This is a genomic window from Leifsonia aquatica (genome assembly GCF_014190775.1).
In the GTDB taxonomy this organism is placed as follows: Bacteria; Actinomycetota; Actinomycetes; order Actinomycetales; family Microbacteriaceae; genus Leifsonia; species Leifsonia aquatica.
In genome coordinates, this window is sequence record NZ_JACHVP010000003.1 from 1 (window position 1) to 56,678 (window position 56,678).

54 protein-coding genes and 1 tRNA gene are annotated in these 56,678 nt (G+C 66.4%); 28 read left to right on the forward strand and 27 right to left on the reverse strand.

Annotation, left to right across the window (positions count from 1 at the left end):
* Window positions 1–232: 232 nt before the first annotated feature.
* The 3 genes from FHX33_RS13280 to merA form a co-directional block, all read right to left on the reverse strand.
* Entirely contained in the window at window positions 233–1,582 is a 1,350-nt protein-coding gene (locus tag FHX33_RS13280; protein WP_021763755.1) for a dihydrolipoyl dehydrogenase family protein, read from the reverse strand.
* 95 nt (window positions 1,583–1,677) lie between these two features.
* A complete protein-coding gene (gene merB, locus FHX33_RS13285; protein WP_021763756.1) occupies window positions 1,678–2,325 on the reverse strand; it encodes an organomercurial lyase MerB in 648 nt (215 codons plus the stop codon).
* 42 nt (window positions 2,326–2,367) lie between these two features.
* Complete coding sequence (merA, locus tag FHX33_RS13290) at window positions 2,368–3,810, reverse strand: mercury(II) reductase (RefSeq protein ID WP_021763757.1); 1,443 nt, start codon at window positions 3,808–3,810, stop codon at window positions 2,368–2,370.
* Between the two features lie 345 nt (window positions 3,811–4,155).
* Between merA and FHX33_RS13295 the strand changes: the two genes are divergently transcribed.
* Entirely contained in the window at window positions 4,156–4,545 is a 390-nt protein-coding gene (locus FHX33_RS13295) for a heavy metal-responsive transcriptional regulator (protein WP_039922792.1), read from the forward strand.
* Between the two features lie 328 nt (window positions 4,546–4,873).
* On the opposite strand, the gene FHX33_RS13300 is transcribed toward FHX33_RS13295, so the two are convergent.
* Both FHX33_RS13300 and FHX33_RS13305 read right to left on the reverse strand, forming a co-directional pair.
* Entirely contained in the window at window positions 4,874–5,185 is a 312-nt protein-coding gene (locus FHX33_RS13300) for a hypothetical protein (protein ID WP_155829054.1), read from the reverse strand.
* A 122-nt stretch (window positions 5,186–5,307) separates the two neighbouring features.
* A complete protein-coding gene (locus FHX33_RS13305) occupies window positions 5,308–6,378 on the reverse strand; it encodes an IS110 family RNA-guided transposase (protein ID WP_168688437.1) in 1,071 nt (356 codons plus the stop codon).
* Between the two features lie 860 nt (window positions 6,379–7,238).
* Here FHX33_RS13305 and FHX33_RS13310 point away from each other — a divergent pair.
* The 3 genes from FHX33_RS13310 (at window position 7,239) to FHX33_RS13320 (ending at window position 9,525) form a co-directional block, all read left to right on the forward strand.
* A complete protein-coding gene (locus tag FHX33_RS13310) occupies window positions 7,239–7,865 on the forward strand; it encodes a hypothetical protein (protein ID WP_039920908.1) in 627 nt (208 codons plus the stop codon).
* A complete protein-coding gene (locus FHX33_RS13315) occupies window positions 7,862–8,992 on the forward strand; it encodes a cytochrome b (protein ID WP_081703868.1) in 1,131 nt (376 codons plus the stop codon). Before FHX33_RS13310 ends, FHX33_RS13315 begins: the two co-directional genes overlap by 4 nt.
* A gap of 426 nt (window positions 8,993–9,418) precedes the next feature.
* Window positions 9,419–9,525, forward strand: a tRNA-Pro gene (locus tag FHX33_RS13320).
* A gap of 274 nt (window positions 9,526–9,799) precedes the next feature.
* Here the strand turns inward: FHX33_RS13320 and FHX33_RS13325 are convergent.
* Together FHX33_RS13325 and FHX33_RS13330 are read right to left on the reverse strand one after the other, a co-directional pair.
* Window positions 9,800–11,632, reverse strand: coding sequence for a hypothetical protein (locus FHX33_RS13325; RefSeq protein ID WP_021757334.1), 1,833 nt, complete (start codon window positions 11,630–11,632; stop codon window positions 9,800–9,802).
* On the reverse strand, window positions 11,629–12,612 hold the full coding sequence (locus FHX33_RS13330) for a site-specific integrase (RefSeq protein WP_155828949.1): 984 nt from the start codon (window positions 12,610–12,612) through the stop codon (window positions 11,629–11,631). Before FHX33_RS13330 ends, FHX33_RS13325 begins: the two co-directional genes overlap by 4 nt.
* 76 nt (window positions 12,613–12,688) lie before the next feature.
* Here FHX33_RS13330 and FHX33_RS13335 point away from each other — a divergent pair, with 76 nt between their 5' ends.
* On the forward strand, window positions 12,689–13,069 hold the full coding sequence (locus FHX33_RS13335) for a helix-turn-helix domain-containing protein (RefSeq protein ID WP_021757331.1): 381 nt from the start codon (window positions 12,689–12,691) through the stop codon (window positions 13,067–13,069).
* Here the strand turns inward: FHX33_RS13335 and FHX33_RS13340 are convergent.
* The 3 genes from FHX33_RS13340 to FHX33_RS13350 form a co-directional block, all read right to left on the reverse strand.
* On the reverse strand, window positions 13,030–14,295 hold the full coding sequence (locus FHX33_RS13340; protein ID WP_021757329.1) for an AlbA family DNA-binding domain-containing protein: 1,266 nt from the start codon (window positions 14,293–14,295) through the stop codon (window positions 13,030–13,032). The two genes, FHX33_RS13335 and FHX33_RS13340, sit on opposite strands and share 40 nt — an antisense overlap.
* Window positions 14,292–15,146 carry an NYN domain-containing protein gene (locus tag FHX33_RS13345; RefSeq protein WP_039920905.1) on the reverse strand — a complete coding sequence of 285 codons (855 nt, stop codon included), beginning with the start codon at window positions 15,144–15,146 and terminating at the stop codon, window positions 14,292–14,294. Before FHX33_RS13345 ends, FHX33_RS13340 begins: the two co-directional genes overlap by 4 nt.
* Before the next feature lie 142 nt (window positions 15,147–15,288).
* Complete coding sequence (locus FHX33_RS13350; RefSeq protein ID WP_021757324.1) at window positions 15,289–15,627, reverse strand: hypothetical protein; 339 nt, start codon at window positions 15,625–15,627, stop codon at window positions 15,289–15,291.
* 62 nt (window positions 15,628–15,689) lie between these two features.
* Here FHX33_RS13350 and FHX33_RS13355 point away from each other — a divergent pair, with 62 nt between their 5' ends.
* Entirely contained in the window at window positions 15,690–16,388 is a 699-nt protein-coding gene (locus tag FHX33_RS13355; protein ID WP_021757322.1) for a GNAT family N-acetyltransferase, read from the forward strand.
* Window positions 16,385–17,044, forward strand: coding sequence for a hypothetical protein (locus FHX33_RS13360; RefSeq protein WP_183428630.1), 660 nt, complete (start codon window positions 16,385–16,387; stop codon window positions 17,042–17,044). The genes FHX33_RS13355 and FHX33_RS13360 overlap by 4 nt, the downstream gene beginning before the upstream one ends.
* Here the strand turns inward: FHX33_RS13360 and FHX33_RS13365 are convergent.
* From FHX33_RS13365 to FHX33_RS13405, 9 genes are all read right to left on the reverse strand, one after another.
* On the reverse strand, window positions 17,041–17,316 hold the full coding sequence (locus FHX33_RS13365; RefSeq protein ID WP_021757318.1) for a hypothetical protein: 276 nt from the start codon (window positions 17,314–17,316) through the stop codon (window positions 17,041–17,043). The genes FHX33_RS13360 and FHX33_RS13365 overlap by 4 nt on opposite strands.
* A 458-nt stretch (window positions 17,317–17,774) precedes the next feature.
* On the reverse strand, window positions 17,775–18,254 hold the full coding sequence (locus FHX33_RS13370) for a hypothetical protein (RefSeq protein ID WP_221209633.1): 480 nt from the start codon (window positions 18,252–18,254) through the stop codon (window positions 17,775–17,777).
* Window positions 18,251–19,246, reverse strand: coding sequence for a hypothetical protein (locus FHX33_RS13375; RefSeq protein ID WP_155828947.1), 996 nt, complete (start codon window positions 19,244–19,246; stop codon window positions 18,251–18,253). The genes FHX33_RS13370 and FHX33_RS13375 overlap by 4 nt, the downstream gene beginning before the upstream one ends.
* Before the next feature lie 682 nt (window positions 19,247–19,928).
* Window positions 19,929–20,759, reverse strand: a complete 831-nt coding sequence (locus FHX33_RS13380; RefSeq protein ID WP_021757311.1) for a triose-phosphate isomerase family protein — start codon at window positions 20,757–20,759, stop codon at window positions 19,929–19,931.
* Entirely contained in the window at window positions 20,759–21,235 is a 477-nt protein-coding gene (locus FHX33_RS13385) for a ribose-5-phosphate isomerase (RefSeq protein ID WP_021757309.1), read from the reverse strand. Before FHX33_RS13385 ends, FHX33_RS13380 begins: the two co-directional genes overlap by 1 nt.
* A complete protein-coding gene (locus FHX33_RS13390) occupies window positions 21,228–22,190 on the reverse strand; it encodes a ribose-phosphate diphosphokinase (RefSeq protein WP_155828950.1) in 963 nt (320 codons plus the stop codon). The genes FHX33_RS13385 and FHX33_RS13390 overlap by 8 nt, the downstream gene beginning before the upstream one ends.
* A gap of 2 nt (window positions 22,191–22,192) precedes the next feature.
* Entirely contained in the window at window positions 22,193–23,113 is a 921-nt protein-coding gene (locus FHX33_RS13395; protein ID WP_021757305.1) for a 6-phosphogluconolactonase, read from the reverse strand.
* Between the two features lie 12 nt (window positions 23,114–23,125).
* The gene (locus tag FHX33_RS13400; RefSeq protein WP_021757303.1) at window positions 23,126–24,127 is read right to left on the reverse strand and encodes a Gfo/Idh/MocA family protein; all 1,002 of its coding nucleotides are present in this window, start codon (window positions 24,125–24,127) and stop codon (window positions 23,126–23,128) included.
* Window positions 24,124–24,978, reverse strand: a complete 855-nt coding sequence (locus tag FHX33_RS13405) for a PIG-L deacetylase family protein (protein ID WP_021757301.1) — start codon at window positions 24,976–24,978, stop codon at window positions 24,124–24,126. The genes FHX33_RS13400 and FHX33_RS13405 overlap by 4 nt, the downstream gene beginning before the upstream one ends.
* Before the next feature lie 314 nt (window positions 24,979–25,292).
* On the opposite strand from FHX33_RS13405, the gene FHX33_RS13410 reads away from it, so the two are divergent.
* From FHX33_RS13410 to FHX33_RS13440, 7 genes are read left to right on the forward strand one after another with little or no spacing between them, the layout of a single operon-like run.
* Window positions 25,293–26,342, forward strand: a complete 1,050-nt coding sequence (locus FHX33_RS13410) for an ABC transporter permease (RefSeq protein ID WP_211235381.1) — start codon at window positions 25,293–25,295, stop codon at window positions 26,340–26,342.
* Complete coding sequence (locus FHX33_RS13415) at window positions 26,339–27,328, forward strand: sugar ABC transporter substrate-binding protein (RefSeq protein WP_021757297.1); 990 nt, start codon at window positions 26,339–26,341, stop codon at window positions 27,326–27,328. Before FHX33_RS13410 ends, FHX33_RS13415 begins: the two co-directional genes overlap by 4 nt.
* Window positions 27,316–28,098 (forward strand): ATP-binding cassette domain-containing protein, encoded by a 783-nt coding sequence (locus tag FHX33_RS13420; protein WP_021757295.1) that lies wholly within the window; start codon window positions 27,316–27,318, stop codon window positions 28,096–28,098. The genes FHX33_RS13415 and FHX33_RS13420 overlap by 13 nt, the downstream gene beginning before the upstream one ends.
* Before the next feature lie 48 nt (window positions 28,099–28,146).
* Window positions 28,147–29,670, forward strand: a complete 1,524-nt coding sequence (locus tag FHX33_RS13425; RefSeq protein ID WP_183428631.1) for a xylulokinase — start codon at window positions 28,147–28,149, stop codon at window positions 29,668–29,670.
* Window positions 29,667–31,124, forward strand: coding sequence for an NAD(P)/FAD-dependent oxidoreductase (locus FHX33_RS13430; RefSeq protein ID WP_021764151.1), 1,458 nt, complete (start codon window positions 29,667–29,669; stop codon window positions 31,122–31,124). Before FHX33_RS13425 ends, FHX33_RS13430 begins: the two co-directional genes overlap by 4 nt.
* Window positions 31,117–31,923, forward strand: a complete 807-nt coding sequence (locus tag FHX33_RS13435) for an FAD-dependent oxidoreductase (RefSeq protein WP_183428632.1) — start codon at window positions 31,117–31,119, stop codon at window positions 31,921–31,923. Before FHX33_RS13430 ends, FHX33_RS13435 begins: the two co-directional genes overlap by 8 nt.
* Entirely contained in the window at window positions 31,920–32,156 is a 237-nt protein-coding gene (locus tag FHX33_RS13440; protein WP_021765381.1) for a hypothetical protein, read from the forward strand. The genes FHX33_RS13435 and FHX33_RS13440 overlap by 4 nt, the downstream gene beginning before the upstream one ends.
* Before the next feature lie 45 nt (window positions 32,157–32,201).
* Here FHX33_RS13440 and FHX33_RS13445 read toward each other — a convergent pair whose 3' ends face one another.
* The 5 genes from FHX33_RS13445 to FHX33_RS13465 form a co-directional block, all read right to left on the reverse strand.
* A complete protein-coding gene (locus tag FHX33_RS13445; protein WP_021765382.1) occupies window positions 32,202–32,987 on the reverse strand; it encodes a DeoR/GlpR family DNA-binding transcription regulator in 786 nt (261 codons plus the stop codon).
* 82 nt (window positions 32,988–33,069) lie between these two features.
* Complete coding sequence (locus FHX33_RS22165) at window positions 33,070–33,792, reverse strand: helix-turn-helix domain-containing protein (protein ID WP_211235432.1); 723 nt, start codon at window positions 33,790–33,792, stop codon at window positions 33,070–33,072.
* 328 nt (window positions 33,793–34,120) lie between these two features.
* Window positions 34,121–35,113: an acetylxylan esterase gene (locus tag FHX33_RS13455; RefSeq protein ID WP_021765384.1), complete on the reverse strand. Its 993-nt coding sequence runs from the start codon at window positions 35,111–35,113 to the stop codon at window positions 34,121–34,123.
* On the reverse strand, window positions 35,103–36,104 hold the full coding sequence (locus FHX33_RS13460; RefSeq protein ID WP_021765385.1) for an aldo/keto reductase: 1,002 nt from the start codon (window positions 36,102–36,104) through the stop codon (window positions 35,103–35,105). The genes FHX33_RS13455 and FHX33_RS13460 overlap by 11 nt, the downstream gene beginning before the upstream one ends.
* Complete coding sequence (locus FHX33_RS13465) at window positions 36,089–36,433, reverse strand: L-rhamnose mutarotase (RefSeq protein ID WP_081704112.1); 345 nt, start codon at window positions 36,431–36,433, stop codon at window positions 36,089–36,091. Before FHX33_RS13465 ends, FHX33_RS13460 begins: the two co-directional genes overlap by 16 nt.
* A 151-nt stretch (window positions 36,434–36,584) precedes the next feature.
* Between FHX33_RS13465 and FHX33_RS13470 the strand changes: the two genes are divergently transcribed.
* The 12 genes from FHX33_RS13470 (at window position 36,585) to FHX33_RS13525 (ending at window position 52,133) form a co-directional block, all read left to right on the forward strand.
* Window positions 36,585–37,355: a FadR/GntR family transcriptional regulator gene (locus tag FHX33_RS13470; protein WP_021765387.1), complete on the forward strand. Its 771-nt coding sequence runs from the start codon at window positions 36,585–36,587 to the stop codon at window positions 37,353–37,355.
* A gap of 29 nt (window positions 37,356–37,384) precedes the next feature.
* Window positions 37,385–40,714 (forward strand): discoidin domain-containing protein, encoded by a 3,330-nt coding sequence (locus FHX33_RS13475; protein ID WP_021765388.1) that lies wholly within the window; start codon window positions 37,385–37,387, stop codon window positions 40,712–40,714.
* 47 nt (window positions 40,715–40,761) lie between these two features.
* Window positions 40,762–41,859 (forward strand): enolase C-terminal domain-like protein, encoded by a 1,098-nt coding sequence (locus FHX33_RS13480; RefSeq protein WP_021765389.1) that lies wholly within the window; start codon window positions 40,762–40,764, stop codon window positions 41,857–41,859.
* 197 nt (window positions 41,860–42,056) lie between these two features.
* Entirely contained in the window at window positions 42,057–43,277 is a 1,221-nt protein-coding gene (locus FHX33_RS13485) for an ABC transporter substrate-binding protein (RefSeq protein ID WP_021765391.1), read from the forward strand.
* Window positions 43,274–44,224, forward strand: coding sequence for a carbohydrate ABC transporter permease (locus tag FHX33_RS13490; protein ID WP_021765392.1), 951 nt, complete (start codon window positions 43,274–43,276; stop codon window positions 44,222–44,224). Before FHX33_RS13485 ends, FHX33_RS13490 begins: the two co-directional genes overlap by 4 nt.
* The gene (locus FHX33_RS13495; RefSeq protein ID WP_021765393.1) at window positions 44,221–45,135 is read left to right on the forward strand and encodes a carbohydrate ABC transporter permease; all 915 of its coding nucleotides are present in this window, start codon (window positions 44,221–44,223) and stop codon (window positions 45,133–45,135) included. The genes FHX33_RS13490 and FHX33_RS13495 overlap by 4 nt, the downstream gene beginning before the upstream one ends.
* 25 nt (window positions 45,136–45,160) lie before the next feature.
* Window positions 45,161–45,976, forward strand: a complete 816-nt coding sequence (locus FHX33_RS13500) for an amidohydrolase family protein (protein ID WP_051337071.1) — start codon at window positions 45,161–45,163, stop codon at window positions 45,974–45,976.
* Window positions 45,973–46,827 (forward strand): fumarylacetoacetate hydrolase family protein, encoded by an 855-nt coding sequence (locus FHX33_RS13505; protein WP_021765395.1) that lies wholly within the window; start codon window positions 45,973–45,975, stop codon window positions 46,825–46,827. Before FHX33_RS13500 ends, FHX33_RS13505 begins: the two co-directional genes overlap by 4 nt.
* Before the next feature lie 35 nt (window positions 46,828–46,862).
* Entirely contained in the window at window positions 46,863–47,594 is a 732-nt protein-coding gene (locus FHX33_RS13510) for an SDR family NAD(P)-dependent oxidoreductase (RefSeq protein WP_039924107.1), read from the forward strand.
* A gap of 759 nt (window positions 47,595–48,353) precedes the next feature.
* A complete protein-coding gene (locus tag FHX33_RS13515; protein ID WP_021765397.1) occupies window positions 48,354–50,141 on the forward strand; it encodes a molybdopterin-dependent oxidoreductase in 1,788 nt (595 codons plus the stop codon).
* Complete coding sequence (locus tag FHX33_RS13520; protein ID WP_081704115.1) at window positions 50,110–51,150, forward strand: tellurite resistance/C4-dicarboxylate transporter family protein; 1,041 nt, start codon at window positions 50,110–50,112, stop codon at window positions 51,148–51,150. Before FHX33_RS13515 ends, FHX33_RS13520 begins: the two co-directional genes overlap by 32 nt.
* A gap of 185 nt (window positions 51,151–51,335) precedes the next feature.
* Window positions 51,336–52,133, forward strand: a complete 798-nt coding sequence (locus FHX33_RS13525) for a CPBP family intramembrane glutamic endopeptidase (RefSeq protein ID WP_021765399.1) — start codon at window positions 51,336–51,338, stop codon at window positions 52,131–52,133.
* On the opposite strand, the gene FHX33_RS22285 is transcribed toward FHX33_RS13525, so the two are convergent.
* Together FHX33_RS22285 and FHX33_RS13535 are read right to left on the reverse strand one after the other, a co-directional pair.
* Window positions 52,053–52,445 carry a DUF2510 domain-containing protein gene (locus FHX33_RS22285; RefSeq protein ID WP_420870888.1) on the reverse strand — a complete coding sequence of 131 codons (393 nt, stop codon included), beginning with the start codon at window positions 52,443–52,445 and terminating at the stop codon, window positions 52,053–52,055. The two genes, FHX33_RS13525 and FHX33_RS22285, sit on opposite strands and share 81 nt — an antisense overlap.
* A 277-nt stretch (window positions 52,446–52,722) precedes the next feature.
* Window positions 52,723–53,613 carry an SDR family oxidoreductase gene (locus FHX33_RS13535; RefSeq protein WP_021765400.1) on the reverse strand — a complete coding sequence of 297 codons (891 nt, stop codon included), beginning with the start codon at window positions 53,611–53,613 and terminating at the stop codon, window positions 52,723–52,725.
* Between the two features lie 111 nt (window positions 53,614–53,724).
* On the opposite strand from FHX33_RS13535, the gene FHX33_RS13540 reads away from it, so the two are divergent.
* Window positions 53,725–54,294 (forward strand): TetR/AcrR family transcriptional regulator, encoded by a 570-nt coding sequence (locus FHX33_RS13540; protein WP_021765401.1) that lies wholly within the window; start codon window positions 53,725–53,727, stop codon window positions 54,292–54,294.
* 25 nt (window positions 54,295–54,319) lie between these two features.
* Here the strand turns inward: FHX33_RS13540 and FHX33_RS13545 are convergent, their stop codons facing one another.
* Entirely contained in the window at window positions 54,320–54,931 is a 612-nt protein-coding gene (locus FHX33_RS13545) for a TetR/AcrR family transcriptional regulator (RefSeq protein ID WP_021765402.1), read from the reverse strand.
* A 136-nt stretch (window positions 54,932–55,067) separates the two neighbouring features.
* On the opposite strand from FHX33_RS13545, the gene FHX33_RS13550 reads away from it, so the two are divergent.
* Window positions 55,068–56,270 carry a GDSL-type esterase/lipase family protein gene (locus FHX33_RS13550; RefSeq protein ID WP_021765403.1) on the forward strand — a complete coding sequence of 401 codons (1,203 nt, stop codon included), beginning with the start codon at window positions 55,068–55,070 and terminating at the stop codon, window positions 56,268–56,270.
* Window positions 56,271–56,678: the final 408 nt, after the last annotated feature.

Genomic DNA, 56,678 nt, shown 5'->3' on the forward strand with positions numbered 1-56,678 from the left:
ATCAGTTGCCCCGGGTCGGACAGCGTCCTCCATCGGCCGGGGCCTGCTTGGCTGCACTTCGTTGAGCTTGGTGCTCACCGGCTCCGCAACTTTCGTGCCGACGTAGCCGCCGACTTACGCGGTGAGTACGTCTTCGATCGCTCCTGGGATCTTCACGCTGATCTTTTCACGGCTCTTGAGGGAACGAAACCAGCTCGGGCAGCTCTTCAGACCGCCCCTCCCGCGCACGAGCTCAGGCCTTGATGTGGTCGAGGGCGGCGAGGTAGGCCTCGTTGTAGGTGGGGTATTGGGCGACCTGGTCGCGGAGGGTGTCTAGCGGTATCCGTGCCCGGATGGCGAGCGAGGCGTGGTGGATCCACTCCCCGGCCAAGGGTGCGACGGCCCAGGCGCCGACCAGCACCTTCGCCTCGGTATCGACCAGGAGCCCGAGGTTGCCGACGGGGTCCTTCTCGTAAGTCCAGGGCCGGGTGATTGCGTCGGCGAGGTCGAGCTCGGTGGCTGTGGTGTGCAAACCGGCGTGATCGGACTGCTGCTGGGTGAGCCCCACCGCGGCGATCTCCGGCTCCCCGAACACGACGCGAGGGATGCCGTCGTAGAACGCTTTCCGCGTCCCGCCGAGGATCGCCTCGGCGGCGATGCGGCCCTGGTACTTCGCCACATGGGTGAACGGCATGACCCCGGTCACATCGCCGATCGCCCAGATGTTCTCGGCCGCCCGGCACTGGTCGTCCACCAGCACCTGACCGTGCTCACCGAGCGAGACGCCGACGTCCTCGAAGCCGAGGCCGCCGCTGCGGGGGCTGCGGCCGGTGGCGAAGATCACGACGTCTCCGGTGGCCGTGCTGCCGTCCTCGAGCTCGATCACGCTCGCGCCGCCATCGCGGCGCCCTCTTCGGACCACCGCGTTCAGCCGCACGTCGACCCCGGCGCTCTGAAGGTAGTGCTTGGCAAGCTCCCCGACGCGCGGATCCTCGCGGTCGATCAGCCTGGGGCCACGCTGCAGCAGGGTGACGTTCACACCGAACCGGGAGAGGAACGTCGCCGTTTCCACCCCGACGGCGCTCCCGCCGACGATTACGGCACTGCCGGGCAGTGACGTCGCGGTGTAGGTCTCCCGGTTCGTCCAGGCGGTGATGTCCTCCAGACCCTCCAGTGGCGGCACGACCGCATCGGAACCGGTGGCGATGATGATGTGCTCGGCCAGTATTTCCTGCTCGCCGGCCTGGATACGGCCAGGGCCGGTGATGCGGGCATCCTCTTTGATGACGAGGGCACCTCGCTTGCTGTAGCCCTCGACCTGGCCAGCGTCATTGAGGTTCCGGATCATGTAGTCGCGGTAGTCGCTAGTCTCCGACCAGTTCAACTCCGCACCGCTGACTCCGGCCGCTCGCTGGACCTCGGTCTGCGCCTCCGGCGGCCGCAGCACGGTCTTCGAGGGGACGCAGGCCCAGTAGGCGCATTCCCCGCCGATCAGCTCCCGCTCGATCACGGCAACCTTCTTGCCAGCCTTCATCAGCCGGCTCGCCGCGACCTCACCGCCGGGGCCCATCCCGAGCACCGCAACATCGACACGTTCACTCATTAGCTACTCCTTGTGTTGTCGTCATTGATCGTTTCGGGTGCCGTTGGGCGTCGGCTGGCTCTTGCTGATCGTCGGGTCGCTGAGCCGCCTGTGTTCTAGCAGCAGCTGTCGGCGCCTGACGGGCCGCTTCCCTCCTGGGCATTCTCGATCATGGTTCGAGCCATTTGGGTGCCGAGGGCGTAGGCGTCGGCCACGGGCATGACTTCTCCTCCTGGGTGTGTCTCGAGCCAGGTTTGCGCGTCCTCGGCGGACGTGAAGTAGTGCACCTGGTTGCAGAACGCCGATCGGATCGAGGTCATGTCCTCGGGATTGACGAGGGAAACCACGGCGGTCTCGGGCGAGACCGACTGAACCCCGTGGGGGCCGACGGTGACGGCGATCGGCTCGCCGGTTGCGGGGCTAACGGACTCGACCCGCGCTGACGCGTCCAGCAGGGTGGGGAAGATCAGGGTGTCCAGTGCGCACCAGGTGTAGAGCTGCTCACCGTTGACCTCGAAGCGGTGCGGGGTGGGACGCAGGGTGAGGCCCTGGCCGATGATGCGGCCGTACTCGTACTCGATGTCGGGAACCGCGGCCAGCGCCTGTTGCACGTCGGCTTCGCTGCGCCCGGTCACCGTCGCGAGGGTGCTGACCTCAACCGGGTCGCCTTGGGCAAGTAGTTTCATCAGCGGCAGCCAGAGAGAGGCTTCCTGCCCGGTCTCGCTCGACGTGAGGCGCTCTGCGAGCGTGTCGTTCTCGGTCATTGTGACCCGCTTTCGTTGTTGGTGTGATGAAGGAACAAGGGGTTACGCGGCGCAGCAGGAGAGCTTACTGACGTCGGTGCTGAAGGACTGCGCGGCGATCCTGATACCCTCGGCCATGGTCAGATAGGGGCTCCAGAGCTTGCCGACCTGGTCAACCGTCATGCCGGCTTCGAGGATGTAGACCCCGGCCGCGGCAAGGTCGGCCGCTTCTTTCCCGACAGCGGTGAGTCCGACTATGCGGCCGGTGTCTGCTTCGGCGACCATCTTGATGAAGCCGCGGGTGTCGCGATTCACGATCGCTCGGGGCACGTACTCCAGCGGCACCACCTGGCAGCGGCAGCGGACCCCGGAGTGGTTGGCTTGCTTGTCCGTCATCCCGACAGCGGCGACAGTAGGGCTGGAGAAGATGATGCGGGGCAGGTGCCCGTAGTCGATCTTGCGGCCGGCGTTGTTGAACGCGTTCTCGGCCACGAGTGCACCGTGCGCCGCGGCGACATAGACGTACTCCGGATGCCCGGTCACGTCGCCCGCTGCCCAGATCCGCGGGTTCGAGGTCGCGAGTTCATCGTCGACGACGACCTCGCCAAGATCCCCGGTCTGCACACCTACTGCCTCGAGGTTCAGTCCCTCGGTTACGGGCCGGCGACCGGTGGCGACGAGAAGCCGTGCCGCCCTAAACTCCTCGCGGCCGCCCGAGACGGTGGCCGTCGCGAGGATCTCGCCGGTCGTCGGGTCGGCGCTCACGGAGGTGAGCGCGGCGCGACGCACCACCCGGATACCCTCGTCGGCGAACACCGCCGCAAGTGCGCGGGCGACCTCCGGCTCCTCCGTGGAGGCCAGTCGCGACCGGACCAGCATGGTCACCTTCGATCCGAGGCGGGAGAAGAGTTGCGCCATCTCGATCGCCACCGGTCCGCCACCGAGGACCAGCAACGATTCCGGAACCTCCGACACTTCCATCGCCGTCGTCGAGGTCAGAAAGTCGACCTCCGCCAGCCCCTCGACCGTCGGTGCCCACGGCCGTGATCCGGTCGCGACCAGATATTGCTCAGCACGAACGGGAACCTGGCGGCCCTCGAAGTCCGTGACGGTCAGCGCCGGGTCGTCGGGGGATCCGGTGAAGGTGGCGTCGCCCTGCAGCAGCTCCCAGCCGTACTCGCCGATCAGATCGACGTATTTCTCCGAGCGCATCCCCTCCACCAGCACCCGCTTCCCCTCGATCAGCGCCGGCATATCCACCGGCTCCACGGACGCGTCGATCCCCGGGAACCGGGCGGCGTCCAACGCGACGTGGCGTGCCTCGGCGGCCGCGACTAGTGCCTTTGAGGGCACACAACCGGTGTTCACACAGGTACCGCCGACGGTCGACCGCTCGATCATCACGACTCGCTTGCCAAGGTTGGTCGCCCGAATCGCGGCGGCGAAGGCACCGCCTCCGGAGCCGATCACCGCCAGATCGAACTCGGCGGGTGCGCTGTTGGTCATGAGGACTCCTGAATACGAGGTGCAGATGCTTCGATTTCCCCCATCATGCGCCTTGCCCTATAAGGCAAGGTCAACCCCCCGTGCCGAGCACTTGCGAGAACTCCAGCAGCAGCTCGGGCGGCTCAAATGATGCCCACCTCGCTCCCGTCCCAGGCCACGCACCGTGTTCACGTCGAGGCCTCTCGGGTTGCGCAGCGCCGGGTCGTGACGATCGCGGTCCCCGTCGCAACATCGTGCGCCAAGGAAGTGACCGCCTGGCCGTTCCTCAACGTATTCGGCACGCGCGCACGACATCCCCCATTTTCCCCTATACTGGACGGTCAGGTGGGGCTCCGGGAGGGTCAGATGCGAATCGGTGAGGCCGCGGCAGCGGCGAGCATGACAACGAAGGCGCTGCGGTTCTACGAAGTCGAGGGACTGCTTCCGTATCCGGAGCGGGCCCCGAACGGCTATCGGGATTACGGAGAGGAAACCGTGGGCCGGCTGCAGTTCATCCGCCGAGGGCGGGCCGCCGGACTGAACCTGGCCCAGATCCGCGAGATCCTCCGCCTGCGGGACGCCGGCACGGCGCCCTGCCGCCACGTCGTGACGCTGCTCGGCAACGAACTCGAGCGCCTGGACGCTCAGATCGCCGAGCTCACCGCGCTGCGCGCCACGGTCGCCAGCTTCCACGAGGCCGCCAACGCCGGGGATCCAACCCGGTGTGACGCGGAACTAATCTGCAGCTACGTCTGAAGCCCGACACAAAGGACGCATCAGGCAGAAACGAAACCGCGCCCGAAGCTGATCGTGCCGACCACTTTTGGCCAGAACGAGGTCACACCAGCCGCCACCGCTCCCTTTTGACAAAACTTCGGTCCGGACGGTCGACGCACTTGGTACCGGCTCGCTGACGGTCATCTCACGCCAGCGCTCGACGAGCTACTGCGTGTCGTGCTCTACGTCGAATCTGGCTGCTGCGCCGAAGAGAACTGCACCTTCGCATGACGGCCATGAGTCCCGCACTTGCCGACGAGCGCCGGCACGTCCTCCAGCACCGAATCCGGGATCGTCGCTGCGACCATCATCTATAACTGGTCGAGGCCGTTGTCGCGATCGCCGCGGGCGCCGCCGCATCATCGGCGGCGCTGATCGGCTTCGGTCTCGACTCGACAATCGAAATTCTGTCTGCGGCGGCTGTCGCGTGGCGGTTCACACGTCGCGACTCCGAATGGTGGGAGAAGGGCACACTGCGGGTGATTGCGGCCTGCAGGGGGCAGTCGTTCGCGCTCACCGGTACCATCTCATGGACGATGCCGGCGCTGTCTATTGCTGCTCTGGTTTTGTCGCTTGTTGCGGACCCGGACTCGACATACAAGGTGACGTTCGCGGTCACGGCGCACTCCTCTCTCATATCAACTCATTTGCCGTTCGGCGCTCTTGCCGAAACAGCGCCGACGGTGAATGAGCAAGAGACCGTGAAATACCGGAGCGAGCGCAGCGACGCTTCTATATCTGTCAAGTCGTCAGCACTGGCTGGTGGAGCGCGTTGAGTGATCGATAAACGCTTCGGGCGAGGTAGCGTTTCAGTGCCCGTCGGATCTCGCGTCGGCTGCGTCCTTCCTGGAGCCTGTTTTCGACGTAGGCGCGGGTTTCGGGGTCGTGGACCATGCGGACGAGCACGGCCGTGTGGAGCGCCCTGTTGAGACGTCGGTCGCCTCCGCGATTGAGACGATGCCTGGTGGTGTTGCCCGAGGATGCGGGGATGGGGCTGACGCCGGCGAGGGCAGCGAAGGCGGCCTCGGAGCGCACCCTGCCGGGGTGGGACCACGCGGTGAGCACGATTGCAGCGGTGACCGGCCCAACCCCGGTGATCTGAAGAAGCGGAGCGGCGGGGCTGGTCTGAATCAGTCCGGTCATGCGATTCAGGTTCGCTGCCAGCTGCTCGGTGAGTTCGTGAACGCGACGGGCGAGACGGACGGCCTCTTCCCGAGCGATCACCGCTTCCAAGGGTTCATCCCGTTCCCGCCATCGGGTCACGGTGCTCACTTGCGCTGCGCTGAGAGGTTTGCGGGCATCGATTCCGAGGTCGTTCACGCGAAGCAGCGCAGTGAGCGCGTTGATGTTCATCGTGCGCTCGTGGCTCAGTTGGTCACGCGCGGCGACCAGCGTCCGCAGCGCAGCGCGGGCGCCTTGGCCCTCTCGCGGCGTCCGCAGCTGAGTCTCCTCGAGGCTGAGGGCGGTGGCGGCGATCGTGTGGGCATCCAACGGGTCGGACTTCCCGATTCCGCGGCGGACGCGGGCGTTCATCCGCGGCGCCTCGGCTACCTGATAGCCGGCATTGGTGACCGCGCGGGCCAGGCCGGCGCCATAGCTGCCGACGCCCTCGATCACCCATAACGTCTCGGCGTCACCGCCGGTTCCGCGGCCGGCCCATGCGATCGCTCGGGCGATGCCGGCCGTGCTGGTGGGGAACTGCTGACAACCCAGCTGCTGCCCGGTGCTGGTGTCGATGACGACGTAGGTGTGGGTGCGGGCGTGGCAGTCCACCCCGACGACATACGGGCGGGAGTGCGCAACGATAGTCACAGCGGCCGCCTCCTCTCTCTAGGGGTCCTTCGAACGGCCGCGACGCGGCCGGCGCTGATCCGGGAGGAAATCACTTCGGGGCAACACTGTGAGGGGCCACAACCCTGACGGGGTTGGACAAGCTTCTAATCAAGCCACCGACGTGGGCCGGGCCAACGCCAGCCGCCCCGCCCCGAACGGACAAGTCGACCCGAAGGCACTCTGTCGAGGCCACGTGGAATATGAGTCACGAACCGGGCGAGACGACCAACATCAACCCTGCCAGCCAGTCCCAGACCAGCCAGTCCAAGACTCACAGTGGAATACCGGAGGGAGCGCAGCGAGTGAGGATATGCCGCGAAAGCCCGGCACGAAGCCCGTGGCAGCGAACTACGATCAACCGGCCAGGCAGACGGACAACCCGGTAAGCGGGGCGCGCTCGCGCCTTCAATCAACGCGGCTTCACATGAATGAAGCAGGGCGGTTATTGACAGCGGTCGCTGAAGGTCGTCCATCTGTGGCGATCGGAGCCGCCTGCTTCGGGACGTCGCCGTGGTGGGGGTGACGGCGATCTCCTCGTCCGTGGTGTGTTCCTGGATTCAGGTGTCTCCTCAGGCAGGTTCTCCGGGTGCTCGCAGGAGGAGGGCGCGGGCTTCTGCAGAGGGAATCCTGGCCGATAAGCGGGAGGACCTTTGGCCCTCTCTCGGCCACGAGCCCCCGCTGCACGATAAGGCATGAGCAGCCCGTCATCTCATGATGCTGAGCATGCCCAGGCCCGGCGAAAGCATCGCCCGCTGGAACCATGGACCATTGGGTTGTTCGTAGCCCATGCTCACCGGGGCGCCCCGAGCGACGGCCAGCTGAAGAGAGGAACGCGAGGCATGGATGCACGCAGAGCGAAACCGCCGGCCGCTCTGACACCAGACCGCGCCCGGCACCGGGTGGGGCCCCTGCGGCTGTTTGCCGCGGCCGCGCTGCTCGTGCTGTCTGTGCTCGGCGGCGCCTCAGCAGCCAGCGCGCACGGGGGCGGTTCGGATGCTGAAGGCTATGTCTTGGTGCAGCAGGCCATAGGCTACCTGGTGAACATGCCGAAGCAAGAGGCTGAGATGCATGCCCAGGAGAAGGTGACCGCGGCTCTGGCGGCAACCGACCAGGAGGGTGTCTCGGTGAAGACGCTCGAGCAGGCCCAGGTCGCTCTCCGAGCGGGTGACACGGCCCAGGCCAGAGAGCTTCTACAGCGATCAATCACCGACTCAGTCAAGATGCTCCCACTTGCCAAGGGGCCGGACACCGGCACTGGCGTAGTTCTTGCCCCTCTGGAATCCCAGCAGATCTCCCCCCTCGGATGGGCCTTCCTCGCGGTCTCGCTCGCCGCGATCGTCGCCGGGATCGCGCTGGTTGTCCTGTTCCGCCCACCCGAGAGCGTCCACCAGCTACGACGGGATATGGGCCTGGCCAGCCGTCACCTCGACGTCGGTCACGACGAAACGAAGGGACAGAGCGGATGAAGATAGCAGACCAGCAGCTCTCCAGTCCCAGCGCTTCCACCGCCCCTCCCCACGCCGGGACACCCCCTGTGGGGAAAAAGGGGCGATGGGGCAGGACGTTGGACGCAGTGGATGAGCGGTTAGGTATCAGCGCCTTGGCTTACCCGGTCCCCGCGCACGCCAACGGTTTGGCGTGGTCCCTCGGGGGGATCACCGCCGTTGCATTCGCCATCCTCGTGGTCACGGGCGTCGTCCTGGCGCAGTTCTACTCCCCGACGCCCGAGACCGCGAACCAGTCCGTCCGTGGGATCGTCACAGATGTCTGGGCCGGGAATGTGTTCCGCGGGCTGCACTTCTGGGCCGCCCAGGCTATGTACGTCACTGCGGCCCTCCACCTCGTCCGGGTATTCGTCACTGGGTCGTTTAAGAAGCCCCGCGAGGGCAACTGGCTGATCGGGGTAGTTATGTTCGGTCTGGTGACCTTGGCGATCTTCACCGGGACCGTTCTCAAGTGGGACCAGGAGGGCTACGAGGCCCTCATGCACAACCTCGATGTCGGGAACATCCTGGGCGGGGCCGGGTTCTGGTTCTCCGCCGGCTTCGCCAGCCAGGTCTCGATCCTGGTTCGCATCTATGGGGCGCACGTCGTGATCGTGCCGGGGCTGATCCTGGCCCTTGTAGTGCTCCATTTTCTGCTTGTGAAGCGGCACCGGATCTCCCCCCACCCGTCCCTGCGAGCGGATGCCCGCGGTGAGCAAGCAGACCAGGACGAACCGACTGAGCCTTTCACTCACCATCTGCGGCGCATCGCGGCCTTCGGGCTAGTGCTCTTCGGGGTTCTGGGGGTCCTAGCGGTCGTGTTCCCGCCGCCGGTGGGCTCCACGCCCGTCCAGGGCATCGAGGTTACGGCCCCGCCGTGGATGTTCTGGTGGCCCTTCGCGTTGGAGAACTGGTTCGGGGTGTCGGCGATCCTCTGGGGCGAGGTCGCCTTTTTCGCGCTCCTTGCCGCAGTGCCCTTCCTTGACCGGAGCAAGGAACGCGCGTGGCGGCGACGTCCGGTGAGCATGACCATCGCGGCGGCGTTGGTGCTGTTGCTGGTTGTGCTCAGCGTCCTGATGGTCGTCTTGCCGAGGGGTGAGCACCTGTGACCGGGATACACAGGGAGACACTATCCGGTCGGGGCAGCACGAGGCGGGCGCTGACGTCCCTGTGGATCCTGGTCGCTGTGGCCACTGCGGCCTCCGGAGCGCTCGTGGCTGCCCTGGCCGCGCCGGCGTCCCCCACAGCGGGCCTGAGCGTTGCTGTCTCCGGGGTAGTCTTCGCCATGAGCATGGCCCTGGCCGTCCGCGTCGTCAGGGCGCTCGAGCGGGCCCGGGCCCGTACGCGACCCGGGATCCGGGAGGCGTGGCAGGAATTCCGGCACAGGAAGCGATCCCATTAGCACCTGGTGGTCGGGCTGGTCGGCGGAGGATATCCGCGTCCGATCCTTGGTCAGACTGTCAACAACCCCCGTCAGTTTTATCTTTCCATTGCAGAGGCCGAGCCCCCACAAAAACCCCACAACTGTGGTCAGCGGAGATGGCGCATGGTCATCGACGAGGCGCGAAATTCCGCGCTTTTCGGGACTTCGCGAAGCGGTTTAGGGCACCGCGTCAGGGTTCAAATCCCTCCGTCTCCGCCAGAGGGCCTATCTAAGGTCATCACGAAATTGATCTAAGGTTCGGTTCCAAAAGAGAACGGCTCCGTGTTTGCGGAGCCGTTTCCTCGTTCTTGCTGCTGTTCCTGATGCTCATCGCTTCTCGGAGCACCGATTTCCGGCCGATGAGACCTCGGATTGACTGTTTTCGGGCAGGCTGGCGCCGACTCGCTACAGTCGTGGGCGATCTTCGACATCGCGGCCACGACAAGTAGCGCCCCGGGACGGGGCGCGATCGTGAGGGTGTGCCGGCGGCGGTCTACGTCTTCAACGGAACGATCTGAAGGGGGCTGTCCCGTCCGGGCACGCTGATCTCAGCACGGGGCGGTCCCCACTTCCGCTTGTAGCGGCCCCAACCTTTCTCGGGATGGTCGCGGAGGCGGAGTCGGCGTTTCTCGATCATCATGTCGATCTTCATCTTTGCTGCGCGGATCTCGTCTTTGAGGAACGACTGCAGCTTCCGCATGTTCGCGGAGACTATCAGCATCGTGACGAGCACCTGCTGTGCGGCGAGGCCGAACGCGGAGCGGCGAGCGGCGGAGGCGAGGGCCTCCTTGTTCTCAGCCTTGATGAACCCGTTCATGCCTTCGACCATGTTTCGGTCGGCTTCGTAGTTGGTGGCCCACTCGCGTGAGCCGTACCGGAACTCCTGTTTGCTCTTGACCGTGTCGTCGTTCTCTTCGATGGTCACCGAGTGTTGAGTGCAGATCTTGTCGAGCCTCTTCGGCAGGTTCCGCTTGAGGACGTACGGCTTCACCTTCTTGGAAGCTTCGGGGTGAATCTCGCGGAGCGGGCATTCGATCCGCGCCTGCTTGCCGAGAGCGGGGCACATGTACTTGAGTGTGCCCGGACGTGTGCCCGCTTCCTTGTATCGGACTTCGTACTCAGCGCGCTCATCGATGAGGCGGCGATAGGTCGGCTCGTCGTACTCGAGGTTGTTGGCGTCGATGGTGAGGTTGACGAGTTCTTCGGGGGTGCCGGGGCAGAGGTGGGCGCCTTCGACGTAGATGGTCCCCTTTTGGCCGCCCGCCTTCTTCCCGACTTCGTCTTTGTCGAAGTCGAAGACGTGTTTGTAACCGAGGGCGGTGATCGGCCTGTGGTAGTCGTGAACGGTCGAGTTCGAGGAGTACCCGCGGTCGACGGCGAAACGACCGGCCAGGTGGCCGGCGTCGATGAGCTGCTTACCAAGCTTGACGGCTTCGCCAGCGATATCGACGGTGGGGACGCTGAGGGTGAACGCACGGATGGTGATCGGGAAGTTCGCGGGCTTGCCGCCTTCGTTCGCCGTGCTGACGGCGAAGTTCGCAGCGTAGCCCCAGATCCAGTCATCGCCCTTCTTGTACCAGGCGGCGTCGATCTCCTTCACCTTGCGCTCGAGGTACTCGCCGGTCTCCGGGTGCTTCCGTGTCCCCTTCTTCGTGTAGACCGGCACCGGCGTCTGGTCGACCGACACGTTGGCGACCCGTTGCAAGCGGCGGAGTCTCCGGGGCTGCATAGTGAACGTCATCTGGATGAATGCTTGGCTGAACCAGTCGAGCCGTTCTTTCCGGCGGCGCATGGTGTTGAGGTCTCGTGCGCTGAAGATCGCCTCACGCTCAGAGTTGTTGAGCAGCTTGCGGCGGGTGCCTTTCGTGTCGGGATGCGGATCGATTGGTTCGAGGATCCGTTGCAGCCCGTTGTGGGCGTGGTTCTGCCAGTTCTTCTCCGCGGTTCCGCCTCTGTTGTCACGGATTGGGGGGAGGGCGTACGGGAGGCCGAGGTATTCGCGGGACTCGTCGGTGAGGCGCTGGTGGAGCACTTCTGCGATCGCGGTTTCGTTCAGCGGCGCGTGTTCGCGGGCGAGGAGCAGCATGGCGACGAGGATCGCCCGGTCGCTAACGTACGGGGCGGGCCCGCTTCGTTTGCGTCCTTGACGGTCCTCGTCGCGCCATTCGATCAGTTTCGGCAGGACGCCGGTCATCTCGAGACATTTGTTGTTGGTGAGCACCTGTTTGTGGGTGAATTTCGACCGTCGCCCGCTGAAGGTGAGCTGCTCTTCCTCGGTGAGGAGAAGGTCGGTGTTGATCTCGAAACCTTCGACGAGGTCGGTCATACGTCACCGCCGACGATCTGTTCGATGTGGTCATCGAGTTTGTAGCCGGGCATCCGGTGGATGTAGATCCGCAGCGACTCGATCTTTTCGATGCCCGCAAGATCTGCGACGACGTCGGGGCGGAGCCCCCGGGTGAGATGCTCGACGATCCAGGTAGAGCGCATCCCTGTCGGGGTTGCGTGAGGTTGAGCTGGCGCAGCCAGTCTCATCTGGGTCGGAAGCCGTTCGGGCTGGCCCTTGTGGCGGTAGCCGAGGATCGCGAAGTCGTCTGGCCGCCGAGTCTCGAGACCTTCAAGCAGTAGTGGGGTCCAGTCCCGGCGGATCGGAACGGTGCGTTCGTCGTCGCCGGGTACGTTCACCGCCCAGTGGCCGTCCGCTTCGACGATGTGCTGACGGCGGACGGTGTTGATCTCACGGCAGGTGAGGCCGGCGCCGAACCCGAGCCCAAGGTAGACGCGGTAGTTGCTGCGCTGCCACTCCGTGTTCCTGGTGCTGCAGGAGCTGACGAACGCGATCTGCTCGCTGAGGCCGTAGACCCGACGCTGGTCCAGGTAGTTCTTGTTCTTGGCCGGCCGAGGATATCGCGGGTCGGGGTCGCCAACACGGTTCACGATCAACCGCATCACCATCAACCGGATCTGATAGCTACTTGGCGTGTAGTGCCCCATCCGCTCTTCGGAGAACCGGGCGAGGAGAGGCGTGATGAGGATGTCTGCCGGCTCGTCGAGCGGGAGCCCGCGCTCGACCGACCAGAGGGCAAAGCGGGACAACATGCTCAGGATCATCTTGAGCATGTTCTTCGGCTCATCTGCGAGGCGATCAGCACTGGACCGAACGAATGCAGCGATTCGGTCCCAGCGGTCGCCTGCGTCACGGTAACGGTACTGTTCGATGACACGGCGGTTGTCTTCCAGGCGTGTCAAAGAATAACCACGGTCGTCGTCGTTGGCTAGGGTTGGGTTGCCTGTCGGGTTGATCACGTAAGGCTAGATGCACAATCAATGTGCGCTATTGGCGCACATGCGCTTTTAGCGCACCTGCGGCTAGGCTCGGCCTATGCCCAACCCGCGGTACGTACCGAAGCTGTACGCGGTCGAGCCGAAACTGTTCGGCAAAAGACAGCCAATCCATTGGCGCCAAGCCGACACTCTGCTCGGGTCAGAGATCGACAACCTCGCAGCCGCACGGTTCCAGCACGAGGTCGCGTTCAAGGCCCGCCGAGCGATTCACTTCGCGGGGGTGACGTTCGAAGACGTCGCCGACGAACACGGAGTCGAAGCGGCATGGATCGGAAGGATCCTCCGCGGAGACACGGTGATGTCGCTGCAGGCGGTCGCGTGGTTGGACCGAGTGTTTGGGATCGGCGCGCTGCGGGTTACCTCCCTTCAGGTGGGAGGTCAGACTGGCCGCGCGAGTGACGAGTCCAATCCGAACTGATTCAGTAGACCGGCGCCGAGCTCGTACGTCGTTGACCGCAGCCCGGTCAGGTCCGAGCCCGGCAGCAGCACAGACATGACCGGTTCGATCACGCCGGTCCTACGTGACCAGTCTCGTTCGACATGCTTCCCTTTCGACTCGACGTCGAGTGCCGCTATTTGGGTGCGGGTGGAGTTTGCGACCGTCATATCGCAGCGGAGTAGGAGTTCCGAGTTCGGTGCCTGCTTCTCCGCGATCAGCGAAGCTAGGGAAGTGAACTCGAGCGCGATCAAATCAAGAAGTGGTGCGTCGACAAGGACCGCCTCCCGCGATGCATCGTGCTTGAGCTGCCAGGAGGAGTTCACCGAGAGCACCGTTGAGCCGTCGTGGTGGATTTCCAGGTGAGTGGGGCGGGCACCGTTGCGATCGGCCTTTGAAGCGACGTTTGATGCAACCCATCTGCGCAGTCCTGTGCGGGGATTGGGGAAGGTTTGTATCAAGGCTTTGAGGACTTTCCCTCGACCGTAATGCCCGTTGAGTATCTGTGATGCGCGGCGAAGGGCCTCTTCGGTCAGGCCGAGGACTTCATGACGCTCGACGCGATTGTCTGCCAGCTCGACGACGACGGGTGTTGCGCTGAAGATCACCCACGCATGGGCCGCATAATGCGGTTTCAGCTGATCTTTGACGACTTCGGCGAGCTCTTCTACTCGTCGCTGCCGGTCATCGACCAAAACGAATCGCCGCCGATACGCTTCGGCCAGTTGTCTCTCGTCCATCCATTCGGTTTGGTCGCCGACGCGCTCGGGCACGCTGCTTGTGCGTTTTCTATTCGCCCGCGTCGTCTCCTCGTAGACGTGGTGTGGTGCGGCGGCGCTGCGGTTGACGGTGACGATGAGAAGTGTTTCCGGGCCGTCGATGATCTTGTACTGGATGTTGTTGAGGTGCGGTCGTACGCGGCTGGCGAGCTGCTGGCGGAGCTTCTCGATCATTCCGGGTAGCTCTGTGGGTGGCAGCCCTTTGACGTGGCCGTTGTCGGCGACTCCGTAGACGAGGATCCCGCCGGATGCGTTGGCGAAGGCGGTGACGTCTTTGGCGAACTCGTTCTTGGAGGGTTCATCGGGGAGGTTCGCTTTCCAGTCAAGTTCCTCAGATTCACGGATCCCTGCGCTGATCGCGTCCACGATGTCTTGGTATTCGAGTGGACGGTCGGGTAGCCCGAGGTATCGGTGGATGATCGTCGTCATGGTGTGACCTCTGGGACTGCGTCCCAGAACCGGGATCGGAGTGCGACGCGGGTGCGGTCGCTGAGGTTGTAGTCGCCGAGCGCTGCGGAGAGGTCTACGAGGAGCGCCCGATCGAGGTCTCGGGGGATGGATGGTTGCCCGTCGATGAGTTCAGATTTCTGGGCGGGGGTCGCGGTTGTCGCCCATGCGTCGTAGGCGCGTTTGACAACGTCGTCGATGAGTGGGTTGATCTCGTCGTCGTCGCGGCGGTACTCGGGGGCGATGTAGGGCGCGGCTCCGCCGCTGCCCGTGTACACGGGTACGAGGGTGGTGGTTGGCGTTCTGCGTGCGAGATCGGCGGGGTTCGGTATCCGCGCGTTGGTCGGTTCGGGTGCGGTGGCGGTCGGCTCTGTTGCGGCGACGCTGTGGACGGTGCTGTTGAGTGTTTCGGTGGGTATGAGTTCGACGCCGTCAGCGGCGCGGATGAGGTGTCGGCTGACTCCGTGTGTTGATCCGTCCGTGTTGGGTGCGGCGAGGACGATGACTTGTACGCCTTGCGCTTGCGCCTCTTCGACCGCTTCGGTGAGGTCGTCGTCGCCGGAGAGGAGGTAGAGCGCGTCGATGGCGCCGTTGCGGGCGTGGCTGACCATGTCGAGTCCGATTCGCAGGTCGACGCCTTTTTGTTCCCCGTCTACGCCGATCCGTCCGAGTCGGAGTTTCACGCGGGGGAGGAGTCCGATCCGTTCATGTTCGGGTTCTCCGATGCCGTTGCGTGCGGCGTCGTACCAGTAGACGCGGAGGAGCGGCAGCCCGCTTCGCTCTTCGACGATGGTGATGAGCTTGTTGATGAGGTCTGCATGGTTGACGGTCACCCCTCGTCGCAGTGATGACCCGGTCTGCCGGGTGGCCGCTGCGGCGAGGAGGTAGCCGGCATCGACGTAGAGAGCTGAATGTGAGCGCACGGTTCCCCCAGGTAGTTCGTCCGCTCATTTTGGCGCAGTTGACCTAGGTGCGTCAGCTTTCGTGGCAGTCGCACGCGGGCCGTGTTGATGCGATCTCCTCGACTGTCATCGACGCCATCGCCATGAGGTTCCCGAACCGGGTTCCTTGGTCGCACCGGTGGATGTTCGGCTTCTCGTCTCCTAACGGGTCCTGTTGGTCGGCCGACTGTGTTTTGAAGTGGCTGGGATCGGGCAGCGCGAAGTCAATAAAGTCGACGGCGGGCGGTCCAAGGATTCCTGGGATCTCCTCGGGGGCAGCGTCTCGATACACGCCGTGCTCGAGGTAGCCAATCTTGGTTACTTTGTCGCCGGCGATGTGGATGCTGGCGATGCGGGCTCTGATCTGAGTCATTTGGTTCCGTTTCTGTAGTGGTGGTATGTCGTCGACGCTCTATGCGCGGCAGGGGAGGTTTGATGTCGTTACGTCTGATCCGTGAGGAGATCACCGAGGATGACGCTTTGGCGATTGTCCGGATGGCGAAGAAGTACTTCCCTGGCCAGCTCGATGCGATGCTTGACGGGATCGTCGACCTGGTTGTCAACGAGTCAACGGAGATCCGCCGCCGCCCGATATTTGTTGCCGGGACACCGAACGACCTCATCGGCTATGTGTGCGGGCAGCGGCTCGCGTTCACGATCGACGACGACCCCTACCTTTCCGATTCGACGGTTGAGGTCCGCTCTCTCGCTGTCGCACAGGAGCACCGAACTCAGGGGTACGCGCGTGCGCTGCTGGATCGTGCGATCGGCTGGACCCGGCTGCGTCGCCGGCAGCAGCTGATCGCCCAGGTTCCTCCCGGTATGGAACGGTTGTTCGAATCTGCAGGGTTCACGGTGAGCCCGACCGGTTGGTCGTGGTTGGAGTCGTCGTCGTACTCGGAGCGAGGCAATAAGGCCGTCAACGAACGTGATCGAGCCGAGGTGCGGCTCGTGAATGTGACACCTGCGGCAGGCTACGCCGCTGTCGCCCAGGCGAACGGCGACGCTTCACTGGCTATCCCGTTCGACGCTTCGAAGAAGGGCGACGATGTGATCACGGCGATCGTCGCAACGTCGACGCACCCCGAATGGTTGCGCCGCCACCTCGCCGATGGGAGCGTGCCCGTTTCGTGAACGCAGCCGTGAACACACCGGCAGGATCGGGAGTCGTTCTTGACCACATCGCTGAGGGATTCGCGTTCTCGAATCAACGCCGCGCGTTCTCCACGGTGTGGAGGATCAAACGGCAACAGCCTGGAGCAAACCGAGGGAAGGAGGGGCGGTTTCCCGCAGAGTGTGTTGGCTTCCTTGCCGGTTTAGCGATTGCCGGTCTGCTGATCGTTGTGTTTGTTTTCGCCGGCGGGTTCGCTCTTGCCGGCGAAAGCAGCGTGCTTGTCCTGTTCGGACTTGGCGCCGCAGCCGTTGCTCTCAGCGTTGTCGTGTTCTCGTTTGTGCCTTCGTTGACAATGGTGGCTCGCAACACATTCGACAGGAGGTACAAGCTGTTGGTCGATCCGGGCAAGGCGATACTCGTCCTGTCCGTCGCCCGCCGGCCGCAGGCGGACGCGGACGGCCGTGTCATCATCGCGGCGGGAGATTTCGCGGTCATGAGGATGGGTGAGGCTCAAGGGGAGCAGCTGATGCTCGCCGTCTGCGCCGACATCAAGGATGGCGGGATGGTCCGCAAACGTGGCCGCGCCCAAAACGACAAGGTTGGACAGTGGTACCGCTCACGTTATGATTTCGAGGTTGAACCGGACCTAACAACCTGGTATCCGTCTCGACCCTAGATTCCACGCGTGGATGCACAGCCGAGCGCAGCGAAGTACGTCCCGAACAGAGCGCCTACCGCCATCTGGAACGACAATGCATCGTCGGCAGTGAGGTCCTTCGTGAATGGCCCGAGCCCGGGAAGCAACGCACCGATGCCCGCACCGACAGCTGCGACGACCGGCACCGTGATCACCCACTTGATGATTTCCCGGCGGCGTTCCGCTCGTTTGAAGTGGCGGCGTAGGTTCGCGTCGAAATCGGTCCGTTCTGCGGCTGTCATGGCGGTCATGCACGAGTAGATGCGGCGGAACGCTCAGAGACGGTCAGCGCCGCCGAGCCGATTTGGGATCGGCGGGTGGCTGAAAGGCCGGCTTGCGCGCGGATGTCTCCCTTCACGCCCTGCCCTGTCGGGAGAATGCCCCGCCAAGCGCGTCGACGCCGGAGCAGTACGCGAAGGTGCCCGAGTACGTTAAACCAACGGTTGAGCAGCCTCGGTCGGTTTACCTGTGGCATCACGCTGAGGGGAGATCTGCGCCGGCTGGGTTGGCCACTGCGACCCGATCGAGCTGCTTGAGCTGCGTCTCGGTGTGGTGCGCGGCCACGAGGACCCGGCAGTGGTCGACTGACGACGACGGTGCCGTTGTTCCCGACGGGGAGGCCGCGGCGGAGCATGCGCTGGGGAGTTGCCTCGCCCGGGATCTGGATGCTTCGCGCGCTTAGCCGAATCTCAACGTGCGGGTGCTCTGCTCAGTTCTTCGCGAGCTTGATCGTTGTCGTGGTCCCGAGCGCGCTCGCGCTGTAGCTGATGGTGTCGTCCTGGAACGTGAACTCTTTGCTGTCGTCCGTGGATGCGAGCATCGCCGATTCGGTCGCTGCAACATCGCGTGTGGAGGTCCACTTGTACGGTGTTGCCGGGTCGGTTGGTGCGGCGAAGGTTCCGACCCAGTAGATCGACTTCGTGTCGCCGTTGTCTGTCACCCAGTTGATGGTGATGACGTTTCCGGAGATCTCGGCCTCCTGGTAGCTGTCCGGTGATGCTGAGTTCGTCTGCTTCCATGTGCCGGTGAGGTCCGCAGCCTTCGCGGCCTCCTGTGTCGGCTCGGCTTTCGCGCTGCTGCTTGCTGTTGATGACGACGATGCGCCGCTGTCGTTGGCGGCGCTGCATCCGCTGAGGGTCAATGCGAGGGCGACGGCTGCGAGAACGGCGAAAGATGAGAGCTTCTTCATGGTCGTCCTAATGGTGGCAGAGCGGGGACGGCACTTGTCACCCCAGTCGTGGTCACGCTACCGATGCGTGTGGAACGTGCGCCGCTATCCGCGCCGAACCTTCGCTCTGCGAGTTCGCTAGTGAGGCGGAGGATCTGGGTCGGGTCGGCTGGGGTTTTGGCGTATGGCAGGAAGGGGTCTAGTCCTTCGGCGCTGGAGAGGCCAGCAGCTTGGATGATTAGCACGGCGGGTGTCGCTGCGCTGAGATGGTTGACAATCCAGGTGGCGCGCATTCGTCTGGCTTGCAACGGGATTGGTGGGCGATGCCGTTCGACGAAGTTGGTGATGACGTTCCGGTGGGTGGTCTGCCGGCCGATCCGGAACACGTAGTCGCCGTCGTCGCATGTGGCGGCGCAATCGATGAGGGCGGGCTCCCATTCGTGAGTGACGGGGACGTCTCGGCGCCGGTCGCCGGGTACGTGGACGAGGATGCCGGGGTTCAGCCGTTCGAGGTCGGCGACGTGAAGGAGTCCGAACTCGGTGCCGACGAGGCCGGCGCCAAAGCCTAGGGCGAGGAGCCGGTCGGCGTTCTTTCCGACCTGGCCGGGTAGTGCATGCGCCCACGAGTGGAGCGAGGTGATCTGCGCGTCGGTGTATGGCCGGGAGGGTTCGGATTTCCCGAGCGGCCGTTCACGCGCCGGTTCGTCACTATCGGGGAGCAGCGCTTCCGACAACCGCCGGAGCCTCGACCGCATCGTCCCTCGACCCGCTTTCGTATATCCGCTCAACCCGTCCATCACGAACCTGTCGATAATGTTCGGGTCGAAGGCGATGCCGTTTTCGAGGGGGAGACCGGCTCGGGTTCGCATCCACGCCGCGAGGGGCGTGACGATGACGTACAGTTCCCGGTCCGTGTACGGGGTGAGTCCCTCGGCCTGTCGGACGACGCTGTTGACGAACGGCTGTATGCGGCCCCAGAGATCGGCGTCGAGGTGCGGTTTGTAGTCCGCCATGTGGGTCATTAAAGCGCCAGTGGTCGCTAGTGGCAAGGGAGTTTATGGACTGCTGCGTGGACGTTTTGGGTGAGCGAGTCCGGGAGGTCATACGTGGGTGCTGCGCTATCGATTTGACCGCCTGGCGATGCCTGATCGTGTTGTCACGGATACGTAGGTCTGGCTGACCGCGGTGGCGAGACGTGCTGGGTTGTGACGTAGAACGTCATGTCCTCGTGGTCGTCTCGTCGGACGGCGGCGTTCATCTTCGGTGGTCGGAGCCACGACAGAAAACGACGTTCGTCACCACTTGCTGCGACGCAACGGAGAGTTGCGTCGACGGCAAGGCGCGCTTTAGAGGCGTCCGTTTGTGGAGTGCTATCGAGATGGCGAAGGTACGCCGGCGAAAATGACATCTCGAAACCCAGCAGTCTGAAGCTGCTTCAATCGCGAGGTGTCTCGATGCGGCAGTAGCCGCTCTACCCGATCGTTCGGGAATGTCGAGCACTCGGGTTACGTCGGATTGGTCCGCAACCCGGACTCGGTTAGTCCCGCCATCAATGAAACCAGGACCTGTCGGCCCCGACCCTGGCTACTTCACGGCTCGATGAAGGTCACCAATGCGGCGCCAAGGGATGGCTCATGCGGTGAGCGCCGACCTAGTCCACCGTCTGGGGCGGGCGAACCGGCGAGATCACCTACCTCATTTGCCGGTGCGCAAAGCAGCGGGCGAAGTAGCGACGGCGACTCCGGCCAGAGCGCCCGCTTCGTCGAGTACGGCGGCGACCGCGCGCGGATCGTGGGCAAAACGCCCGAGGAATACCCCGTCCACCGCCGCCGTTCGCTCGGCTAGCCTCGTCAGCAAGCCCGGCCCGGCGCTTCCGCCGTAGAGTAGCAGCTGCCGGTGGCCGGAGGTGCGACCCCACTCGGCAAGGGCATCCAGCACGGTGGCGATGTGCGCGGCCGGCGCCGGATCCTCCCGCCCAATGGCCCAGTGGGGCTCGTAGGCGATCAGCCAGGGAGACTCGCCACCAGGGCCGTCTGCGTCGGCGAACGCAGCCTCCGCCTGGGCGATGACCTCCAGTGCGGCGATGTGCGGGGAGACCTCCTCCGGCTCGCCGATGCAGATTAGCGGCTGGAGCCCGGCGCGGTGGGCTGCGGCGGCCTTAGCAGCGACGATCTCGTCCGTCTCGCCGAAGAGGCGGCGGCGCTCGGCGTGGCCGATCTCGACCAGCGAGCAGCCGACCTCCGCCAGCTGGCCCGCGCTCACCTCGCCGGTGAAGGCGCCGGAGTCCTGCCAGAAGACGTTCTGCGCTCCCAGACGCACGCCGCTGCCGCGCAGGGCTTCGCGCACGGCGGGAAGCGCTGGGAAGGAGGGCGCCGCGAAGACGTCCACGACCGCGGCGGCGGGATGACCGGAGACGATTCGCGCCAGCGAGGCGGCCCAGTCGACGGTCTCGGCCACGCTCAGGTAGAGTTTGAGGCTGATCCCGACGGTGAGCCGTCTCTCGTGCTCCGCCGCCGCCGCGGACATCAGGCGCCCGCCGCCGCGCGGTGCTCGAAGCGGTCGATCACGGCGACCTTCTCGGCGGACGGGCTGTCGGGGTCGAAGCGGTAGCCTAGCCACTCGCGCACGAGACGACGGGCGAGTTCGAGTCCGACGACGCGCTCACCAAGGCAGAGCACTTGGGCGTCGTTGGAGAGCACGGAGCGCTCGACTGAGAAGGAGTCGTGGGCGGTGACGGCGCGGATGCCGGGCACCTTGTTCGCCGAGATGGCGACGCCGAGGCCTGTGCCGCATACGAGTAGCGCCCGGTCGGCGCGACCGCTCGCCACGAGCTGGGCGGCCTCGATGGCGACGTCGGGGTAGGGCGTGTGTCCGTCCTCGCCGACGCCGACATCCGTCACCTCCGCGACGAGGGGGTTGGCCGCGAGGTCGGCCTTCAGGGCCTCCTTGTAGCGGAAGCCGGCGTCGTCGGAGCCGACGACGATGCGGAGCGGTTCAGGCATGGTCTCTCCTTTCGAGAGGTTCGTGGAACAGGCTGCTGACGGACTCGCCGCTGTGGATGCGGCGCACGGCCTCGGCGAAGGCCGGAGCGACCGAGATGACCGTGAGGCGGTCGTCGGCGAGCGACTGCGGCACCGTGTCGGTGGTCACCACCTCGGCCACCCGGCCGGTCGCCAGGATGCGCTCCAGCGCCCCGTTGGCGAACAGCCCGTGGGTGCAGGCGACGCGGATGCCCTTCGCGCCGCCGCGGTCGAGGAGGTCGATTACGGCGAGCACGGTACTGCCGTTGGCGATCTCGTCGTCCAGGACGATCACATCCCGGCCGGCCACCTCGCCGATGAGCGAGGTGATCTCGACCCGGTCGCCGTCGAGGCGCTGCTTGGCGCCGGCGGCGACCGGCGTGTCGAGCATGCGGGCGAAGGCTGTGGCGTTCTTGGCGTTGCCGAGGTCGGGGGAGACGACGGTCGTGGTGCTCAGGTCGCCCGTGCGGAAGTGGGCGGCGAGCTCGCTCAGCGCGTGCAGCTGGTCGGTCGGCACCCGGAAGAAGGCGTGCACCTGCGGCGCGTGCAGGGACATCGTGAGCACGCGATCCACCCCCGCCGTGGTCAGCAGGTCGGCCACCAGGCGGCCGCCGATCGAGATGCGCGGCGCATCCTTCTTGTCCGAGCGTGCGTAGGCGAAGTGGGGCATCACGGCGGTGACCCGCGCGGCGGAGGCGCCCTTGGCGGCATCCACCATCAGCAGGAGCTCCATCAGGTTCTCCTGCACCGGCGCCACCAGGGGCTGCACGAGGTACACGTCGCGTTCGCGGCAGTTCTCGAGCAGCTGCACCTGGAGGCAGTCGTTGGCGAAGCGCTGCAGGCGGCTGCGGCCGAGGCGGAGGCCCAGCCGCGCGCACATGGCCTCGGCGAAGCCGACCCCGGCGCTGCCCGCGAACACCTCCACCGAACCGGGCACGGTCACGCCATCGAGATCACGACGTCGTCCGCGACGGCGCCGAGGATCGTGTAGTCGGTCGGCCGAAGCTGCAAGAGCGTTCCCGGCACGAACTCGCTGACCGGGCCGAAGGCCACGAGCCGGGCGATGAAACGCTGCCAGGAGGCGCCCGCGCCGAGGTCGCCGTCCAGCCAGAACGAGCGGTGCCGCGCGCCGAGGATCTCGCGCGGACCGATGGTGTTGGCCTTCGGGGGCACCCACGACCAGTCGCTGGAGAACGAGTGCAGCGCGTTCTGCATGATGGTCATCGGGTGCAGCTCCACCAGGCGGGCGCCGGCCCGCTGGTAGGCCTCCAGGTCGCCGGCGTACTCGTGGCCGAGCTGCGGCTCCCAGAAGGCGATGTGCCCGCCCCAGCCGATGCCGCCGTAGCAGACGTCGGCGCCGCCCAGGGCGGCGATCGCGTCGCTGTAGCCGTCGATCGCGTCCGTCGTCGGGAAGTGGATCTGCTCCGCGGGCGGGCGCAGCTCCGGGTCGATCAGATCGAAGAAGTTCGCGAACATCGCGGCCTGGAACGATCCCGCCCAGCTCAGCGGCGCCGTCTCGCCGTCCTCGTTGGCGTACTCGTCCATGTTGAAGGTGTGCACGTGGGCGAGGGAGATGCGCTCCCGGTTGATGCGCTCGGCGGCCATCGCGTAGTGCGGCACCGGGCCGCAGGGCAGGATGGCGACGTGGCGGCGGCCCTCGTCGCGCGCGGCGACGATGCGGTCGACGATGTCGTCGGCGAACGCGCGGTAGAAAGCCGTGCGGTCGTCCTCCACCGAGATGTGGAAGTCGGGGTTCGGATGCCGGGTGAGGTCCTCGCGGCGGATGCCGCGGACACGTTCGCACGCCTCCACGTCGCGGAACTCGACGAAGGCGGCGGGGGAGTAGCGGAAGTCGGTCATGGGCTTCTTTCGTCAGCGCACCGCGAAGGCGGTGCTCTCGGCGGCCGAGCGGTGGGCGAGCTCCACGGCACGGGTGATCAGGGCGCCGTGCCGGGCGTCCGGCCCGACCGGCTTTCCGGCGATCAGTCCCCGCGCCCAGGAGCGCACCATCCACGCGGCCATGCTCTGCTCGTGGCCGTCGATGTCCTCGGGGAGGAGGCCGACCGAGGTGTACCTCTCGGCGGTGGCGGCGTGCACGCCTTGGTCGCTGTTGTCGATGCTGAACGACCCGCGCGTGCCGGTGACGTCCACGCGGAAGTCGACGATCGACGGGCGTCCCTCGGGCAGCACCCACTCGGTGCGGAGGTTCGCGACGGCGGACCCACCGAGCTCGAAGAGGGCGTGCACCGCATCCCAGGTGTCGATCCCGCGGGCGGCGAGCTCGCCGCGGCGGCCGCGCGCGACCACCGTCTGCGGGTCGGCGCCGACGATCCACGTGGCGAGATCCAGCACGTGGGGCATGAGGAACCAGGCGGGCGAGCTGGAGGCGGCCCACGAGAGCATCTGAGTCGGCACGAAGTACGTGTTCGAGAGCACTGCCGTCACCGACACGATGTCGCCGAGCTCGCCCGCCTCCACCGCGCGGCGGAGTTTGCGGAAGGCCGGGTTCCAGCGGTTCTCGAAGGCGACGAAGCAGCTCACGCCGGCCGCCTCGACCGCGGCGACGATCGCCTCGGCGTCCTCTGCGGAGGTCGCGATGGGCTTCTCGATCATCAGCTGCAGCCCGGCGGCGGCCGCGTCGACGGCGACGGCGCGGTGCGCGAAGTCGGGGGTCGCGACGATGAGCGCATCCAGGCCGCGGGCGATGAGCTCGCCGTGGGAGTCGAGGATGGGGCCGCCGTAGACGGCTGCGGCCCGCTCGCGGGCGCCGGCCGAGGGGTCGCACATCCCGACGACCTCGACTCCGGGCTCGCCGGCCAGAGCGCGGGCGAAGAGCTGGCCGCGGATGCCGCAGCCGGCGATGCCGATCCTCATCGTGCGCTCCTGTCCTCGCGGGTGTACGGGTGAGCGGTCAGGCCGCGCTCGTAGTCCTCGTCGACGAACGACACTTCGGCCAACGCGTCGGCCAGGGGGTCGGCGCCGGCGGTGCCGAAGCCGATGTGCGAGTGCCGGCGCCAGCCCTCGGCGAACTCGTAGCGGCCGGACTGGCGGCCGACGGTGCGGGCGACGTCGTCCATCTCGGCCGTGAACGAGCCGAAGCCCTGGGTGTCGTCGAGCCACTGCGCCTGGGTGCGGTGGCGGGAGAGGGCGTCGCGCTTGCGATCCTGCACGGCGGTCGTGTCCACGTAGAGGCCGGGGTAGACGAGCCGGCGGAGCCCGTCGTGCAGACCGTGCGGCTGGGCGTGGTAGACGGTCACGTCCTCCATGTAGGCGGGCAGCGGCGGCGTCGACTGGAAGTTCGGCATGTTGCGGTTGAAGGCCGCGCTCGCCGTGATGCGAGAGGTCTCGATGTGGTCGTCCATGTAGTCGTCGGGCGCCTGGGTGAGGATCACCGACGGCCGCACCTCCCGCAGCACCGCCGTGATCCGGCGGACGAGGTCGACCGAGTACACGATCTCGATGTCGTTGACGATGCTCGGATGCCACACGGCGCCGAGCGCCTCCGCCCCGGCCTGCGCCTCGCCGGCGCGCAGCTGGACGATTTCCTCCATGCGGTGGGTGGTGCTGCCGACGTAGCCGTTGGCGACGGTCATGTAGTGGGTCTCCCAGCCGCGGTCGGCGAGGAGGGCGAGTGTGCCGCCCATCATGAACTCGATGTCGTCGGCGTGGGCGGCGATCGCGAACGCGACGGGCCGCGTGCGCTGCTCGGTCTGGGGGTCTGCCATGCCAGTGTCCTCTCGATCTTTGAAACAGAAGATTACGTGAAAATCGCGCTCAGCGTGTTAATTTCTGATGTCGACAGTTAAATGGCTGATCAATATAGCTATTGAGGATACTGATAGCTGGGAGTGGCGAGGGATCACCTTGCCGGAAGCGCACAGAATTGCAGGACTGCACGGGATGCCGAGGCTAGTCGAAACACAATCTTTACAATCCTTTTGTTGACTTATCAGCGCATTTGGTAGTTGTGTTTCCTTCAACCCTTGCGGGCCCTCATCGCCGAAGGCCCGAGCTCCTGCCCGAATCGAAGGATGTGGACATGGCTACACACTCACCAGCGATGCGCGACGGCATCGCCTCGACGGCTGCCGGACAGGCTGCCGATCCGAGGCGGCTGCGCGCGTTCGTCTCCCGACATCGGCGCGACTTCGCGCTGCCTGCGGTCCTGCTCGCCGAGATCGTCCTGTGGTCGATCCTCGCGCCGTCGTTCCTCACGCAGGCGAACCTGATCAATATCATTCGCGCGTCGTCGACCGTCGGGATCATGGCAGTCGGCATGACATTCGTCATCCTGACCGCGGGCATCGACCTCTCGGTCGGCAGCCTGGTCAGCTTCGCGGGCATGGCGTGCGCGACGACAGCAGCACTCGGCGGCAACGCCCTGGCGATAATCGTGGTGGCGCTGGTGATCGGCGTCGTCTCCGGCCTCGTCAACGGCGTGTTCGTCGCGAAGTTCCACGTGCCGCCGCTGATCACGACCCTCGGCATGATGTACGTGCTGATCGCCGCAGCGCAGCTGTGGAACAACGGCGGCCCGCTGCCGATGCACGACCCCTTCATCATCTGGCTGGGTTCCGGCTACCTCGGCCCGGTGCCGATCCCCGTCGTCGTGCTGATCGTGGTCCTCGCGATCGGGTACTGGATCCTCAACCAGACCCGCTTCGGCCGTCACGTGTACGCCGTCGGCGGGGGCCCGGAGGCGGCGAAGCTCTCCGGCATCCGCATCGACCGCGTGCTGATCGGCGTGTACGTGCTCTCCGGGGTGCTCGCGGCCGTCGCCTCCATCCTCTACACGGGGCGGCTCGCCACCGCGAGCCCGCTGACCGGCCAGGGCCTCGAGCTCCAGGTCATCGCGGCAGTTGTCGTCGGCGGCGCCAGCCTCTTCGGAGGCCGCGGCAACCTCCGCGACACCTTCCTCGGTGTGCTGATCCTCACCGTGCTCCAAACCGGTCTCAACCTGATCGGCGTCTCCGGCTTCTGGCAGACGATGGCCCTAGGCATCGCCCTGCTCGTCGCCGTCCTCCTCTCCCCCGAAGCTTCCTTCCAGAAGACGATCACATCCCTGTTCACCAGAAAGGTCCCCCGATGAGCACGAAGAAGTCCCTCAGCCGACCCCTCGCCCTGGCGAGCGGCGCCATCATCGCCCTCGCCGCCCTCGCCGCCTGCTCCGCGGGTGGTGCCGGCTCCGCCGACGGCGGCCTGACGATCGGCCACAGCTACCAGAACCTCGACAACCAGTTCTTCTCCGACGAGCTGGCCGCCGAGAAATCCCTGGGCAAGACGCAGGGCGTGACGATCGTCGACACGCAGGCCTCCGACAACCCGGCGACCCAGCTCGACAACGTCAACACCCTGATAGCCCGCGGTGTCGACATACTCGCCATCGACGCCATCGACCCGCAGGCGATCGTGCCGGCCCTCGACGCCGCGAAGGCGGCCAACATCCCCGTCATCAGCCTCATCGCCAAGCCGGCCTCCGGCGAGTACCGCTCGCTGATCTACCTCGACAGCGTCAAAGACGGCTTCAACGCCTGCACCGCGCTGGCCAAGGCGCTGAACGGCAAGGGCAAGGTCATCAACCTGACCGGGCCGCTCCAGATCCTCGCGGCCAAGGAGCGCGCGGAAGGCTGCGACCAGGCGCTCAAGAAGTTCCCGGACATCACGGTCGTTGCCGAAGTCAACACCGACTACACCCTCCGCGACGCCGAGCAGAAGATGACAGACACCCTCCAGGCCAAGGGCGAGGTCGACGGCGTGTTCGGCGGCAACGACGATGTCGCGCTCGGCGCCATCCGCGCGATGGTCTCGGCCGGACAGGACCCGACCAAGAAGGTCATCATCGGCGTCGACGGCACCGAGGCCGCGCTCCAGGCGATCTGCAAGGGCCAGATGTACCAAACGATGGCCACCTTCCCGAAGGCCGAGGCCGAGATCGTGCTGAAGACTGCCAAGGACATCAAGGCGGGCAAGGACGTCCCGAAGAAGGTCCTCTTCCCGGCCGAGCCGGTCAACCGCGACAACCTGACCGACATGGCCAAGAAGGCCGGCGTGACCCTGAGCGGGTGCGTCTCGTGACCGCGGCCACCGCGACCGACAACGCTCTAGAGGTGCGCGACGTCGTCAAACGGTTCGGCGGCGTCGTGGCCCTCGGTGGGGTCTCGATGACGGTGCCGCGCGGGCAGATCACCGCCCTCGTCGGCGACAACGGCGCCGGCAAGTCCACGCTCGTGCGCTGCCTCTCGGGCGTGCACGCGCCCGACGAGGGTCAGGTACTGGTCGCCGGCGAGCCTGCCGTGTTCGGCAGCCCGCTGGGCGCCCGCGGATACGGCATCGAGACGGTGTTCCAGGAGCTCGCCCTGGCGGACAACCTGGACGTCTCGGCCAACATCTTCCTCGGGCGAGAGTTGCGCCACGGTCTCGGCGGCCTCTATCGGCTCAAGAAAAAGGAGATGGCGCGGCGTTCGGAGGAGCTGCTGCAGCGCTACGCCATCAACATGCCCTCCGCCCACGCCCCGGTGCGCCGCCTTTCCGGCGGCCAGCGCCAGGGAGTCGCGATCGCCCGCGCCGTCGGCACCGGCCACACGAAGGCCGTGCTGATGGACGAGCCCACCGCAGCCCTCGGCGTGCAGGAGACCGCGAAGGTGCTCGGGATCGTCAGGACGCTCGCCGACTCCGGTCTCGGCGTCCTGCTGATCAGCCACAACATGCAGCAGGTCATCGACACGGCCGACCAGGTGTTCGTGCTCCGCGGCGGCCGCATGGTCGCCGGGATGCGCACCGCCGACACCTCGACCCAGGAGCTGGTGCACTACATCACCACGGGCGTCGGCCTGAGCGAGAAGTAACAGAAATTCTGTTATTATTAACATCCAGGTTGTGAAGAAGGAGTGGGGATGAGGGCATCCGGCGAAGCCGCGGTCATCGGCGTCGACCTCGGCACGAGCAGCACCAAAGCCGTGCTCATGACGGCCGACGGCCGTTCGCACGGCGAGGCGCGAGCCGAGTACCGGATGCACTCGCCCCACTCCGGCTGGAACGAGAACGACCCCGACGACTGGCGCGCCGCCTTCGTCGAGGTCGTCTCGCGGCTCGGTCGCGAGGCCGCCGGGCTGGGCCTCAGCGTCGCCGGCATCGGGCTGGTCGCCCAGCGCGACCCGTTCGTGCTGCTCGACGCCGACGGCCGCCCGCTTCGCCGCGCGATCAGCTGGACCGACCAGCGCGCCCGGGCGCAGACCCGGCGGCTGCGCGAGCGCCACGGCGATGCACGGCTGGTGGAGCTCACCGGCACCCGGCCGATCGTCGGCCTCGGTCTCGGCAACCTGCTCTGGAGCAAGGATGAGGAACCCGATGTCTGGGCGCGCACCGAGCGGGCCGTCTCGCCCAAGGACTACGTGCTCGGCACGTTCGGCGCTCGCGCCGAGACCGACATCACCACCCCGACCAGGGCTCTCGCCTACGACATCGCCGCGGGCGAGTGGAGCCGCGAGATCCTCGACCCCGAGGGCGTCCCCGCCTCCCTCTTCGACGCCGCGACCCTGCGGCCCTGGGAGGAGTGGGGCCGCCTGTGCCCGCGCGACGCCGAGCTCCTCGGCGTCCCCGCGGACACCATCCTCGCGGCGGGCGGCGCCGACGACCAGGCCGCGACGCTCGGCGGCGGCGCGGTCGCACCGGGCGACATCTGCCTCGGCACGGGAACCTGCAGCGACTGGCGGCTCGTGCTGCCGCGCTACGCCCCGGACGCGACGGGCACCGGCGACACGGCGCCGCACGTCGCCCCGGACACCTTCGTGCGCGAGGTCACCATCGACAGTGCCGGGTCGGCGCTGCGCTGGTTCCGCACCGCGATCTGCCCCGGCCTCGACTACGCGGAGATCATCGAGCTCGCCTCCCTGGCGCCGCGAGGCAGCGCCGGCGTGCGCTTCTACCCGTTCGTAGACGGCGCCCAGCGCGCTCCCTATTACTTGGACGAGTCCTCCGGCGTGTTCTTCGGCATCACGAGCCACCACGGGCGGGAGCACCTGGCCCGGGCCGTGTTGGAGGGCATCGCCTTCCTGTACCCGCGCACCCGGGAGCTGCTGGTACAGGGGCAGGAGGTGGAGGCCTCGGATGCGCCGCTGACCATCGTCGACGGCGAGGCGGTCAGCGCGCCCTGGAACGCCATGAAGGCCGACATCCTGGACCACCCCCTGCGCGCCACCGAGGTGACCGGGGCCGCCGCCGTCGGGGGCGCGGTGCTCGCCGCCGTCGCGGCCGGCTGGTTCGCCTCGCCGGCGGAGGCCGCCGCGAGCATGGTGCGCACGCGCGCCGCGGTGGAGCCCGATCCCGCGGGCGTCGCCGAATACGCGGACATCCGCGCCGACTACCTCGCGACGTTCGATGCGATCGCGGGCGCCTTCACGAGAGGAGAGCAGCGATGACCACCCCACGAGGCCGCGTCGATCAGGCGGCGATCGGCGGTGAGAGCTTCGACGTCGTCATCATCGGCGCCGGCGTGATCGGCACGGCGATCGCCTCGGCCCTCGCCCGCACCAACGCCTCGGTGTGCGTGCTGGAGGCAGCATCCGATGTCGCCGAGGGCGCCAGCAAGGCGAATGCGGGCATCACCAGCTCCTACTACTCGGCCAAGGGCACGCTCGACTGTGAGCTGCTCAACGAATCCAATGACGACTGGGAAGACCTGTGCGAGCGGCTGCGGGTGCCCTATGACCGGATCGGCGCGCTCACCGTCGCGCTCGACCCCGAGGGCCTCGCCGCCCTCGACGACCTCGAGCGCGACGTGCGCGAGGCCGGGGTGAAGGTCGAGCGGCTGACCGGCGACCAGGCCCGCGAGCTGGAGCCGCTGCTCACCGACGCCTGCGTCGGCGCCGTCTTCTACCCGGACGAGGGCATCATCGACCCGATGCGGCTCACCTGGGCCTACGCCGAGCTCGCCGGGCGGAACGGCGCGGCCTTCGTCTTTGACGCTCCCGTGCTCGGCTTCGAGACGGACGAGCGCGGGGCGCTGACCGCCGCGGTCACTCCGCACGGGAGTGTCCGCGGCCGGTACTTCATCAACGCCGCCGGTCTCCAGTCCGGCGCGATCAGCGAGCTCGCCGGCGGCGAGACGATCCGCATGTGGCCGCGCCGCGGGCAGTACTGGATCCTCGATCGCGACTTCGGCGAGACCGTCTCGCGCATCGTGCTCCCCATCCCCACCGCGACCACCCGCGGCATCGAGATCGCCCCGACCACCAACGGCAGCGTCCTCCTCGGGCCGGATGCCGTCGAGGGCGGTTCCCCCGACGACACCGAGACCGACAGGGCCGGCCTCGCCACCGTGTTCGAGCTCACGCGCAAGCTCATCCCCACCGTCTCGCTCGACCGGGCCATCAAGTCGTACGCCGGCAACCGGCCCGCCTCCGACGAGCCGATCCGGGTGCGGCCCGACCGGCAGGTGCCGAACTTCGTGCACGCGGGCAACCGCTCCACCGGCGTCTCGACCTCGCCCGCGATCGCGCGGCGCATCACGGCCATCCTCGGCGGCCTCGGCCTGGATGTGCGGGAACGCTCGGACGCGCTCGACCGGCTCGGCATCCCGCCGCGGCTCCGCGAGCTGTCGCACCCCGAGGCCCGCGAGGCCGCCGACCCGACCGAGGAGCTCGTGGTCTGCCTGTGCGAGCAGGTCACGGCCGCCGAGATCGACCACGCGGTGCATGCGTGCGTGCCCGCCGTCTCCGTCGAGGGCGTCCGCAAGCGCACGCGGGCGACCGGCGGACGCTGCCAGGGCTCCCTGTGCATGGCCGGTGTCATCTTCATGTGCGCGAACGCCCGCGAGGTGGCCCCGGCCGCTGTCGGCATGGGCGCCGGATCGGGGGTGGTGGGCGTTGACTGAGCGCATCGTCGTCGTCGGCGCCGGGCTGAGCGGCCTCCTCGTCGCCGCCGGGCACGCCCGGCGCGGAGCCTCCGTCACGCTCGTCGAGCGGCTTCCCGCCGTCGGCGGCGTGTGGGGCTTCGACCACCCGGATGTCGTGGCCGCGGCCGAGGAGTGCCGCCGCGCAGGCGTGAAGTTCTTCCTCGGCGCCAGTGCCATCCGCTGGCGGGACCACCGCCTGCTCATCGTCGGCCCGGGCGCGGTGCGCTGGCTGGACGCGGACCTGCTCGTCTTCGCGGGCGGCAACCGGCCACCGACCGCCGCCGAGCTCGGCATCGCGGGCGGGCGGCTCGCGGGCGTCTTCGCCGGAACGGTCGCCCACCACCTGCTCGATGCGGGCGTCGTCCTCGGCCACAAGCCCGTGGTCGTCGGCACGCGCGAAGAGGCCGCGATCATCCTGCCGCACCTCGCCGAGCACGGTCACGTCACGGTCGTCGGCGGCACGGCGCCCACCGGCGACGGGCTCGCCTCCCGCCTCGACTGGTGGCCCGGATACCGGCCGCTGCGGCTGCACGGGACGGACCGGGTCGACCAGCTCGACATCGGCCGCGGGGATGCCGTCGTGCCGCTCTACTGCGACGCGGTCATCCTCGCGGGGCCGGCGCTGCCGCTTCGCAACATCGACGGAGCCGTCCGCGACGACAGCGAGGGCGTCGTCTTCGTCCAGCCCCTCGACCCGACCCTGGACGCGGCGGGCGTCGCCCGCGCCGTCCACCCGACCGCCCCGGTTCCCCCACCGCAAGGAGAGCTCGTCCCGTGATCATCAACTCGCCCGTCGGCCGCTTCCCGTTCAGCGTCGACTCCGTCCGCATCCGCCGCCGCCGCATCCTGCTGCGCGGCAGCATGGGCACGTGGCCCGCCACCGTCGAGGCCACCGCGGCCGACATCCCGCCCGTCCTCGCGCGAGTCTCGCCGGGGCTCATCCTGGTGCTGGTCGCCGCGGCCATCGTGCTCGTCGGCGTCGGGGTGGTGCTCGGGGCGCTGCTGTTCTGACGGACGCGCGGGCGCTCAGCCCACGGGGACTCAGCCCGGGAGCGCTCAGCCGACCGGGATGACCGACACCGGCACGCCCCGGTCGAGCACGTGGGCGAGGCCCGTCTGGTCCGCCCCGCTGTCGGTCAGCACCAGCTCGAAGTCCTCCACCGGCGCCAGGCTGTGGGTCGCGCGGCGTCCCAGCTTGCTGTGGTCGGCGACCAGCACCTTGCGGGCGCTGGAGGCCATCATCGCGCGCTTGGTCGCGACCATGTCCTCCTCCTGGTGGAGGGCGACGCCGTCGCTGATCGCCGACGGGCAGAGGAAGAGCAGGTCGGCCCGCAGCTGACCGATCATGTCGGCGGCGAGCAGGCCGCCCAGGCTGTCGTAGTGCCGGCGGTAGCTGCCGCCGATCGCGACCAGGTTGATGTCGCGCACCTGCGAGAGCTCGGTGATCGCCGGGAGGAAGGTGGTCATCACCGTCAGCGGCGTCCGCTCGTGCAGCCGCGAGATGAGCGGGATGAGTGTCGTGCCGTCGTCGATGATCAGCGACATCCCCGGCTCGACCATCTGCAGGCACGCGTCCGAGAGCGCGGCCTTCTCGGCGCGGAAGACGTGGGAGCGGTACTCCAGGCTGCTCTCGAAGATGGAGGAGGGCTGGGCTGTGATGCCCCCGCGCACGCGGTGCACGATCCCGAGCTCGGCCAGCCGGTCCGCATCCCGGTAGGCGGTCATCTGGCTCACGTTCAGCCGTTCGGCGAGCTCGGCGATGCTCAGCTGGCCTTCGGTGATCACGAGCTGCGCCATCGCCTGCTGACGGGTCGTCACCGACGAGCGGGGGGAATCGGCCATGCCTGCTCCTAACAGATCGAATGGTGAGAGTATCGCCGAAGATGTGGTTTCTACGATAGTCCCCACGCGAGCAAGAAGGGGCTCAGGAGAAGTAGGCGCCCGGCGTCTGCCCGGTCGTGCGGTGGAACGCCGCGATGAAGGCGCTCGGCGTGCTGTAGCCGACGAGGTACGACGCCTGCGAGACGGTGCTCCCCTCTGCCAGCAGGCCGACGGCGGATTTCAGGCGCGCGTGCGTCTTCCACGTGCTGAACGGCAGTCCGGTCTCGCGCAGGAACACCCGCAGCAGTGTGCGCGAACTGGCCCCGACCTCGCGCCCGTGCTCCTCCAGCGTGCGCGGGTCGGCCGGATCGGCCAGGATGCGACGCGCGACGGCCAGCGCGCGCTCGTCGGCCGGGAGTGGCACCGTGATGGTCGAGGTCTCGGCCGGCGCGAGCACATCCAACAGCACGGCCTCCGCCCGGGCGCGCGGCTCTGGGGCGAGCGGCTGCCGCAGGTGCGCGATCAGGTGGCGGGTGAGCGGGGTCATCCGCACGGCGGTGGGGCTCTCCCAGCCGCGGGTCGTGCGTGCGGGGTCGAGGTAGATGCCCTCCATCACCGATTCGCGCAGGGCGAGCGGGGTGTGCAGCACGCCCGCCGGCACCCAGAGCGCCAGGGTGGTCGGCAGCATCCAGTACCGGTCGAGGATCTCGACGGCGAGGATGCCGTCCGGCGTCCACACGAGCTGGTGGTCGTCGTGCGCGGGTGGGGCGAACGCCTCGCCGCGTTGCATCTCGAAGCGTTCGAGCTCGATCACCCTCGTGGACACGGCGACCTTTCGGATGCGGTGACGCGCCGGGTGCGTCGATGGCGGATTCACGATATTGGTTGTCATGTACGCGAGCGACGACGAAGTGGTGATGTGAATAACGCCATGCATCCTGGGACGCCACGATGAATCTGGGCGGCGGGGAAGCTGCCGGCAAGAGAAGTGATGAGCTCGTGCCGCTGCCCGCTGCCCGCTGCCCGCTGCCGCTGCCGGAGCCTTTGAACAACCGGAAGCCGAGTCCGAGCATCGCGATCGAGGCGGCGATCTCCCGGGCGGCGGGTCCCCCGCCTGGCACGCAGGATGGGCAGCGGGCGTAATGCTTAGTGAACTAACTAAGTATTTGCGCCAGCATTTGCGGAGAATGCGCCCAGCTCCCGAGCGTCCGGAGGGCCGACAGATCGTCGTCGATGCCGCCGCCTTCGTGGCCGCTGTAGCGCCACACGTCGAGTGTTTTCGGGCCGGCGTAGGCGGCATGGGCCGAGTAGACGGTGGAGGGTGGGCACACCGGGTCCATGAGGCCGACGCTAAAGAGGGCCGGCACGCGTGCCCGGCGCGCGAAGTTGACACCGTCGAAGTAGGCGAGGGTCTCCAGCGCGGCAGCATCCTGATCGCGGTAGATGCGCAGGTAGTCGATCAGCTCGCGGTAAGGGTGGGCGTCGGTGATGCGAATCGCGCGCGGGATGTCACAAAGGAAAGGCACCCTCGCGATCAGGCCGCAGACCCGGTCGGAGAGGCCCGTCGCGGCCAGGGCGATGCCCCCGCCCTGGCTCGTTCCGAGAGCGTAGGCGCGACTGGGGTCGACGCCCGGCAACTCGGGCAAGGTGTCGAACGCGCGGACAGCGTCGATGAAGACCCGGCGGTAGTAGTAGGTGTCGCGGTCGCGAATGCCTTTGGTGAGCATCCCGGGCATATGGGGGGCCGAAGGCGCGGGGTCAGCGGTGTCGCTCGTCCATCCCGACCAGGACTGCCCGCGGGTGTCGAGCTCCAAATGCGCGTACCCGGCTGAGGCCCAGAGTAGGTTCTGCTCCGGGCGACCGCGGCCCTTGCCATAGCCATCGAACTCGACGACCATTGGCAGGTTTCCGTCGCGCTGTTTCGGCAGCCGCAGCCACGCGGCGACCCTGTCTCCGTCGGCGCCGGTGAAACGGAGGTCGTAGACCTCGAGCGTTTGCAGGGAACACGTGACCGGCTGGATGCTCGTGTCCAGTGACCGTGAGCGCGCTTCCGTCAGGGTCTGCGACCAGAACTCGTCGAAGTCGCCCGGGTCGGCGACCGCGGAGCGGTAGGCGACGAGCTGGTCTTCGGGGAGGTCAGCGTGCACCGGCGTGCCCTTCGATGAGCCGTCTGAGGGCGGCGGCGCCGAGCAAGCCCTCGGCAGCCAGGTCAAGCCAGAGCGTTCGCGACGGGGGGTCATCGTGGAGGGCGTTGTCGGCACGGACCTCCTCGGGGCTCGCGGCGCCGATCGCGATTGCGCCGATGGCGGGGTGCGCGGCAGCGAAGGCCAGCGCCGCTGCTGGGAGGGTCGTACCGTGGCGCTGGCATATCGCGGCGATTGCCCTGGCCCGCGCGAGCAGCAGAGGATCGGCGCGGGCGTACTCGAAGGTCGCCGACTCGGGAGGGGTGTTCGTGGCCAGGATGCCGCTATTGAAAACGCCGACGTTGACAGCGGTGACACCTTTCGTCGCGCAGGCGGGGAGCAACCGGTCATCGGCCGACTGGTCGAGCAGTGTGTAGCGGCCAGCGGTCATGACGAGATCGAGATCGGCGGAATCGATCAGGTGCTCGAGCGCGTCGAGGTCGCGCGTTCCGGCCCCGACTGCGCCGACGATCCCTTGATGCTGGAGGCGGCGCAGGGCGGGGACGGCCTCGCTTACTGCTCGGTCGAGGTGATCGCTCGGGTCGTGGAGGAGCACGATGTCCACCCGCTCGACCCCAAGGCGGTCCATGCTGCCCGCCAGCGTCTTTTCGACGCCCTCGGCGCTGAAGTCCCAGATCCGCCGGTGACTGGCGGGTACCTCGAAGCCTTCGTCGTCGCGCACGTCGGAAAGGGGCAGCGGCTCCAGTCGTCTCCCGACCTTGGTGCTCAGCAAGTATTCGTCGCGTGGCTTGCCGCGGAGGAAGGAACCGAGCCGCCGCTCCGAGAGCCCGAGCCCGTAGTGTGGAGCCGTGTCGAACCAGCGCACGCCTGCGGCCCAAGCTGCTTCGAGCGTTGCCTCCGCATCCTCGTCCGACATCGCGCGGAAGAGATTGCCGAGGGGGGCGCAGCCGAGGCCGAACGGCCCGGCGCCGAGCGCTGTCAGCGGACGGGCCACGAGAAGTCCCAAATGAGCGCGCCAGCCTGCTCCGGCGCGGTCGGCTCCTCGCCTGCGATCAGGTAAGGGGCAACCTGGCGCTGCCAAGCAACATTCACGGGATGCAGGTCAAGGCGCTCCTTCAGCGCCGTGCGATCGGCGACGACACGGTGGGTGAGGACATCGCACCGCACGAAGATCTGCCAGGAGACGACGCCACTCTCGCCCATCACCTGGTGGACCTGGGCCGGGATGGCGCGATGGAAACGTTCGTAGGGCGCCGCCATTCCGGGAGCGAGTCGCGTGCGGAACTCGAACGACTCCGTCGCTCCAGCTGTCTCCGTTGTCATGCGAGTCACTCTACAAGAATCAGATCTATTCACTCAAACCGGGGCGAAACGGCCATTCTCCGCGCAGTCTTGCCGAATAGATTGCATCTATCTAGAGATGTGTCATACTTATCCGGAAGTTACCGCTGATCATCGACCAAAGGAGGCTGAGGTGAACAGCAGCGCACGCCGCTCAGAGCAGGGCCAGGAGAGCGGCGATGGGCGTTACCGTCCGGGCTACGAGCTCGTCGCGGAGCAGCTGCTGCAGTACATCGCGGAGCAGAACCTCCGCCCGGGCGACCGGCTGCCCACCGAGCAGGGCCTCGCCGAGATCCTCGATGCGACCCGCAATGTGACGCGCGAGGCGGTGAAGGTGCTCGCGGCCATCGGCCGGCTGAGCGTCCGCAAGGGCGCCGGTATCTTCGTTGCGGCCCCGGCCACGAACTTCGGAGCCGACGAGCTCGAGCACTTCCAGCCCACCGACATGGAGCAGGTGCTGATGCTCCTCGACTACCGGCGGCTGATCGAGTCGGAGACGGCACGCCGCGCCGCGACACTGGCGACCCCGGTGCAGGTGCGGGCGATCCGCGAGGCCGCGGAAGAGTCCGCCATCGCCGGCGCCTCGGACGCGGCAGAAGCATTCGCCGACGCCGACGCGATCTTCCACCGCGCCGTGGCGATCGCCTCCCAGAACGTCTTCCTCCAGGCGAGCGTTAGCAACGTCCGCCGCTACATCGCCCAAAGCGATGTGTTGCTCTTCCACGGCGATGCGCCGGGCTCCCTCAAGGTCGCCGGCGACCAGCACGTGGCGATCGCGGAGGCGGTCGCGAACGGCGACATGGACAGAGCGGTCGACCTCATGGTCGAGCACATCGACACGACCCAGCACCAGTTCGAGCGGAAGATCCGCGACAGGATCTTCACCGCCAACAACCCCACATAACCGGCCCCTCTCAAGAGAAGGAAATTCCGATGTCGAAGTTTCCGCGGTACCCCCATGCCAAAAACAGGCCAGGCTTTCGTGCCCGCACTGTCACGGCGACCGCCGTCGCACTGCTGACCGGCGCAGCGCTGGCCCTCGTCCCGGTGTCCGCACAGGCGGCGCCCGCGGCCGCAGTGGCTCACGCCTCCCTCAAGCTGCCGCCCGTCTCGATCTACGTCGCTCCGACGGGCAACGGTGTCCAGCTCGGCACCAAGGCGCACCCGTTCCGCTCGCTGGAGGCCGCGCGCACCGCTGCGCGCCTGATCAACGCGCCGGGGCTCACCGATGTGAACGTCGTGCTTGCCGACGGCACGTACAAGATCGACAAAACCTTCGCCCTGAACAGCACCGACTCGGGCCGCGGCGGTCACACTGTCACCTACGAGGCGGCGCCCGGAGCGCACCCTGTGATCAGCGGCGGCAAGGACATCACCGGCTGGAAGCTCTCCGACGCCACGCACGGCATCTATAAGGTGCACGTCGGGAACATCGACACCCGCCAACTCTACGTGGACGGCGAACTCGAGACGCGTGCCCGCGGTGGCAACAACCCGCCCGGGTTCTCGAAGACCGCCACCGGCTACACAATCACGGACACCAGCCTGGACGCGCTGAAGAACCAGAGCGCCATCGAGGTGGTCAGCAAGTGGGGCTGGATGGAGTACCGATGCCCGGTGCAGTCGATCGTGGGCACCGCGGTGACGATGCAGCAGCCGTGCTGGCACAACGCCAACCTGCACGAGGGCCAGGAGATCCAGAACCCGACCTGGCTGGAGAACGCGTACGAGTTCCTCGACACCCCGGGTGAGTGGTACCTCGACAACACCGCGGGCGACCTCTACTACATGCCCAAGCAGGGTCAAGACCTGAGCAAGGCGACCGTCACCGTTCCGATGGTCCAGGACCTCGTCGACCTGAACGGCACGATCGACAAGCCGGTCTCCAACGTCGCCTTCCAGGGCATCACCTTCTCGTACTCGACATGGCTCGCACCGAGCTCGGCCGACGGCATGGTCGAGGGCCAGGCCGGATTCCGGATCACCGGGTCCAACTACCCGACCTTCGACTCCTCGCGCCTCTACTGGCAGAAGACGCCCGGAGCGGTCAACGTCAGCTACGGGCACAACATCTCGTTCACGGGGAACCGCTTCACCAAGCTCGGCGCCGTTGGCCTGAACCTCAACACCGGCACGCAGGGCACGAACATCGTCGGGAACGTCTTCACCGACGTGGCCGCCACGGGCATCCAGATCGGCGGGGTCGAGGTCATCGACCACCATCCGACCGACCTGCGCTCGGTCACCAAGAACACGCTCGTGAGCAACAACGTCGTCACGAACGTCGCGACCGGCTACAACGGCTCGCTCGGTATTCTGGCCGGTTATACCGACAGCACCACCATCGAGCACAACCGCGTATACAACCTCCCGTACAGCGGCATTTCGGTCGGGTGGGGCTGGGGGCTCACCGACAAGGGCGGCGACAGCAACTACCCTGGCAACTCGGGCGTCCCGGTCTACGACACCCCGACCACGAGCCGCAAGACGATCGTGCGGGACAACTCCATCAGCGACATCATGAAGTCCCAGGCCGACGGCGGTGCGATCTACACGCTGAGCGCGAGCCCCGACAGCGAGGTCTCCGGCAACCTGATCACCGACGTGCCCGAGCCCGCCTACGGCGCGATCTACCAGGACGAGGGCAGCCGCTACTGGCACACGACCAACAACGCATTCTGCAACATCGCCTACCAGTGGCTCCTGCTGAACCACGGCATGGACATCATCGCCGACCGTAACTTTACGACCAAGCCGCAGTACAGTGCGCAGTTCAACAGCACCAACGACACGATCACGAACAACGTGACCGTCGACAGCTGCGCCCAGCTGCCCGCCAGCATCGTGGACAACGCCGGTCTCCAGCCCGCCTACCGCGGCCTCGACCCCCAGCCCGCGCCGACGGACACCACGGCGCCCACCGCGCCGGGAGCCCCGACGGGGGCGGCCAACTTCCCAAGCGTCGCCGAGCTCAGCTGGCCAGCGGCGACCGACGACACCGGCGTGACCGGCTACTCGGTCTTCGCCAACGGCACGCTGGTCTCAGCTACCGGCGGCACCTCGGCGCGCATAACTGGCCTGACCGCGGGCGCTGCCTACAAGTTCACGGTCACGGCACGGGATGCCGCCGGCAACGAGTCGAAGCCGAGCCCGGCCTTCACCCTCACTACACCGAGCGGCAGCGACCTCGCCGTCGGAAAGCCCGTCACCGCATCCAGCGACTCGGAGACGAACTACCCGAAGAACGCCGTCGACGGGGACCTGTCGACCCGATGGGCGCAGGGCCTCGGGCTACCGGACCCCTCTTGGATCCAGGTTGACCTCGGCAAGAGCTATGACATCTCGGGCGTGATCACCACCTTCGAAAAGGCCAGCGGTTACAAGTACAAGATTGAGGCGTCGAACGACGAGCTGACCTGGCGGACGATCGAGGACCACACCGGCACGAACACGACGGCGGCGACGAACTACACGGAGCCGGCATCCCCTGTCGCCGGCCGGTTCGTCCGGCTGACGATCACCGGCACGAGCGGCAACGGCGGCTCAATCTATGAGCTCGAGGTTTACGGTGCACCGGCGCCGAGCGGGGACACGACACCGCCGAGCACACCAGCCGCGCCGACCGCCTCGGTGCAGCTGCCAACCTTGCTCGACCTATCATGGCCGGCCTCCACCGACGACACCGGAGTCACCGGTTACGCGGTGTACGACGGAACCACGCAGATCGCCCTCACCACCGCGACCACCCTGCGCGTCGGCGGTCTGACCCCCGGCTCGTCGCACAGTTACACCGTCGTCGCCCGGGATGCCTCAGGCAACCAGTCCGCTCAGAGCTCCGCGGCAGCCGTCACACTGCCGGCCGATAGCGACCTCGCGAAAGGTAAGCCGGTCACGGTGTCCTCGTTCTCGGAGCCCAACCTCCCCGAGCTCGCGGTCGACGGCGACCTCTCCACACGGTGGGCGCAGGGCCTCGGACTGCCCGATCCGTCCTGGATCCAAGTCGACCTCGGCGCGGTGACGAGCATCAAGAGCGCCGTGACCACATTCGAACTGCCGAGCGGATACCAGTACCTCCTCGAATACTCGACCGACGGCACGAACTGGTCGACGCTCGAGGACCACCGCGCTGCGCGCACCACCGACCGGACGAACTACTCGTTCCTCGCCCAACCTGTGGACGCCCGCTATGTGCGCCTCACCGTCACCGGTTCCAGTGGGAACGGCGGCAGCATCTACGAACTCCAGGTCTACGGCGGCTTCTAAGCCGCAGCAGACCACCGATCCGAAATCACCGAACGAAGAAAGCAGTCATGAAGATCACGCACGTCGAATCCATCCGGGTTCATGTCCCCGCCGCCAACCCCCCGTTCAAATGGCGGGATGGCCTGGCCGGGAGTGCCCCCGCGGGCGACGGCGCTGTGCTGCGGATCGGGACGGACGAAGGCGCAGAAGGTATCGCGTTCTTCGCCCGCCCCGGCGCGGCGGTGATGCTCGATGACTTGGTTGAGCGTGTGTTCCGTCCGGAACTGGTCGGCCAGGACCCTCTGCAGCGGGAATGGCTTTGGCATCGGATCTGGGAGTTGGACCGAATCCACGAGTTGCCGCTGCCGACGCTTGGTCTGGTCGACACCGCGCTATGGGATCTGGCGGGCCGGATGCAGGGTCTGCCGACGTGGAAGGTGCTCGGCGGCTACCGAACGAGCCTGCCCGCGTATGCATCCACATCCACTTTTGCCAGCGTTGAAGAGTTCCTCGACGTGGCCGACCAGTGTCTCGCCCTCGGCTACCAGGGCATCAAACTGCATGCCTGGGGGGATGCGCGTCGAGACGCGAAACTTGCCATCGCGCTCCGCGATCACGTCGGCGACGATGTCCCGCTGATGTACGACGGCTCGGCAGGGTTCGATCTGCCAGACGCGATCCACGTCGGACGTGCGCTCGCTGACGCAGGCTACCTCTGGTACGAGGAACCGATGCGCGAGTTCAGCATCACCGCGTACGCCGGGCTCGCGAAGGCGGTCGACGTGCCCCTCCTTGTGGCGGAGACGTCCGACGGCGCGCACATGAACTCCGCCGACTTCATCGCCGCGGGCGCCGCGACCTTCGGGGTGCGGGCGAGCACGAACCTCCGCGGGGGTATTACGGGAGCCATGCGTACCGCCCACCTAGCAGACGCCTTCCGGCTCCGAGCGGAGGTCCACGGCTCGGACCTCCCGACCCACCATCTGTGCATGGCGATTCCCAACACGACTTACTACGAATCTCTTGTCACGGCGACAACGGTCGTCCGCGAAAAGTACGTCGATGAGAACGGCCTTCTCCACGCACCCACCGAGCCCGGCATCGCACTACCTGCCGGTCTCGACTACCCGGCGGCCCTTCACCCGTTCATCGGAACGGCCGCCTGAGTCCGCACCGCAATGAAACCCAACCCAACCCCAGCATCAAGAAAGGCAAGACAATGAAGTCGCCACGACTTTATCGCCCCGGCCGTCGCGCCGTCGCGGCAACGCTCGCCCTCGCCACAGCAGGCGTCCTCGCCGCCCTCACCGGATGTGCGAGTGCAGATCAGTCCGACACCAGTAGTTCGGCCGCCTTCAAACCCGTGACGCAGGACGACTCGTCCCAGATAACCGTCTGGGCGGACTCGACCCGCCTCCCCGCCGTGCAGGCCTATCAGAAGTCGCACCCGGATGTGAAGATGGACATTGTGACCTACGACGGCAGCGCCGACGGGTCCACCTACCTCCAGACCAAGGTGCAGCTCTTCGACCGCACGAACAAGGGATGGCCGGATGTCGTGTTCGGTTCGCCCACGGACGTGACCTGGGCATCGCAGCCGACCGGTCCGAAGGCCGTTCCGTTCGCCGCGCCACTCGACGACGGGCTGGTGAAGAAGGCAACGCTGGACAACTTCGCCAAGGGGTCGCTGACCCCCTGCGAGTTCGACGGTCACACGTACTGCCTCCGCAATGACATCGCCCAGGTGGTGCTCTGGTACAACAAGACGCTCATGGACCAGTGGGGCTACACCGTCCCCACCACGTGGGAGCAGTACGAAGCACTCGGCCTGAAGGTCGCGAAGGAGCACCCCGGATACATTGTCGGCGCCGTCGGCGACACGAACTCTCAGGAGAGCTACTTCTGGTCGAGCCAGTGCCCCGCCCAGCAGCTTCAGGATGACGGCAAGCTCCGCGTCGACCTGCAGGCCAAGGAGTGCACCCGGATGGCGTCGCTCCTCGACAACCTCATTCAGGCGAAGGCTGTGAGCACGCAGGGCTTCTTCAGTCAGGGCTTCGACGGCAGCAAGGTGCTGATGGCGAACGGGCCGTCCTGGTACGGCCAGTACCTCTTCAACTCGGCGTTCAAGACCCCGAAGGGTCAGATCGCCGCTGCGAACCCGATGAAGTGGGACGGTGAGTCGACCGCATACACCGGCAACGTCGGCGGAGGCGTGTGGATGGTGTCGTCGCACTCGAAAAACCTGAAGGCATCGACAGCGCTCACCGAGTGGCTCACCACGTCGGATGAGAACCTTAAGTCGGCGCCGACCTACCCGGCCTACGTACCGGGGGCGAAGACCTGGCTGGCGAACCCAGACAACGCGTCCTACTTCGCCGACGACATCGCCGGTCCGTTCCAGACGGCTGCCGATCAGGTGTGGACTGGATGGTCGAACACGAAGTTCAGTGACGCGACCTCGTGGTCCAGCGTCGTGCTGCCTGCCCTCACGGCGGGAAAGACGTTGACCGAGACGCTTCCCGCATGGCAGACCGCGATCGTCAATGAGGCCAAGTCGGTTGGATACACGGTCACCACGAAATGACAAGCATTGAAACTGAGCGCGTCCCCGCGCTCGTCAGCACCAAGCAGGCTCGCCGTCGCGGAGTTCCGCGGTGGCGGGCCGGCCGCTCCGGCATCTCCGGGTACCTTTTCGTCTCCGGATACACACTCTTCCTGATCGCCTTCGGCATCATCCCAACCGGGTATGCGATCTACCTGGCGTTCACGAACGACAGGGGCCAGTTCACCGGCCTCGGTCAGTTCATCAAGGTGGTCCAGGACTACCGGTTTGGTCCGGCGTTCCTCAACATCGGCATTTACCTGGTCATGTGGCTCGTCCTGGTCATCGTGCTCACCACTGTCGTGGCGGTCATTCTTCGTGCCAGGATGCGCCCACGCACCGCCGCGGTCTTCCGCTTCCTGTACTACATCCCGGGCGCCCTCGCCGGGGTCGCGAGCGTGCTCGTCTGGCTGTTCATGCTCGACCCGGCGGTGAGTCCGGCTTCCGGGCTGTTGCGCGCAATGGGTCTCGGCTCGTTCGCGCAGGTGCTCGCGCCGGAGAATCTCCCCGTCATCCTCGTGCTCATCGCTTTCTGGACCGGGGCGGGTGGCTGGATCGTCGTCATGTACGGAGCGCTCAACAACATCCCCGACGAAGTGCTCGAAGCGGCACGGATGGACGGCGCTGGTCCCTGGCAGTCGGCCTGGCACATTCAGATCCCGATGATCCGCAAGTGGATCGTGTACCAGTCGATCCTCGCCTTCGCCGCCGGTACCCAGCTTTTCGTCGAGCCGCAGCTCCTGCAGACGGCGAGCCTAGGCCGGGTGAGCCCCACCTGGTCACCCAACCAGCTCGCGTACGTGTACGCGTTCCAGCACGGCGACTTCAACGGTGCCGCCGCGATCTCTCTGTTCCTGCTCGCTCTCGGCCTGGTTGTCGCCGCCGTCCTGGTGACCCGCTCCGGCCTGTTCAAGGTAGACGACGAATGACTTCCACAACACTCGACCAGCGCACCGCCAACAGCGGTCGGCGCGTTTCCCGTTTCGTCTCCGTGGGGATCGTGGTGGTGATCCTTGCCCTGCTCGTCGTGTTCTTCGTGCTGCCGGTGATCTGGCTACTGCTCGCGCCGACGAAGACCGCCGGCGACCTCATCCACCAGTTTCCGCTGTCATTCGGGTCGTTCGGCAATGTGGCGACGGCTTGGCAGCATCTTGTCGCCTTCCAGGGAGGTGCGATCTTCGTCTGGCTGAAGAACTCGGCGATCTATTCGGTCGGGTCCCTCATCCTGACCCTCGCGACCAGCGTTCCCGCCGGCTACGCCTTGGCCTTGACCCGGTTCCGTGGCCGCAAGATCCTGCTGTCGATCACCCTGGTGGTGATGATCATGCCGTCAGCTGCCCTGGTGCTGCCGACCTTCCTCGAACTGAACCTGTTCGGGCTGATTGGCACGGTATGGTCGATCATCCTGCCGTTCTCGTTCTATCCGTTCGGTGTCTACCTGGTGTACATCTACTTCGCCACGAGCCTTCCGCGCGACCTGCTCTCGGCCGCGCGCATCGACGGATGCAACGAATGGCAGGTGTTCTGGCGGGTCGCGATGCCGCTGGCAAAACCGGTGGTCGGGCTGATCGCGTTCTTCAGCTTCGTCAACAACTGGAACAACTTCTTCCTCCCGTATTTGGTCCTCCCGAACAGCGATCAATTCCCCATCCAGGTGGGCCTCAATCAGCTGCTGTCGTCGACTCCCTCATTCAACCCGGTCGCCGGAAAGGGACTCAACATCACCAGCCCGGAGCTGGCGTTGGCCATCATCATCGCCATCCTCCCGGTTCTCGTCCTCTTCCTGTTCTCCCAGCGCGCGCTCGTCTCGGGCATGCTCGCCGGTGCGACCAAGGAGTAGACGGACGACGATGAACAGTCCACTCGTGGACACGCATGTGCACGTCTGGGACCCGCGCATCCTCCGCTATCCGTGGCTTAATAACGTCCCCGCCCTTGACCGAACGGTGCTCCCACACGACATCGACCGACAGGCCGGCGCGACCGCGATGATCTTCGTCCAGGCCGGCTGCCTCCCGGAGCAGGCCGGAGGAGAGGTGCGCTGGGTGGTCGGCCTGGACTGGCCGGAACTGTCCGGCATCGTCGCGGACATCCGTCTGGACGGGCCAGGTCTTAGCGATCGCCTCGACGAGCTCGTCAGGGAACCGCTAGTGGTGGGTGTGAGGCACATCCTGCAAGACCATGCGCCCGACACGATCGCTACCGACGCGTACGGTGCCGGTCTGATCGGGCTGGCGGATCGAGGTCTCGTCTTCGATGCGACCGTTCGCGCCGACCAGCTCCAAGAGCTGGCCGACCTCCACAGCCGGGCGCCGGACGCCGTGATCGTCGTCGACCACCTCGGCAATCCGCCGGTTCAGGCCGGATGGCACAGTGACGAAGCCGCCGCCTGGCGTGCGGGCATCCGCGCTGTCGCACACCACTCGAGCGCGAACGTCAAGCTCTCCGGTGTGCGCTTCACGGACGCGGCGGCGCCGTACTTTCGCGAGGCGCTCGATGCGTTCGGATTCAACCGGGCAATGCTCGGCAGCGACTTCCCGGTCGCCGATCCCGGGGAGTGGCGGTGGGAGCGGGTGGCGGACGCCCTTTCTCCCACCGCCGAAAGTATTGACGCTCTACGCTGGCGCACCGCCAACACCGTCTACGGGGTGCAACCCCGACCAGAAAGGAATCCCGAATGAAACTGCTTCGTATAGGCGAGCCCGGCCGCGAGAAGCCGGCTGTCAACGTCAACGGACTCACCCTGGACGTGTCGGAGATAGTTGCCGACTTCGATTCCTCGTTCTTCGAGTTCGACGGTCTCGACGTGCTTCGACGCCGTCTAGCGGATGGGACAGACGGTCTGCCCATCGTCGAATCGGGTACGCGCATCGGAGCTCCGATCGCCAGACCAGGACAGGTCTGGTGCGTTGGCGTGAACTACGCCGACCACGCTGCGGAGTCGGATCTGACGGTGCCGGGCGAGCCTCTCATCTTCGGGAAGGCTTCGCACACCGTCGTCGGTCCGAATGATGACGTATACATTCCTCGGGAAAGCACGAAGACGGACTGGGAAGTCGAACTCGGTGTCGTCATCGGGAAGACCGCTCGGTACCTCGGTGCGGACGAGAACCCGCTGGACTACGTCGCCGGGGTCACGATCTCACACGACGTATCGGAACGCGAATGGCAACTCGAACATGTCGGCCAATGGATCAAGGGCAAGTCCTTCGAACGGTTCAACCCGCTGGGGCCGTGGCTTGTCACTCTTGATGAGGCAGGTGACCTGAACGCTCTCGGGCTGGAACTGGACATCAACGGAGTGCCACAGCAGCGCGGGAACACCAGCGCGATGGTCTTCGACGTCGCCGAAATTGTCCGCTACGTGAGCCAGTTCACCGTCCTGCACCCCGGAGATCTCATCAACACCGGCACCCCGGCGGGCGTGGGACTGGGCCAGCGACCGCCACGCTACCTCTCCGCAGGTGACGAACTCGTCCTGCGGATCGACGGTCTCGGCGAGCAGCGCCAGCGATTCGTTCCCGCGCCATGAGCGCCGACGTGACCACACAGAACTCTGGAGAAACCATGAAGCTCGACGGACTGACAGCGCTCGTCACTGGAGCAGCGAGTGGCATCGGCGAGGAGGTCGTGCGGCGAATGCGCTCAGCGGGCGCGACTGTCGTCGGTCTCGACCGGTCCCGCCCCGCAGGCGACGCCGACTTCCTCGTCGCGGATGTGACGGACCGCAGCGCAGTCGAGTCCGTCATCACCGAGAGATTCGACGGGGCAACGCTCGACATCGTGGTGAACTGCGCAGGGATCGGCGCATCGGGCACCATCGCGGACAACGACGACGACGAATGGCGGAGAGTCCTCGACATCAACGTGACAGGCATCGCCCGCGTGACGGCCGCCGCGTTGCCGCACCTCGAACGCTCGTCGAACGCAGCCATCGTCAACGTCAGCTCGATCGCCGCCTGGGCGGGACTGCCGCAGCGGGCGCTGTACAGCGCCAGCAAAGGGGCAGTGCACGCGCTCACCCTCGCCACCGCCGCCGACTTCGCCGGTCGCATTCGAGTGAACTGCGTCTGCCCGGGCACAGTCGACACGCCGTGGGTCGGCCGCCTTCTGGATGCGTCGGACGACGCAGCCGCCGAACGGGCACGTCTCGAAGCCAGGCAGCCGATGGGTCGCCTCGCCACAGCAGCCGAGGTCGCCCAGGCGATCATCTATCTGGCGTCGCCGGAATCCTCGTTCACGACTGGTACCGCCCTTGCTGTTGACGGCGGGATGTTCGGCTTGCGTCTGCCTCGCTAGTCAATAGGCGAGCTAGCTCTGAGCCGCGCGGTAGAAGCCTCGCTCGTCTGGGACCGCACCGCCAGCTGGTTCGTTTCCGTTTGGAGTACCTGAGGCGCGTATCGCATCGATTTGCAACAGCCCCACGTGGACGCCGGCGATGACAAAGGTCGGCAGCCGTTGTCTGCCCAGTGGATTGTGCGAAATCGGGTCTCCTTGCATGGGGGATGCTCAATCGCGAAGATGCTGCCTCCGACCGCGTGGCGGATGGCCTCGCTGCGGATGTCCGCCGGGTACTGTCCTGCTGATCGAGTGATGCGCGAGCGCGCTTTCAGTGATTTCACGACCTCGATCTGGTCCAGCACGCGGCCGCCAGCCCTGGGATCGTCTGCGAAATGGTCGAGGAAGACGCCGTCAATTTGCGGGGTGTGGAAGCTTGGCTATGTGAGGAGGCCTGGCACTGCGCTGCCGTCGTATAGCAGCCGTGGTGACGTCCCGCTTCGACGCACCAGGTAGCGAGGGCGTCCACGACTGCGGCAACTTACGACACGGGGCGGCCGTGTTTGCGCAGCGTCGACGGATGCACTGCCCAAAAGGCCGTGTTCAAGGAGCGCCCGACGTTCTTCGCTTGCCGCAGTTCGACGCAAGTGTGACTGAGTTGGAAAGCCAGTTGCAGTTTCCCTTGCTGATCGTGGCTCTCGCGGTGATCGGAACCTCAAGACTCGCGGCCTCTGACGGAGAGGTACACTCCACCGTAACTTCTAGAGAATCGGGGGCAATATGGCTGCGAGCGAGGTCCCGCAGACGTCAGCTGCTGAGCAGCGGCGTGAGCAGCTGGCGGAGGTATCGCCTCGGTTCCGGGAGCAGCTGGACACTCGTCGGTACGACCGGGTGGGTCCCGATTGGGCGGGCGGGCTTCCCGCGCAGTACGGAACAGCACCGCGGCTGAAGGTCTGGCCCAACCGCTGGATCAACGTGCTGTGGCTCCTCCCTCTCGTCCTGCTCGCCGGGGTGGTCGCGATCGCGGTCGCCAGGGGTATCGTGACCCTGCCGGCGGTGCAGGACTTCATGCGCACCTACCCGGGAGAGTCGAAGCTCCCGGCCGACGCTCCCGTCGGGTTCCCCGCGTGGCTGCAGTGGCAGCACTTCCTCAATGTGCTGTTCATGATCTTCATCGTGCGTGCCGGGCTGAGCATCCTCGCAGACCATCCGCGGCTCTACTGGTCGCGGCACTCGGTGCCCGGCCGGGAGTGGCTGCGGTTCCAGCGGCCGGTGCCCGACGACCCGACGTACACGGCGAAGGGCGACTCTCTCACCCTTCCCGACAACGTCGGGCTTCCCGGGCGGCGGCACTCGATCGGTCTCGCGCGCTGGTGGCACCTCGGCGTCGACGTGCTGTGGCTGGCCAACGGGATCGTGTTCCTCGTGCTGCTCTTCGTGACCGGCCAGTGGATGCGGATCGTTCCGATGAGCTGGGACGTCTTCCCGAACGCGCTCACCACGGCCATCCGGTATCTGTCGCTGGACTGGCCGGTTGAGAACGGCTGGGTCAACTACAACGCGCTGCAGCTGATCGCGTACTTCATCACCGTGTTCATCGCGGCGCCCCTCGCGATGCTCACGGGTCTCGGGATGTCGCCTGCGCTGTCGACCCGGATGCGGTGGATCAGTCGGGTGTTTAGCATCCAGTTCGCGCGCTCCCTGCACTTCCTGGTGCTGTGCTGGTACCTGTTCTTCGTCGTCATCCACGTGAGCCTCGTGCTCACCACGGGCGCCCTGCGCAACCTCAATCACATGTACGCCGGCAACGACACGCAATCCTGGGTGGGATTCATCGTGTTCATGGTCACGACGGCGCTGCTCGTCGTCGTGTGGGTCGCCGCCACCCCGTTCACCTACCGTCACCCGCGTGCCGTGCGCCGCTTCGGGATGGCCCTGATCGGGCCGGTGCAGCGACTGTTCGAGCACGTCGACGGCAAACCGGGCGAGTACACCGAGAAAGACATCTCTCCCTACTTCTGGTCCAACGGACGGGTTCCCGACAGCGACGAATACCGGCACCTTCAGGAGGACGGCTTCCGCGATTACCGCCTGCAAATCACCGGACAGGTCGCCAAGCCCGCGAGCCTGTCGCTGGCCGACCTGCGCGCGCTACCGCACCATGAGCAGATCACGCAGCACTTCTGCATTCAGGGATGGTCGGGAGTCGCCAAATGGGGCGGGGTGTCGATGTCGACGATCCTCGATCTGGTCGAGCCCACGCCGAACGCGCGCTGGGTGGTCTTCTACTCGTTCGCGGAGGGAGCGGACGGGGGCCTGTACTACGACGTGCAGGAGCTCGCCCAGATGCGGTACGAGCTCACCATGCTCGCCTACGACATGAACGATCAGACGCTGCCGTTCTCGCATGGCGCTCCGCTGCGGTTGCGGAACGAGGTGCAACTCGGCTTCAAGATGGTGAAATGGATCCAGGCCATCGAGTTCGTGGAACGCTTCGAAGACGTCGGCGGCGGCCTCGGCGGATACAACAACGACCATGAGTTCTTCGGCTACCGGCAGTCCATCTGATCAGGCGGCACCGGGGCGCACGCCCCTGACGGTGCGACGGATCGTCACCGGCCTGCCGCCCAACGCCTTCTCGTTCCTGATGGCGACGGGGATCCTCGGCACCGCATTCGTGACCGTCGGCCTCGCGCCGATCGGGATCGTGCTGTTCGTCATCGCCACGGGAGGACTCCTCGTGCTGCTCGCCGCGCTGGTCGCGCGAGTGCTGACGGCCACAACCGCCCTCGCCGCCGACCTGCGCGATCCGAGCCGCGCCTTCGGCTTCTGGACCGTGGTCGCGGCGTTCGATGTCGTGGTCGCGCTGGGCCACGCCCTCGGAATCGGGTGGATCGCCTGGCTCGCCGTCGCCGTCGCGGTGCCGGTCTGGGCCGCCCTCACCTATGGGATGCTCCCCGCGCTCGTCCTCCGCGCTTACCGCCGGCCGTCCGCGAAGGACGTGGACGGCTCCTGGTTCCTGTGGGTGGTCGCGACCCAGTCCGTTTCGATCATCGCCTCGCTGCTCTCGGCCGGAATCGTCGCCTTCTCGTTCTGGGGAGTCGGCGTCGTGCTGTACTTCCTGCTCGCCGGTCTTCTCACCGCGCGGTTCCTCGGCACGCGGCGCGGGCCAGGCACGGTCGCGCCGACCGCCTGGGTGGTCATGGGCGCGACGGCGATCTCGGCGTTGGCGGCGGCGCGGATCGTCCAGAGCGGCGAGCTGCCCGTCGTCGCGCCATTCGTCCTGGGCGCCGGACTGGTGCTGTGGGCGTTCGGAACCTGGTGCGTGCCCTTCCTCATTGTGCTGGGGGTCGTGCGCTACCTCGTGCGGCGTGAACCGATCCGCTACGAGACCGGGCTCTGGTCCGTCGTCTTTCCCCTCGGGATGTACGCGACCGCGACGCTCGCTCTCGCGACGGCGCTGGGATCGCCGCTGCTCAGCGGCATCGGCACCGCCGTGCTCTGGATCGCCGCACTCGCCTGGATCGCGGTAGCCGGCATCGGTGCGGCGACGGGCATACGTAGACTGAGGCGCTGAGAGGGCACTGGCGCAGCACAATTCGTAGCGCGGCGAAATGAATTTCGGCGTGAGCCTGTAAATTGGCCGAGAGTCGTTTCAACACGTGAGCGCCGCGAAGGGACATCCACTTGAGCATCGTCACATCACCTCGGCCCGAGTCCGGTTGGTCTGCGTTCTGGAATCGGGGTGGGTGGTGGAGGGCCGTGCTCGTTGTCGTCGTGTACGCCGTCCTGTACACGGGTGTCTCGCTGCTTCTCCAGACTGCTTTCAGCGTCCAGATCGATACAAGGAACCTGTTCGCCACACCGGGGAGCGTGTTCTTCGCTGTTGGCGCTGGTGTGCTCGTCGGCTCGATCCTTGTCGGGATCTTCGTGTCAACGGTCCGGTGGTGGCGACCACTGTTCGCGCCCCAGCCGGTCAAGGGCAGCTGGTGGATGTGGATCGCTGTCGCCCTCGTCGTCCTCCCGGCGATCCTGCGTATCTTCGGCACCGACTGGTCGGCCTACTCGGCCGGCACCGTCATCGTGACGTTCATCTTCGCGGGACTGCTCGTCGGTTTCGTCGAAGAGATGCTCACCCGCGGCATCGCGGTCAAGCTCCTGCGCGACAGCGGATACAGCGAGCGGGTCGTAGCCGTGCTCGCCGCCACGGTCTTCGCCCTGCTGCACCTGGTCAACGCGATCGGCACCGGAATCAACGTCACCGTCCTGGCCACGGTGGCATACACATTCGGCTTCGGCATCGTGATGTATCTCGTGATGCGCGTGACCGGGAACCTCACCTGGGCGATCCTGCTGCACGCCATCACCGACCCCACACTGGCCCTGGCCAACGGCGGCATCGACACCTCGAACGGTGGCGCCGCCAACCCGCTCCTGACGATCGCAGGGCTCCAGAACCCGATCGTGATCATCTTCGGCCTAATCGCGATCATCTTCATCCGCGGCCGTGTCACCCAGAGAAACCACGCCGCAGAACCGGAGACCACAACCGCTAGCTGACGGCGCTGTGAACCAAGTCGCCTGCTCGTTCATGATGGATGTTATCGCTGGTGTACTGTCATCAAGCGTTCCCGTCGATCTCGTAGTCGCCTGCTGAACGATGCTGGTCAGATTTCCAGGTATGAGGACCGAACCGATTCCGGCGGACGCCGCTGACAGGCTGAAGGCCAGGGCTAGTGCGCCACCCACCCGCGTGCTAGTCGGGATCCTTCGAGGAGACTTGGTCGTCGGCGCAGCGGTAGAGACTGGTGCTGTGACGGCCACCGGCTGTCCGGTGTGAGTCGTCCACGCGGACCCATCCCACCAGCGCATCTCGGAAGTGTTCACGAAAACGAGATCGGCGCCAACTGGTGCGCATAGCCACCAGCGTCGCCGTCTGTCTTCGGCGGAGGGTTTTACCGAAGTCGCCTGTGCAAGCCGCCCAAGCGTAAGCGAGACTGGGCAGCCGCCAATTGGCTGACTGCCCAGTCTCTCAACCACGACGAAGGGGGGGATGCCGTCGTGTTGGGACTATACCTGACGGTGGCGGCGGCGGACGGTCAGAGTGGCACCGGTCGGGCTGCCATAACCGTCGAGACGCGGCAGCGGCTTAGTGCTCGAGGGGCGGGTAGTCGCCCGCCTTAAGGTCAGCGAGAAGACTTGGGTGTGTCGGCTCCCAGTCGTAGGTCTCGCGGGTCCAGGTGCTCGACGCCGGTTGGTCGAGGGCGAAGATTTGCCCGAGTGGTCCGAATGTCTCAGCGGGTACCTGCTGGACCGGCATTCCAAGCTGCTCTCCCATGATCGTGGCGATTTCGAGCATCGAGTTGCCCTCGTCACCCACAGCGTTGACCGATGTTCCAGGTTCACCCTTCTCGATCATGAGGCGGAACAGGGTGGCGGCATCACGGCGGTGAACGGCAGGCCATCGCTGGCTGCCGTCGCCGACGTACATGGATACACCGGATCGTTGAGCCGCCTGGATGAGGATGCCGGCGAAACCGTACGCGACGTACCGCTCATGCACTGATCGTGGCAAGCGAACGGTCGAGGTGCGCACGCCCTGGGAGGCGAGGTCCAGGATCCTGCGGGCGTTGATGCCCCGTCCACCGACCGGACCGGTGGTCGCTATCGGGTCATGCTCCGTGGCCGGGCGACCGGTCGCGAATGTCGTGCCCGACACGATCGAGAACGGCTTGTCCGAACCGATGAGGGCGGCCCCGATGGTGTCCATCGCCAGTCCTTCCTCCGCGATGCTGCGTTCGAGGTCGGTGAAGTCATTGCTGAAAGCAAGGTGGATCACGCCGTCTGCCTCGCTCGCTGCTTGGGTGAGCACATCCAGATCCCCGAGGCCACCCCGCACCGGCGTGCCGCCCGCGGCAATGACCTTTGCTTCGGATGACTGGGAGCGGGCGAGGCCGACGACCTCGTGCCCGTGAGCGACGAGCTCCTCCGTGACGGCCTGGCCGATTCCTCCGGATGCTCCAGTGATGAAGACGCGCATTGAGTACTCCTCCTGACTGTGGTGGATATCGAGCCGGCACGGTGATGCGACTGATGTCCCATCACTGTATCACTGTGATGCGACACCAGTCCCATCGCTTAGCATAGGCTCATGCCCCGCTGGGAACCCGACGCACGCGAACGTTTCGTCAGCGCCGCCCTGCAACTGTTCACAGAGCAGGGATACGACGAGACAACCGTCGCGCAGATTGCTGACCGCGCTGGCCTCACCCGCAGCACGTTCTTCCGGCACTTCAGCGACAAGCGCGAGGTTCTCGCCGCTGGGCAGGGCACCTTGTCCGCGCTCTTTGCGGAGGGGATCGCGAGCGCGCCGCGGGACGCCAGCCCGCTCACGGCGGTCGACGCCGGGCTCGCCAATGCGGCTTCCGCCATGACCCCGTTCAACCGTGAGCTCGGACCCCGGCTGGAGGCGGTCATCGCCACCAGCACCGAATTGCAGGAGCGTGCCCTGCTCAAGAAGGTTGGAATGGCCGCGGCGATAGCCGACGCGCTCCGCGCCCGCGGTGTCCCCGATCCGGCAGCCGACGCTGCCGCCGAGCTCGGAGTGCTCGCCTTCAAGGAGGGGTTCGCAGCCTGGGCCGCCGGCGACGGCGATGATCTCGCCGCATTGACGTCGGCGGCTCTCGACCGGCTCCGTTCCGTTCTCACGCAACTTGGATAGACGAGCCCCGTTCTTGCGGTAGTCCTCAATGGGCCGCTTCGAGCCCGTCGAGGATGATGTCGATTCCGTTGAGGAATTCGGTCCGGTCGTCGTGCGCTCGAAGCTGGTCGGCCATGCGGTTGACGAAGGGGTACTCGACCGGATCGAGGCTCTGCCACCGGTCAGCGACAGTGTCGAGGAAGTCCTCGCGTTCCTGCCCGGCGGCCAGGGTGTGCGTGTTGAACGCGTTCTGTCGTCCGACGCCGACAATGTAGTCCACCAGGGTCGAGACAGCAGTGAAGAGGAAGCTGTCCGCCAGGCCGAGTTCTTCGAGGGAGCGCCCGAGCTTCTCCCAGAGTTGCACCGTCGCGGACTGCCAGGGCACCGCGAAGAGTTGCTGACCGAGCCACGGATGGGCGTCGATAGCGGTGAACACTCCGAGCGCTATGCCGTGGATGGAGGCTCGCGGTGTCGGTCCACTGGTGGGTGGCTCGAGTGCTCGCGTGAGGATGCTGTCGCTTGCAGCTGCGACGATCTCGTCCTTGTTCTGCACGTGCCATTGGATGGCGCCGTGACCTGTCTGCAGCTCGGTGGCGAGGGAGCGGAACGTGAGGCCGCCCGGACCTTTGGTGTCGAGGAGCGCGATCGCCGCGTCCACGATGCGATCACGGCTAAGCGCAGATGATCCCGACTTCGATGCGCGACGTGCCTCCGACATTCCCCTATCCTGACACGTCTGGTACGTCGTACCATAGCTGGTACGTTGTACCAAAGTCGATGGAAGGGGTCGGGGAATGAGAGAGCACACTGCCGAGGCGGCGACGCAGTGGCGGCCGACATGGGGCCAGGCTGTCTCTGACTTCCGTGGCGAAGACGACGAGCCAGGGTTCGCAGACGTCACCGTCCGAATGGTTGTTCCCGCGAGCCTGGGAGGCAGCTTGGTCCGGGTCGAGTTGAGCAACAGGTTCGGTGTCTGCCCGGTTCGGATCGGACGGGCCGCGATCGGCGTCGGCGGGCGGTTCGTCGAGCTGGCCTTTGACGGGCAACGGTCGCTCGAGATTCCGGTGGGTGAGTCACGCTGGTGCGACCCGGCCGAGTTGGCGGTCCAGCACGGTGACGAGATCAGCATCGACGTCTATCTGCCGGAGTCGACCCCATACGCAACCGCGGGAGGATTTCACTTCGCCCGATCACGTGCCGGCGACTTCGTCGGAGTCCAGCCCTTCCCACTGGAAGGGACCGCGGTGACACCCATCGACGAGGCTCGCGAGTTTCCTGCACCGAACACCGGCACCAGCGCACAGCCCGACGGAAGTGGCTGGTCACTTCCGGCGGGAGGACCCTTCCTACGCACGATCGAGGTCGCAGGAACGGCGCGGGCTGTAGTCGTGGCGCTCGGCGGATCGAGCACGGCAATGGGATGGCCGCAATACGCCGCAGCCGTCCTTCCGGCTGACGCCCGGATCGCCGTCGTGAACAGAGGCATCTCTGGCAATCGCATCCGCCTCAACGCACCGCAACAGTCTCCATCCTGGGGGCTGTCCGGCTTAGCCAGGTTCGACGACGACGTACTGGACACCTCCGGTGTCACCCACGTCGTGATCGCGTACAACAGCAACGACTGGGGCCTCCCCGGCCGTGTCACCCCCTGGGACGAGATGCCCACGATCGAGGAACTGATCGACGGCTACGAGCGACTCGTCGAGAGGGCCAAGGAGGCTGGTCTCAGCGTGATCCTCGCCACCGTCACGCCACTTGCCTCTGAGCTCTTTGCCGACCCTGACCGTGAGCGGATGCGCTCGGCGCTGAACAACTGGATTCGTGGTTCGCGCCTCGACTACGTCGACTTCGACGCAGCGATACGCTCCCGGACCGATCCGTCCCGCCTCGACGGCGATTACGCGGCCCCGGACGACACGCACCCCAACATCAATGGCGAGAAGCGTCTCGCGAAACTCGTCGCGGACTCGGTCGCATCACTCTGGTCAGAGCAGTGATGCGGCGGAGATACTGGCGCGAAATCGGTGCTGAGACGCAGCACGCGCGAGGGCCTGTAGCGAGTGCTTTGGCTGGCTTCTCAGTCGCAGGGTTACCGCAGTAAAGCTGACATGGGCAGAAGTGTCGATTCGCTAGGGTCGTCATGCGCTCCATCGCGACGAGGTGCAACCGTCCGAATTCCCGGGCGGTAGGTGTCGATGACCGGCGCGTCGGCCGCCCCGCTGACTCGCCGCCATCACGCTATCGTCTTGTCCTGCGGAACGCCTATTTAGGGCGACGGCCGAGCGGTTAGGACTCGGCCGTCGCAACCGGGAATGCAGTACCGTCGTCCGCCCCAGCGGTCCGACCTGCCATCCGGTATGGAATGACGGTACCTTCGAGGAAACAGCGCCCTCAACCGATTGCCC

Bases quoted from the DNA above. Each gene is read 5' to 3' on its own strand.
- FHX33_RS13280 (WP_021763755.1), bottom strand. From the start codon at position 1,582: ATGAGTGAACGTGTCGATGTTGCGGTGCTCGGGATGGGCCCCGGCGGT.
- merB (WP_021763756.1), bottom strand. From the start codon at position 2,325: ATGACCGAGAACGACACGCTCGCAGAGCGCCTCACGTCGAGCGAGACC.
- merA (WP_021763757.1), bottom strand. From the start codon at position 3,810: ATGACCAACAGCGCACCCGCCGAGTTCGATCTGGCGGTGATCGGCTCC.
- FHX33_RS13295 (WP_039922792.1), top strand. From the start codon at position 4,156: ATGCGAATCGGTGAGGCCGCGGCAGCGGCGAGCATGACAACGAAGGCG.
- FHX33_RS13310 (WP_039920908.1), top strand. From the start codon at position 7,239: ATGGATGCACGCAGAGCGAAACCGCCGGCCGCTCTGACACCAGACCGC.
- FHX33_RS13315 (WP_081703868.1), top strand. From the start codon at position 7,862: ATGAAGATAGCAGACCAGCAGCTCTCCAGTCCCAGCGCTTCCACCGCC.
- FHX33_RS13325 (WP_021757334.1), bottom strand. From the start codon at position 11,632: ATGACCGACCTCGTCGAAGGTTTCGAGATCAACACCGACCTTCTCCTC.
- FHX33_RS13335 (WP_021757331.1), top strand. From the start codon at position 12,689: ATGCCCAACCCGCGGTACGTACCGAAGCTGTACGCGGTCGAGCCGAAA.
- FHX33_RS13340 (WP_021757329.1), bottom strand. From the start codon at position 14,295: ATGACGACGATCATCCACCGATACCTCGGGCTACCCGACCGTCCACTC.
- FHX33_RS13350 (WP_021757324.1), bottom strand. From the start codon at position 15,627: ATGACTCAGATCAGAGCCCGCATCGCCAGCATCCACATCGCCGGCGAC.
- FHX33_RS13355 (WP_021757322.1), top strand. From the start codon at position 15,690: ATGTCGTTACGTCTGATCCGTGAGGAGATCACCGAGGATGACGCTTTG.
- FHX33_RS13365 (WP_021757318.1), bottom strand. From the start codon at position 17,316: ATGACCGCCATGACAGCCGCAGAACGGACCGATTTCGACGCGAACCTA.
- FHX33_RS13370 (WP_221209633.1), bottom strand. From the start codon at position 18,254: ATGAAGAAGCTCTCATCTTTCGCCGTTCTCGCAGCCGTCGCCCTCGCA.
- FHX33_RS13375 (WP_155828947.1), bottom strand. From the start codon at position 19,246: ATGGCGGACTACAAACCGCACCTCGACGCCGATCTCTGGGGCCGCATA.
- FHX33_RS13380 (WP_021757311.1), bottom strand. From the start codon at position 20,759: ATGTCCGCGGCGGCGGCGGAGCACGAGAGACGGCTCACCGTCGGGATC.
- FHX33_RS13385 (WP_021757309.1), bottom strand. From the start codon at position 21,235: ATGCCTGAACCGCTCCGCATCGTCGTCGGCTCCGACGACGCCGGCTTC.
- FHX33_RS13395 (WP_021757305.1), bottom strand. From the start codon at position 23,113: ATGACCGACTTCCGCTACTCCCCCGCCGCCTTCGTCGAGTTCCGCGAC.
- FHX33_RS13400 (WP_021757303.1), bottom strand. From the start codon at position 24,127: ATGAGGATCGGCATCGCCGGCTGCGGCATCCGCGGCCAGCTCTTCGCC.
- FHX33_RS13405 (WP_021757301.1), bottom strand. From the start codon at position 24,978: ATGGCAGACCCCCAGACCGAGCAGCGCACGCGGCCCGTCGCGTTCGCG.
- FHX33_RS13410 (WP_211235381.1), top strand. From the start codon at position 25,293: ATGGCTACACACTCACCAGCGATGCGCGACGGCATCGCCTCGACGGCT.
- FHX33_RS13415 (WP_021757297.1), top strand. From the start codon at position 26,339: ATGAGCACGAAGAAGTCCCTCAGCCGACCCCTCGCCCTGGCGAGCGGC.
- FHX33_RS13425 (WP_183428631.1), top strand. From the start codon at position 28,147: ATGAGGGCATCCGGCGAAGCCGCGGTCATCGGCGTCGACCTCGGCACG.
- FHX33_RS13430 (WP_021764151.1), top strand. From the start codon at position 29,667: ATGACCACCCCACGAGGCCGCGTCGATCAGGCGGCGATCGGCGGTGAG.
- FHX33_RS13445 (WP_021765382.1), bottom strand. From the start codon at position 32,987: ATGGCCGATTCCCCCCGCTCGTCGGTGACGACCCGTCAGCAGGCGATG.
- FHX33_RS13465 (WP_081704112.1), bottom strand. From the start codon at position 36,433: ATGACAACGGAGACAGCTGGAGCGACGGAGTCGTTCGAGTTCCGCACG.
- FHX33_RS13475 (WP_021765388.1), top strand. From the start codon at position 37,385: ATGTCGAAGTTTCCGCGGTACCCCCATGCCAAAAACAGGCCAGGCTTT.
- FHX33_RS13480 (WP_021765389.1), top strand. From the start codon at position 40,762: ATGAAGATCACGCACGTCGAATCCATCCGGGTTCATGTCCCCGCCGCC.
- FHX33_RS13490 (WP_021765392.1), top strand. From the start codon at position 43,274: ATGACAAGCATTGAAACTGAGCGCGTCCCCGCGCTCGTCAGCACCAAG.
- FHX33_RS13495 (WP_021765393.1), top strand. From the start codon at position 44,221: ATGACTTCCACAACACTCGACCAGCGCACCGCCAACAGCGGTCGGCGC.
- FHX33_RS13505 (WP_021765395.1), top strand. From the start codon at position 45,973: ATGAAACTGCTTCGTATAGGCGAGCCCGGCCGCGAGAAGCCGGCTGTC.
- FHX33_RS13510 (WP_039924107.1), top strand. From the start codon at position 46,863: ATGAAGCTCGACGGACTGACAGCGCTCGTCACTGGAGCAGCGAGTGGC.
- FHX33_RS13515 (WP_021765397.1), top strand. From the start codon at position 48,354: ATGGCTGCGAGCGAGGTCCCGCAGACGTCAGCTGCTGAGCAGCGGCGT.
- FHX33_RS13520 (WP_081704115.1), top strand. From the start codon at position 50,110: ATGAGTTCTTCGGCTACCGGCAGTCCATCTGATCAGGCGGCACCGGGG.
- FHX33_RS22285 (WP_420870888.1), bottom strand. From the start codon at position 52,445: ATGCGCTGGTGGGATGGGTCCGCGTGGACGACTCACACCGGACAGCCG.
- FHX33_RS13535 (WP_021765400.1), bottom strand. From the start codon at position 53,613: ATGCGCGTCTTCATCACTGGAGCATCCGGAGGAATCGGCCAGGCCGTC.
- FHX33_RS13540 (WP_021765401.1), top strand. From the start codon at position 53,725: ATGCCCCGCTGGGAACCCGACGCACGCGAACGTTTCGTCAGCGCCGCC.
- FHX33_RS13550 (WP_021765403.1), top strand. From the start codon at position 55,068: ATGAGAGAGCACACTGCCGAGGCGGCGACGCAGTGGCGGCCGACATGG.